Here is a 57,671-nt window from a genome sequence, read left to right on the forward strand (position 1 = left end):
TTGGCGGCCGGCGCCGGCGCCGGAGCGGCCGCCTGTGCGGGTGCGGCCGGTGCGGCTGCGGGCGCCGGCGCCGGGGCGGCGGGCTTCGTCACCGCAGCCCCCGCGGCTGCGGCGTCGGCCGCGGGCCCCTCCGCCGTGCCGGGCTTGGCTGACGCCCCCGGCTTGTAGTCGGCGAAGAAGTCCCACCAGGCACGGTCGACCGAATTCGGGTCCTGGAGGTACTGCTGGTAGATCTCGTCGACGAGCCACTCATTGGGACCGAATGCGGCGGCGGGGTTGGCACCCGGCTCGCCTGGGTCGGTCGAGGTACTCGAGTTACTGGGGGACTGAGACGACACGGCGGCAACCGCCCTCTTCCGCTTCACAAGGTGATGGACAGCGGAAATAAAGGCTACGCCTCCGCGGCCGGGAGGTGCAGGCCGGGCGGGCCATCGTCGCGCAAGTCACACTGGAAGCCTGGTTTCGGCGCTGTGAATGGCGGGAAACAAGCGAGGTTCCAGTTCGGTGAGGGTGCGCGGAGCAGTGGCTACGGCCCTGTGGCCCGCACCCCCCGAAGCCGTGTGGCGGCGTCTTCTGCGCTCCGCTGTCCTTCTTGGCTTTTCTCTGCTCTACGTCTGACAGGGTCTGGCGTGACTCTGCCTTCGTCTGTCTGTGTCTGTCCGCGGATCACTGCGTCTATGCCTGCCAGCACGCAGAATCTCTGATTCCGCTTCGAACCCACGTCTTCGAACCCTACGTCAATCGCGCGCCGAGTGGATGCCCGGAAGGGTGACGAGGATGCGGCACCCCCGGGCCGATTCGGCCACTCCGATCTGCCCGCCGTGCAGATCCACGGCCCAGCGGGCGATCGCGAGCCCCAGCCCGGTCCCGCCGTCGCTGCCCGGCCCCTGCGGGGACGGCGCGCCGCCCCGGTTGAACCGCTCGAAGACGCGGTGGCGCTCCTGCTCCGGGATGCCCGGCCCCTCGTCGACGACTTCCAGGTCCAGCGACTCCGGGGACGGGCCGCGCCGCGCCCGCACCGTCACCCGGCCGTGCGGCGGGGAGTGCTTCACGGCGTTGTCGATCAGATTCGCCACCACCTGGTGCAGCCGCTCCGCGTCCGCGTGCGCGGTCAGCTCGGGCGGGGAGACATCGAGGTGCAGATGGACGTCGGTGCGGGTGTGCAGACCGGAGGACGAGGGCAGCCTGCGCCGGGTGGCGGCGAGATTGGCCTCCTTCAGCACCCCGGACAGATACGGCCACACCTCGAAGCGGTGGGCGCGCAGCGGTACGACGCCGTTGTCCAGCCGGGACAGATCCAGCAGCGTCTCCACCAGCCGGCCGAGCCGCTCGGTCTGCTTCAGCGCCGTGTGCATCGTCTCCGGGTCGGCGGCCGAGACCCCGTCCACCACGTTCTCCAGCACGGCGCGCAGCGCGGCGATCGGGGTGCGCAGCTCATGCGAGACATTGGCGACCAGCTCCTTGCGGTGCCGGTCCACGGCCTCCAGGTCGTCGGCCATGCGGTTGATGGTGCGGGCCAGGTCGCCCAGCTCGTCGCGGCGGTCAGCGCCGCGCACCCGGCGGGTGTAGTCGCCGTGGGAGATGCCCTTGGCGACGGTGTTCATCTCGTCCAGCGGGGCGGTCAGGCCGTGCGCCACGAACTGCGTGATCAGCAGCGTGGCGATCACCGAGAAGACGGTGATGAAGCGCAGCTCGGTCTCAGTGCGCAGGGCGACCAGCAGCAGTCCCGTCGTGATGAAGACCGAGACGACCACCAGCGTGCCGAGCTTGGTCTTGATCGAGATCGAGAACGAGCGCCGCCGCCCGGACCGCCCGGACCCGCGCGCGCTCATGGCGCGGGCGTCTCCAGCGCGTACCCCACACCGTGGACGGTGCGGATCCGCTCGGCGCCGATCTTGCGGCGCAGCGCCTTGATATGGCTGTCGACGGTACGGGTGCCGGAGGCGTCCGCCCAGTCCCACACCTCGGCCAGCAGCTGCTCCCGGGAGAGGACGGCGCGCGGGGTGTTCGCCAGACAGACGAGCAGATCGAACTCCGTCGGCGTCAGATGGACGTCCTCGCTGCGCACCCGCACCCGCCGCTGGGCATGGTCGATCTCCAGTTCGCCCAGGCGGAGGATGCCGCTGCGCGGGGTGACGGCGGCGAGCGCGGCGCGCTCGACCCGGCGCAGCAGCACATGGACGCGCGCCGCGAGCTCGCGCATGGAGAACGGTTTGGTCATGTAGTCGTCGGCGCCGACGCCGAGGCCCACCAGCATGTCCGTCTCGTCGTCACGCGCGGTGAGCATCAGGACGGGCACGGGGCGCTGCGACTGCACCCGGCGGCACACCTCAAGCCCGTCGAAGCCGGGCAGCATCACATCGAGCACCATCAGATCGGGCTGCCATGCCTCGGCGGCGTCGACGGCGGCCGGGCCGTCGGCCGCGGTCTGCACCAGAAAGCCCTCGGCCCGCAGCCGTGCGGCGATCGCGTCGACGATCGTGACGTCGTCCTCGACGACGAGCACCCGGCGCTGGGCCCCGGGCGTGGTCGCGACGCCGTTGTGGGTGGTGTGTGTCTGCTCCATCGCCCGCCCCTGACGCACTCGTTCGCGTGCTGCGAATCGACGTAGATCCCGTGTGTAGGTCAGCAGCGTAAGGGCAGTCGAGCCGTCCCGGCTACGCAGGGCGAACGGCGAGGTGGACCACGTCGGGTACGCCTCGGGCAACGGGGATCTCTTCGGCCCTCACCTGGGTGAACCCGGCATTCCGCAACGTTTCTTCAAAAGCCGCGGACGGCTGGGCGGACCATACGGCCAGCACTCCGCCGGGCGTCAAACGCCTCTGACAGGCGGCGAGTCCGGCCGGGGAGTAGAGGGCGCCGTTGTCGTCGGTGACCGTCCAGTCCGGACCGTTGTCGATGTCCAGACAGAGTGCGTCGTAGCGGTGCGTAGTGGTACGGAGGTGCTCGATGAGGTCCGTGTGGAGAATCACGCTGCGCGGATCGTCCTGCGCGTCGCGCGAGATCGCCTTGAGGGGCCCGCTGCGATGCCAGTCGATGATCGCTTCCTCGCGCTCCACGACGGCGATCCGCCCCCACCGGGGCTCTGCGGCGGCATGCGCGAAGGAGAAGCCGACCCCGAGCCCCCCGATGAGCACGGACGCGCCCGTCGTCCGCGCCCCGCGGGCGCGGTCGAGGGCGTTGAGCGCCGCGTCGATCAGCAGCCGCTCGGAGCGCCCGTCCGAGGTGTCCATCAGAAAGCACCCGTTGGCGATGATCTCGTACCGCTCTCCGTGCCGCCGGAGTGCGACCTCTCCGTACGGACCGGTGCGGCGGTCGACGGTGACGGGGTGGTCGGGGTGGTCGGACTGGTCGGGGTGCTGGGGCTGCTGGGGATGTCCGGGCTGGTCGGGCGTTGACATGCTGACGGCCTCCAGGCGCTGGTCGTAGGCGTCCGGGAGGCCATCCTGGCCGTGCGGCGCGGCTTGCGACAAACCGGTTTGCGGCCGTCAGGCCGGCGGACCAGCCGCCGGGTCGGCCGAAGCGTCGAAGAACAGGCTCACCAGCGGGGCCTGGACGCGCCAGCCGAGGGACTCGTACAGCGCCCTGCCCTGTGTGGTCGCGCCCAGCACGCCGACCGTGGCGCCCCGGTCGAGGGCCGCGTTGTGGAGGGTGCGCATGATGAAGCTGCCGAGACCCCTGCGGCGGTGCGCCGCCGAGGTCTCCACCTGGTCGACGACGGCGGTGCGCCCAGTGGGGGCGATCTGCCCGCGGGCGGCGAAGGAGCCGTCGGCGGCGGTCACCAGGGCGCGGACGACGCCGCCCCGGGTCCAGGTCGTCAGGGTGTAGCCGTCGGGCACGGCCGCGGCGCCCCCGCGCAGCTCCGTGGCCATCAGAAAGCCCGGCTCGTCCTCCCGCCACGCCGGCCCCGCCCAGGCCCGCACCCGCTCGGGGTCCGCGAAGACCTTGAGCCACACGGAGGGCGCGCCCACGGCCTCGGCGACCTTGCGCACGGCGACCTCGTCCCGGGCGGTCAGCACATGCCGGGTGGCGTGCGTGACCTGCCCGACATGGACGGTGAACCCCCACGGCTCGGCGACCGGATCGGCCGCACCGCGCGAGACGGCCCAGCCGTCCACCCAGGCGGTGACGGCGTCGGCGACGGACGAGAACGGCATCAGACCCCTGTAATAGATGACTTCAATTTATGGATATTACATGGGCGGAGGTGGAGAGGCGAGGGATTTCTGCGGGTCGCGGCACTGCTTGAGGCCGTGCGTGGCCTCGTACTCCGCAGCGAGCCACGGCCCCAGATCGTCGAGCAGCATGCCGGCCACCGCCGCCGCGGCGGAGCTGTCCATGGCCGCACACGAGGCTGCGGCGGCTACCGCGCGCATCTGCTCCGCCTGCGCCGGGTAGTAGCGGCCGAACACCGCCGCGGCCTCGGCGAGGTCGTCGGTCCAGCCGCCCCAGCGAGGCATGACCAGAGTGAAACCGGTCCGCACGGTCCGCCGTGCAGCCCGGCGGGCGAGCTGGCCGAGGGCGGCGGAATCCGCGTCGGCGGCGGCGTCGGCCGCCAAGCGTCGCCACCGCGGCAGTGCGAGGCCCAGGTCGCCGTTCGTCTCGCGTGCCAGCAGGGAGCTGGGGCGGTAGCGGGGGAGCCGCTCGCCCAGATCGTCGCCGAGCGGCGGTGTGCACAGACAGGCCACGAAGAAGCCCAGGTCGTGCCGTTCGACATCGCTGAGCAGCGTACGGGTGCCGAACAGCAGGACGCCGACGCCGTCGATCTGGGAGAACGCCCCGTCCAGCGCTGCTTCGAGCCTCCGCGCGTCCGCCCGGTCGGCGGTGTCCGGCTCAACGTGCAGCGCGAGCAGCAGATCGAGGTCGGACCGGCCCGGGGGCTGTGCCCGACCGCATCGGTTCAGGTGGCGTCGTCGGCGGCGCGGTGCGGTGACCGGCGTCGGCTGGCCGCCGTGGGCTGATCGCTGTGGGCGAACGGGCGGTGGGGAACATCTGCTGCCTCCCCTGCATTGAGTCGGTACAGCTCAACTTGAATGCCGAAGGGGAGATCATGGCTGCTGAGTCCAACGCCGTCACCGCACTGTCTCTGCCGGTGCTGCCGCTCGACGACGAGGTTGTGCTGCCCGGCATGGTGGTGCCCCTCGATCTGTCCGACGCCGATGTGCGCGCCGCGGTCGAGGCGGCCCAGGCCGCGGCGCGGGCCGACGGCGGGAAGCCGAGGGTGCTGCTGGTGCCCAGGGTCGACGGGACGTACGCCGCGACAGGTGTCCTCGGCACCGTGGAGCAGGTCGGCCGGCTCTCCGACGGCGACCCCGGCGCCCTGATCCGCGGGCGCGGGCGGGTGCGCATCGGGGCGGGCACCACCGGGCCCGGGGCCGCGCTGTGGGTGGAGGGCACACGGATCGAGGAGAACGCGCCCGACCCGCTGCCCGGCGCGGTGGCCGAGCTGGTCAAGGAGTACAAGGCCCTCGCCACGGACTGGCTGAAGAAGCGCGGCGCATGGCAGGTCGTTGACCGGGTGCAGCAGATCGACGACGTCTCCGCGCTCGCCGACAACTCCGGGTACTCGCCCTTCCTGACCACCGCCCAGAAGATCGCCCTGCTGGAGACCGCCGACCCGGTGGCCCGCCTCAAGCTGGCCGTCGAGCAGCTGCGGGAGCACCTCGCCGAGCAGGATGTCGCCGAGGCCATCGCCAAGGACGTCCAGGAAGGCGTCGACAAGCAGCAGCGCGAGTTCCTGCTCCGGCGTCAGCTGGACGCCGTCCGCAAGGAGCTGCGGCAGCTCAACGGCGAGCCCGCCGACGGTGAGGGCGAGCCCGACGACTACCGGGCGCGCGTCGAGGCCGCCGACCTCCCGGAGAAGGTGCGCGAAGCCGCGCTCAAGGAAGTCGACAAGCTGGAGCGGGCCTCCGACCAGAGCCCCGAGGGCAGCTGGATCCGCACCTGGCTGGACACCGTCCTCGAACTGCCGTGGAACGAGCGGACCGAGGACGCGTACGACATCCAGGGCGCCAAGCGGATCCTGGACGCCGAGCACGCGGGCCTGCAGGACGTCAAGGAACGGATCACCGAGTACCTGGCGGTGCGCAAGCGGCGCGCCGACCGGGGGCTCGGCGTGGTCGGCGGGCGGCGCGGGGGCGCGGTTCTGGCGCTCGTCGGCCCGCCGGGCGTGGGCAAGACCTCGCTCGGCGAGTCCGTCGCGCACGCGATGGGGCGGAAGTTCGTACGGGTCGCGCTGGGCGGCGTACGGGACGAGGCGGAGATCCGCGGGCACCGGCGCACCTACGTGGGCGCGCTGCCGGGACGGATCGTGCGCGCCATCAAGGAAGCGGGGTCCATGAACCCCGTCGTCCTGCTCGACGAGATCGACAAGGTCGGCTCCGACTTCCGCGGCGACCCGGCCGCGGCGCTGCTCGAAGTGCTCGACCCCGCGCAGAACCACACCTTCCGCGACCACTACCTGGAGGTCGAGCTCGACCTCAGCGATGTGGTGTTCCTGGCCACCGCCAATGTGCTGGAGGCCATTCCCGAGGCGCTCCTCGACCGGATGGAGCTCGTCCGGCTGGACGGCTACACCGAGGACGAGAAGGTCGTCATCGCCCGCGACCACCTCGTGCCGCGGCAGCTCGAACGCGCCGGTCTTGAGCCGGGCGAGGTGACCCTCGACGAGTCGGCCCTGCGCAAGCTCGCGGGGGAGTACACCAGGGAGGCGGGCGTACGGAACCTGGAGCGGTCCGTCGCACGGCTGCTGCGGAAGGTGGCGGCACAGCATGAACTGGGCGAGCGGGAACTGCCGTTCACCGTCGGCGCGGATCAGCTGCGCGGGCTCATCGGGCGGCCCCACCATGTGCCCGAGTCCGCCCAGGACCCGGCCGAACGGCGCACCTCCGTGCCGGGCGTCGCCACCGGGCTCGCCGTCACCGGCGCGGGCGGCGATGTGCTCTTCGTCGAGGCGTCGCTCGCCGACCCCGAGACCGGCGGGGCGGGGCTGACGCTCACCGGACAGCTCGGCGACGTGATGAAGGAGTCCGCGCAGATCGCGCTGAGCTTCCTGCGGTCCCATGGGGCGGAGCTGGAACTTCCGGTCACCGACCTCAAGGAGCGGGGCGTCCATGTCCACTTCCCCGCCGGGGCCGTGCCCAAGGACGGGCCAAGCGCCGGCGTCACCATGACCACCGCGCTGGCGTCCCTGCTGTCCGGGCGGCTCGCCCGGACCGACGTCGCGATGACCGGGGAGGTGTCGCTGACCGGCCGGGTGCTTCCGATCGGCGGCGTGAAGCAGAAGCTGCTGGCGGCGCACCGGGCGGGGATCACCACCGTGGTGATCCCGAAGCGGAACGAGCCGGATCTGGACGATGTGCCGGCGGAGGTGCTGGAGAAGCTGGACGTCCGCGCGGTGACGGACGTGCGGCAGGTGCTGGAGGTGGCGTTGGCGCCGGTGGGGGTTTCCGCGGTGGCGTAGGCGGCTCACGTGGGGGTCCCCCACGCCCCCAGGGCGTAGGGGGAGGGTGGCTGGGAGAGGTACCGGCCCGGGCCGCGGGCGACCCGCGGGGATGGGCGGCCACGACCCCAGGGCTCCCCGGCCCCGCGCCCCGCGGGGGCGCTCAGGTCAGCCACCCCCGCAGCGCGGCCTTCGCTCCCGCCTGGAACCTCGTCTCCGCGTCCAGCGACCGCAGCAGCCGGCTGATGCGACGGCGCGCCGTGTGCACATGGACGCCGAGGCGGCGGGCTATCGCCTCGTCCTTGAGGCCCGCCGACAGCAGGGCGAGGAGGTCGCGCTGCGGGGCGGCGCAGGACCCGCCGAGTGGTGTGGCGCGTTCCCAGACGGCCTCGAAGAGCGGTGTGAGCGCGCTGTGCAGCAGCCCGTCCCGGACCACGAGCGCCGTCGCCCGAGGGCCCGTGTCGTCCGCGGGCGGCAGGAGTGTGACCCGCCCGTCCACCGTGAGCAGCCGGGTGGGCCCGCCGCCCGCCGCCCGTATCCGCAGGCCGTGTTCGGCGAGGGCGGTCAGCGCCCGCACCCGGCCGGGTGCGGCCAGCTCGTCGCGGTCCAGGACGACCCGCACGGTGACGCCCCGGGCGAGCGGGCCCGCCAGGTCGAGGGCGGGCGGAGGGTGCAGCAGGACCGCCTCCCGTTCGGCGGACGCCAGCAGCTGGGCCGTGCGTTCGGCGATCGCGCGGGCCCCGGTCACGGCCTCGACTCCGTATGCGGGCGGCCCGGGCGCGTCGGACATCAGCCGTCCCGCGAGCCGGTCCGCGCTCATCCGGAGCCGTTCCAGTTCCGCGGAGCGCAGATGCAGTTCGGCCTGCCGCCGGTGGATGAGGGTGCGGATCGCCGCGTCCGGGGCCGTGGGATGCGGCAGCCCTCCGTCGCCGTCGGCCGGCGGAAGCGCGAAGCCGTGCTCCACGAGCCGGCCGAGCACCGCCTTCAGCCGGTCCTCCGGCAGCCCCAGCAGGGCTGCCAGTTCCTCCGCTCCGGAGGCCTGTCTGGTCAGCAGGGCCTCGTAGGCGCGTTCCTCGGTCTCCCCCAGACCGAGGGTGTGCAGCTCCCCTAATTCCCCCTTGCTCATGCAACGGATTCTCACTCTGCGCTCAAGTGGCACACAAGTGTGCATGTCCACTTGTCAACACGCTGACCACATTGATCGGTTGGCGTCCGGGCGGGTTGCATGTGCGCGACCACCTTTACGGCTCACCAGGCACGTGAGAGGGGTACGTACTGTGCGCACGTCCATACCAGGCAAGGCCGCATTACAGCCGGGCGCGAGACGTTCCAGCAGAGGCGCAGGCGCAGGCGCAGGCGCAGGCGCCGCCGCGCTGCTCGCCGCCGCCGGGCTGCTGCTGACCGCGGTGCCCGCCCAGGCCGCCGCCGCACCCGCGACCGCGCCGCCCGCCGACGTCGTACCCGGCGCGGAGACGGAAACCCCGTCTCTCGTCGAGGGAATCCGTGAAACGGCCGACCCGAAGGCCAGCCCCGCGGACGCCGCCCGCAAGCATCTCGACGCCAGGGAGGGCCGCTACCGGATCTCCGACGCCCGGCGCGATCTCGCCCCTCTCCAGACCGTCAGGCGCGGCGCGGAGGAGACCGTGCGGCTGCAGCAGAAGCACCGCGGCATACCGGTGTTCGGCGGCCAGTACGTCGTACGGATGGAGACCGGGGACGGCAAGCGCTTCGTCACCGGCACCTCGGGCAAGTACTTCACCGGCCTGAAGACCGGCACCGAGGCGACGGTGAGCGAGGAGACCGCCGTACGCAGGGCCGTCGCGGCCACCGCCGCCCGGCTGGCGGACAAGCGGCTGGCCAAGGCGGACGCCCCGCGCAAGGGCGAGCGGCGGACCGAGCGGGCCGCCGCCCTCACCGGCACGGCCCGCGGACTGGTCGTCATCCCGCGCGGCGAGGGAATCCTCGCCCGCCAGGTGACGGTCCGCGGCACCGACACGGCCACCGGCGAGCCGGTGCTCCAGCAGGTCTTCATCGACGCCCGCGCCGGCTTCCCGGTGCTGCAGTTCAGCGGCATCAAGACGATGACGGACCGGGCCGAGGCCAAGGGCCGCGCCGCGGCCGCCGCGGCGCCCGGGGAGGGGGCGGACGACCCGGCGCCGAAGGAGTTCCCCGGAGTCAAGGGCCAGGGCGAGCGGCTGGACGGCGCGCGGACCGAGCTGGAGCTGACCCGCACCCCCTCGGGCGACCGGTTTCTGATGAACGACTTCTCCCGCATGTGGGGCAGCAGCCAGAACGCGCTGTCCACCTGGGACGCCCGCGACCGCGACGTCAGCGAGGTGGCCGGGGCCTGGCCGTCCGGGCTGGGCGAGTTCGCCCACCCCTCTCCGGAGTTCGGCAAGGAGGCGACCGAGTCGGGGGCGGTCGACGCCCACTGGGCGGCCGGCCGGGTCTACGACTACTTCAAGGACCGCCACGGCCGCGACAGCCTCGACGGCCAGGGCATGGCCGTCAACTCCCTCGTCGGCGTCACGGACTTCGGCTTCGGCTATGTCAACGCCTTCTGGGACGGCCAGAAGATGGTGTACGGCAGCGGCGACGAGGACTTCAAGCCGCTCTCCGCGGACCTCGACGTCGTCGGGCACGAGATGACCCACGGCATCGTCGACAACTCCGCGGACCTGGTGTACGCGGGCCAGTCCGGCGCGCTCAACGAGGCCGTCGCCGACTACTTCGGCAATGCGATCGACCTGGCCGCCTCCGGCATGTCCATGGACCACCCGGACGCCGGCCTGATCGGCGAGGACCTGTGCCGCGCCGCCGCCCCGCGCGACTGCGCCTTCCGCGACCTCAACGACGGCGCGAGCACCTCCAAGAACTTCCTCGGCGTGGCCTTCGGCACCGACAACGGCGGTGTCCACCTCAACTCCACGATCTTCTCCGGCGCGCTGTGGGACATGCGCGAGGACCTCGGCGGCGCCCTCGCAGACAAGATCGTCTACAAGGCGCTCACCGAGTACATGACCCCGCTCGACGGCTTCACCGACGGCCGCAACGCCGTGCTCGCGGCCGCCCGGGACCTCGGCGTCGCGGGCAAGCGGCTGGGCGTCGTGAAGCGGTCCTTCAACGCCCACGGCATCGTGCCCGGCTGGGAGAACGCCCTCGGCGTGGACACCGACCGGCTGCTCGGCCGGCTCAACATCGCCGGCACCGGCGCTCAGGCGGGCGGCGGCCGCTGGGTGGTCTCGCAGTCCAACGACGACGGCTCGGAGCCGTACACCGTCTGGGCCGGACGCACCGACGGCAGGGGCCACCCCAAGCTGATGAGCCCCAACGACGGCCGCTACCACGTGATGCCCGCGACCGACGGGAAGACCGTGGTGTGGGCCGCGTACGGCGCGGCGGGCATCGACATCCTCTCCCGTCCCGCCGCCGGCGGACCGACGAAGCGGCTCTACACCACCGACACCGACGTCAGCGGGCTGCGGGTGGAGAACGGCACCGTCGTCTTCGAGACCTTCGGGCTCTTCGGCGACCGTCACGTCGGCTATCTGCGGCCCGGCGACCGCAAGCCGACCTGGGCCGACGGCGGCGGCTGGACGGTGCTCACGGCACTGCCCTCGATCAGGAACGGGAAGATCGCGTACGCCAAGCTCTACCCCGAGGGCGGCGACTACAAGCTGGGCGTCGAGATCCTTGACCCGAAGTCCGGGAAGAAGATCCTTGCCGAACAGCTCGACGACCCGTGGACGCTCGGCCAGACCGGCCTCAACAGCACCCACGCCTTCTGGCTGACGGACGAGAACGTCCAGGACGACGGCCAGATGTCCATCCGGCGCTCCGGCGTCGACGGCAAGGACACGGTGGACATCAGTCCGGAGCGCAAGCCCCGCGCGCTCTTCCCCGACGATCTCACCGTCTCCGAGACGGCCGTCACCGTCAGCAGCACATCGCCGGCCCTTGAGTGGAGCAATGAGGCGCTGTCGAAGCTGTGGCAGCTCACGACGGACGGCTCGCGCCAGGAGCGGGTCTCCTGCAACCGGGGCGAGCAGATCTCCCCGGCCGCGGTCTCCGGCCGCCAGGTGGTCTGGCTCGACGGAACCACCGGCTGGACGGATCTGGTCACCCGCGAGCGCCCGGCCGGCCGCTGCGGCTGACGGCTCCCTCGGCGACCCCGATGCGCTGAACCACACTGCGGACCCCCGGCGCGCCCCATGTGCCGGGGGTCCGCCCCGTCGTCCCCTGCCTCCCCGCTTCCCGGCTTCCCGGCTTCCCGGCTTCCCGGCATCCCGCACAATGGTTGCCATGGTCACCGATCTGAAGGCCGACTGCGGGAGCTGCTTCGGGCTGTGCTGTGTCGCCCTGCCTTTCTCCGCATCCGCGGACTTCGCGGTCGACAAGGACGCCGGCGTCCCCTGCCGCAACCTTCAGGACGACTTCCGCTGCGGCATCCACGCCAGGCTCAGACAGAGCGGCTTCCCGGGCTGCACCGTCTACGACTGCTTCGGCGCGGGGCAGCGGGTCTCCCAGATCACCTTCGGCGGCCGCGACTGGCGGCAGGCGCCGGACGCGGCGGAGCGGATGTTCGCCGTGTTCCCCGTCGTACGACAGCTCCATGAGCTGCTCTGGTACCTGAACGAGGCACTGGCCCTGCGCCCGGCGCGCTCCCTCCACGCCGAGCTCCGCCGGCTGCGGGACGAGACCGAAGGGCTCGCGGCGGGCAGGCCGGAAGAGCTGGCGGAACTGGCCGTGGCCGAGCACCGCCAGCAGGTCAACGGCCTGCTGCTGCGCACCAGCGAGCTGGTGCGGGCACAGGCGCCGGGCGGACGGAAGAAGAGCCGCCGGGGCGCGGATCTGATCGGAGCCCGGCTCAGCGGGGCGGATCTGCGGGGCGCGGAGCTGCGCGGCGCGTATCTGATCGCGGCCGATCTGCGGGGTGCGGATCTGCGGCAGGCCGACTTCATCGGGGCAGACCTGCGGGACGCGCAGCTCGCCGGGGCCGATCTGACCGACGCCTTCTTCCTCACCCAGATGCAGCTCAACGCGGCCCACGGCGACGACGCGACCCGGCTGCCCGCGGCACTGGCCCGGCCCGCGCACTGGACGGACCGCTGACCTGGATACTGGCCGCGCAGATGTGAGCAGATCCCGAGCGGTGGGGCAGCAGCGCATGAGGAGCGCCGACGTGCACGACAACAGTACGGACGACAGCGGCACGGACAGTGGCGCGGGCGAGGGCATGGGCGGTGGTACGGGTGATGAGGCCGACCGCGAATTCCTGGCCCTGGAGCGGGAACTGGCCGTCTTCCTCCGCCGGGCCCGGGCGTCCTCCGGCGAGATGGCGCGCGAGGTGCACCCCGAGCTGGAACCCGCCGCCTATGGGCTGCTCGTACGGCTGGAGGAGGCGGGGGAGCAGCGGGCCACCGAGCTGGCGGGCTACTTCGGCGTGGGCAAGGCCACGATGAGCCGGCAGCTGCGCGCCCTGGAACACCTCGGCCTGGTCACCCGCGAACCCGACCCCGCCGACGGCCGCGCCTCCCTCGTCCGGCTGACGGACGAGGGCCTGGACCGCTTCCGCCGGGTCCGGGACGCCCGCCGCGACCGCTATGTGCGCAAGCTCGCCGGCTGGGACCCCGGCGAGGTCGCAGAGCTGGCCCGCCTGCTGCACCAGCTCAACAAGCGCGCGGAAAGCTGACGCCCGAGCACCACGCGGAGCCGCCTTGCGCGGCCCACGCCGCGTCGCCCGGCCCGCGCCTCGTCACGCGGGTGCGCGTGACCGCGCGGCGGTCGTGTCGTACGGCCGAGGGTGGCGTGTCGTGTGGGGGCGCGTCGTTGGCGCCGGTCGCGGCAGCGTCGGGCTGTGCCCCGTCATGCGGGTACGTGCGGTTGGGCGGCGGCCGTGTCCGTACGCCGACGGGGGGCGTGTCATGCGGACCGCGCCGCGTCACGCGGGAACGCATCGCCGTGCGGCGGCCGTGTCCTACGTCAACGGCCGCGCGTCGCGCCGGGCCGTCGTCACCGCGGTCGCGCCGTCGCGCCGTCGCGCGTCTGCGCGGATCCGCCGGTTCGCGGCTACAGCTCCGCGATGGCCGCCGTCGCGTCGTCGTGGAGCTTCCAGCGGATGACCTGCGTGCGCTGCTCCGCCGCGGAGGTCTCCAGCGCCCGAACCCGGTCGATCAGGCCCTGCGGCCCCTCCTTCCGGAGCACGGCCATACACGCGCTCCAGTCGCCCTCCTGGAACATGTCGACCCAGCGGGACGCGCCGTCCGTCAGCGCCGCGACCGCCCGCACCCGCGCCCGCGGGGTGCTGCCGGTCACCGCGCGCTCCGCGACGGCGGGGTCGGCCGCGGCGGTGAAGAAGCCGCCCTCCGCGTTCCGCAGCGCGTCCGCCGAGGCGTGGGTGCGCAGGGCCTCGCGGGGCAGCCGGTCGAGCCGGTCGTCGAGCACCGCCCGCACCGCGCCGTCCGGGGCCTGCAGCAGCAGCGTCGAATCGGACAGCACCAGATGCTCCACGGGGTCCGCCGGGCCGCCCCAGCGCACCAGCACCGCGGTCGCCTGGGGCGTACGCACGTGAGAAAGGTCACAGGTTTGGCGGTGGGAGTCCGCGGTGCGCCGGATTGCCTCCGCCAGGATCGCGGTCAGCGTCAGATCCCGCCGTGAACCGGACAGTTCGACCAGCGCCCCGCCGAGCCGGGCCGTGAACCACGGCACGCCGTGTACACAGCCGTCTCCCCCCGCGGGCGGCGTCACGCCGTCCAGCAGCACCAGCGTGCCGCCCCGGCCAGTGGCGGGAAGGGCCGCAGAAGCCCAGTCCTCATTGGGGCGTTCGGGCGCGCCGGGGGAGGTGGCGAGTTCAAAGCGCATGATCTCAAGTCTGCACGAGTCGCGCAGCGGACCTTCATGACGCCTCCGCAGGGTCTGCCGGTTTGCGCCATTGGTCCATACCTGCAGGTCAGACGCTTGCCGCGGCTTCCCAAGGCCGGCTCGCCGGGAATGCGGGCGGGCATCTTTCCAAAGGTTACGCGGAAGATCCAGCCAACGTGCCGTACGGCCTCGATGCGGCCGCACGGGCGAGTTGTTCGCCAACTCCCGAGTGTTGTTCACTCGTTCAGGTGGCGGAGCGGCCGATGCGCGCCTCCCTCCCAAGTGCGCTGGAATGGTCGTCAACCGTGCCAGGGGTGGGATCTCGCGTGTGACCGGTCGTCATCTCTGCTTCATGGGTGGACGAGTCAAGCAGGATTGCGAGCACCGGTGCAGAAGAAGCGGCCTCAGGACAACGGCGGCAGGCCGGAGCCGGGCGTCACCCCGGACCAGGGCGGCACAAGCCCCGACGTCGCCGACGTCCCCGTCGGCCGTGGCCGCCACGTGCGCGTCCGCCGCCGTCTCGTCGCGGGCGTCGCCGTCATCACCCTCGCCGTCGCCGGGGCCGGCGCGCCCGGCGTCCTCGCCGCCGCCGACCGGCTGACCGAGTCCCAGCGGCTGGCCACCCTGGCCGCACTCAACCGCCAGGCCGTCACCCTGGCGCACTCCCTCGCGGACGAGCGGGACGACGTCACCGTGTACATCGCGGCCGGCCGCGAGGACCGGTCCGGCGAAGAGTCCGGTGACAACGGCGACAGCGGCGGCGAGCGGCAAAAGGCATCCGACGACCACCGCGCCCGCGTCGACCGGCAGATCGAGGAAATCCGCGGCGAACTCACCGGCGACCACGAGGAGCTGGGCCGCGAGCTGGCCGCCCTGACCTCCGTACGCCGCACCGCGCTCACCGGCAAGGGCTCCGCGGAGGACGCCCACCGGGCCTACACCCAGATCATCGCGGGCCTCCAGGCCCTCGCCGGCGAACTGGCCGACAAGACCCCTGCCCGCGCCGCCGAAACCCCCCGCGCGCCCGCCGCCCTCGGCCGGGCGGTCGAACAGGCCGGCGCCACCCGCGGACTGCTGCTCGCCGCGCTCGCCGTGCCCCGCGAGGAGAGCACCCCGACGCTCGACCCCGTCACCGGCCTGCCGGTGCAGAGCGACGAGCCCGACGCCGACGACCAGGCACGCGACGCGCTCAGCGCCGCCGCCCAGCAGGCCCGGGTCCGGGAGCTGGCCGCCCTCGCCGACTTCGACCAGGCCGCCGGAAAGGAGGCCCGTGACTCGCTCGCCGCGACCGTCAGCGGGCCGGAGGTCAAGGCCGCGGAGGGGCATCTCGCCCGTCTCGCCGGCCGGCCGGCGCTGAGCGAGACCGACCTGGAGACGAACCCCGAGGACGTCGCCGCCGCGCTCACCGCGCGCATCGAGCAGATGCGCGGCGTCGAGTCGTCCCTCGCCACCGACCAGGTCGAGCGGTTCGAGGAGCTGCGCGACGACGACGTCACCGCGCTGGAGCTGCGTATCGCGCTCCTCGGCGGGGTGATCGTCCTGACCGTCGGCGCATGCGCCGCCATCGCCCGGACGCTGACCCGCCCGCTCGCCGCGGTGCGCATCGGGGCCGCGCGGCTCGCCGACGCTCCCGCGCCCGAGACGGCAGAGCCGGTGCGCTTCACCGGCCGCAACGATGAATTCGCGCAGGTCGTACGGTCCCTGAACACCCTGCACGGCAAGCTGCGCGAGCTCTCCGCGCGCGTACGGCGGCTCGACGGCGAACAGGCCGCAGGCGTCGCGGAACGCGTCGACCTGGCCCGCGAGCGCGACGCCCTCACCGCCGAACTGGCCGCCGCCCGAGCCGAACTCCAGGAGCGCACCGGCGAGATCTCAGCCGAACTGCTCCGGCTGCGCCGCACCGTCAAGCACACCTTCGTCAATCTCTCGCTGCGCAACCTCGGGCTCGTCGACCGTCAGCTCTCCGTCATCGAGAAGCTGGAGGAGCGCGAGCAGGACCCCGAGCGGCTCGCCACCTTCTTCAAGCTCGACCACATGGCCACGGTCATGCGCCGCCACAGCGAGAACCTCCTCGTCCTGGCCGGGGCCGAACACGGCCACGGCCACCCGGGGCCGGTGCCGCTCGTCGATGTGCTGCGCGCCGCGGTCAGCGAGATCGAGCGTTACGAGCGGGTTGTCATCCAGTCCGTGCCCCCGCACACCCGGGTCGCCGGGTTCGCCGCGGACGATGTGAGCCATCTCGTCGCGGAACTGCTGGAGAACGCCACCTCCTTCTCCCCGCCCGACGCCGGCGTCGAGCTGTCGGGCTGGCTGCTGCAGAACGGCGAGGTCATGCTCTCCGTGCAGGACGCGGGCATCGGGATGACGCCCGCCCGCATGGAGGAGCTGAACGCGCGCCTGGCGGACCCGGAGCCGTACGAGAACGGGCCCGGCGACGACGAGGGCGAGGGGCTCGGCCTGCGGGTCGCCGCGCTGCTGGCCGCTCGGCACGGCGTACGGGTCCAGCTGCGCGAGCACAAGCAGGGGGGCATCACGGCGGTGGTCGTCCTTCCGCAGGCGCTGCTGCCTGAGGGACAGGCTCCGGTCGCCGCTGCCGCCCCCGCCGTGCAGCTGCCGGGTTCGCAGGCCGAGGCCAACTCCAATGCGCTGCCGACGAGTCCGCGCCGTGCCGTGGAGCCGCGGGACTCCAGGGAGGCGACGCACGAGCGGACGCCTGACCTGGTGGACCAGGAGACGGTGGAGATCCGGCTGCCGGAGCCCGCCCGCGCGCCGGAGCCCGTGTCGGAATCGGAGCCAGGATCGGAGCCGGAGCTGGCGCCGGGGCCGCTCGCGGAGGCCGACCCGGTGCCTGAGCCGGAGCCGGAGTCTTCGTATCGGCTCACGGACAAGGGACTGCCCAAGCGCGTCCCGCAGTCCGTCCAGACCGCCGCGGCCGACGCCGACCGGACCCAGAGCGTGGACGCGGAAGACCTCCGCCGCAGGCTCGGCGGCTTCCAGCAGGGTGCGAAGGACGGCCGCCGGGACGCCGCGGCCGAGATCGAAGCGAGCGCGGCGACAACCGCGACGACAACCACGGATGAGGCGCCAGAAGAAGAATCGGGGGACACAGTCGAGGAGGCACGCAGTTGACTGCGACCGGCACGTTCGCCCTGAGCAAGGAAGCCCGCAATCTGCACTGGTTGCTGGGCAATCTCGTCGAGGAGGTGCCAGGGGTGCGCTCCGTCGCCGTCGTCTCGTCCGACGGGCTCCTGCTGCTCTCCTCGGACCCCGGCGAGAACGCGGCCCCCGCCGCCCCCCGCCCCAAGGGCCCCAGGGGCTCCAGCGCGGACCTCGCCACCATCGTCTCCGGCCTCGCCAGCCTCACCGTCGGCGCGGCGAAGCTGATGGACGGCGGCCAGGTCAAACAGACCATGGTCGCCATGCAGGAGGGCAGCGTCTTCGTGATGTCCATCAGCGACGGCTCGCTGCTCGGCGTGCACGCGGCCCCCGACTGCGACATGAGCGTCGTCGCCTACCACATGGCGATGTTCGTCGGCCGGGCCGGCCATGTGCTCACCCCCGAACTCCGCAGCGAACTGCGCAAGTCCATGGCGGCCGGCCCCGGCCGCCATGGAGCCGGCCCCGGCCGCGCGGAGAGGGAGGCCGCTCGATGACGCCGACGCCCCTTCCCGGCCTTCCCGTGCGCGGCGCGGGCAGCCGCCCGGCCCGTGTCCGCCCGTACTCGCTCACCGGCGGCCGCACCCGCTTCGGCCATGTCCTGCTCGTCGAGACGTTCGTCGCCGCGCTCGACGCGCCGCCCGACCGCAAGGAACTCCCCAACGGCAGCCTCGCCACCCGCGTCATGCCCGAACTGCGCGCGATCGTCGAGCTGTGCCGCCGTATGCGTACCGTCGCCGAGATCTCAGCGCTGCTGAAGATGCCGCTGGGCGTCGTCCGGGTGCTGCTGAGCGACCTGGCCGACCAGGGAAAGATCCGTGTGTACGGGACCGGGCACGGGCCCGGCAGACCCGACCGCGCGCTGCTCGAAAGGGTGCTGAGTGGACTCCGCCGCCTCTGACACGCTCCCCGCCCGCTCCCACCCCGAGGCCGGCCCCCGCGACACAGCGGCGGCCGACGCCGACGGCCCGCGGCCGGACCGGCGCCCGCAGCCCGAAGACGGCGCGCAGGCCTGGCAGCTGGATCTGACCCGGGCCCCGACGGCGGCGAAGATCGTGGTCGCGGGCGGCTTCGGCGTCGGCAAGACCACCTTCGTCGGCTCGGTCTCGGAGATCACTCCGCTGCAGACCGAGGCGCTGATGACGCAGGCCAGCGAGGACACGGACGACCTGTCCGCGACGCCGGAGAAGCTGACCACCACGGTGGCCATGGACTTCGGCCGGATCACTCTGGACGAGGACCTGGTCCTGTATCTGTTCGGCACGCCAGGCCAGCAGCGCTTCTGGTTCATGTGGGACGACCTGGTGCGCGGCGCCATCGGCGCGGTCGTGATGGCCGACACCCGGCGGCTGTCGGACTGCTTCCCTGCGCTCGACTACTTCGAGAGCTGCGGACTGCCGTACGTGGTCGCCGTGAACCACTTCGAGGGGACCGCCTCCTACGAGGCGGAGGATGTGCGGGAGGCGCTGACCGTGCCGCCGCACGTACCGGTTCTGATCATGGATGCGCGCAAGCGGGTCACGGTGGTCGAGTCGCTGCTTGCGCTGGTCGCGCAGGCGCTGGACGCCACCCCCGAATAGCCCCACGCAGTGAAAGGGACGAGGGACAGGTCTATGCGGAAGATTCTGATAGTCGGGGCCGGGCAGTCCGGGCTGCAGCTCGCGCTGGGGCTGCAGGCACAGGGGTACGAGGTCACCCTGATGTCCAACCGCACCGCGGACGAGATCAGGACCGGTCGGGTCATGTCCACGCAGTGCATGTTCCACACGGCGCTGCAGCACGAGCGGGACCTCGGCCTCAACTTCTGGGAGTCCCAGGCCCCGAAGATCGAGGGCCTCGGCGTCTCCGTCGCCGGGCCGGAGGGCGCGCGGCCCATCGACTGGGTGGGGCGGCTGGACGGCTACGCCCAGTCCGTCGACCAGCGGGTCAAGATGGCCGGCTGGATGGAGACGTTCGCGCAGCGCGGCGGACAGCTGGTCATCCACGGCGCGGCAGTCTCCGACCTGGACTACTTCTCCCGCACCTACGACCTGGTACTCGTCGCGGCGGGCAAGGGCGAACTGGTGTCGATGTTCGGCCGGGACGCGGAGCGCTCCCCGTACACCGAGCCCCAGCGCGCACTGGCCGTCGCCTATGTCCACGGCCTCGGCCCGCGGCCGGAACACCCCGGCTTCGACGCGGTGCGCTGCAATCTGGTGCCCGGCGTGGGCGAACTCTTCATCATGCCGACGCTGACGACGAGCGGGCGGGCCGACATCCTGTTCTGGGAGGGCATCCCCGGCGGGCCGCTGGACGTCTTCTCCGGCGTCAAGGACCCCGCCGAGCATCTGTCGCTCACCCTCAAGCTGATGGAGCGCTTCACCCCGTGGGAGCACGCACGGGCGACGAAGGCCGAACTGACCGACGCGAACGGCACCCTGGCCGGGCGGTACGCCCCGACCGTCCGCAACCCCGTCGGACGGCTGCCCGGAGGCGGCCTCGTCCTCGGCGTAGCCGATGTGGTCGTCGCCAACGACCCCATCACCGGCCAGGGCTCCAACTCGGCGTCCAAGTGCGCGGCCGCCTACCTCGCCGCCATCGTGGAGCGGGGCGAGGAGCCCTTCGACGAGGCCTGGATGCGGGCGACGTTCGACGCGTACTGGGACACCGCGCGGCACGTCACCAAGTGGACCAACGCCATGCTGGGCGCCCCGCCGGAGCACGTCCTCAACCTCATCGGCGCGGCGGGGGGCCTGCCGGCGGTCGCGGACCGGTTCGCGAACGGCTTCAACGACCCCGCGGACTTCGAGAACTACTTCTACGATCCGGAGAAGACGGAGGCGCTGCTGGAGGGGGCGGCGGCCCAGTAGGCGGCGGCCGGTGGGTCTTTCCCCCACCCCTCCCCCTACGCCCTGGGGGCGTGCGGGGACCCCCACTTCCCGTAACTGGGGCTGAAGCCCCAGAACCCGTGCGGGGGCTCCGCCCCCGGACCCCCGCGCCTCAATCGCCGGCGAGGCTGGACATGCGCTTCCAACGCCAGGCGGGCTGGGATTTGGCGCAGCCAAATTAAGCCCGTTGGGGGCACCTCCGTGGGGGTACCCCCGGACGGAGTCTGGGGGAGGAGTCTGGGGGAGGTAGCTGGGGGAGTTTGCGGACACGGCCTTCAGGCCGTACCGGGGGCGGCGGCGCGAAGCTGCCGCCTGCCAGAGGGGGGGGCCGCGGGGCGCCAGCCCCGCAGCCCCTCCTCCGAAGGGGGGTCTGGGGGCGGAGCCCCCAGTTCCTGGAAATGGGGGGTCCCCCTACGCCTGGGAGGGCGTGGTGGACCCACCCCGAAACCACCCTGAAACCAGGGGCTCCGCCCCAATCGCCGGTCGCCCCGGTGCCTGCCGGGGCGGGGCGGCACGGGCCCGCGCGGAGGGCCGGGCAGGTCGGGGGTGCGGGGGCGGAGCCCCCGCTTGGTGGGCGGGTGGGTGGGGGGAAGGCACCGTGCGCGGTACGGTCACGCCGGGTTGAACCCCGCATCCGGCCCCGCCATCGCATCAGCCGGAAGCTCCGGCCGCGTGAACGCCTCCCGCGCCGGTTCGCCCGGGTCCGGGCGCACCGCGCCCAGCAGCGGGTTGGCCGCCAGGGGCGAGACCTTGACGCGCGTGCCCGGCCGCGGGGCCTGGATCACCAGGCCGTCGCCCAGGTACAGCGCGACATGCGTGGCGCCGGGAAAGTACACGACCAGATCCCCCGGCCGCAGCGCCTCCAGCGGCACCCTCGGCAGCGTACGCCACTGCTCCTGCGACGTCCGGGGGATCTCCCGCCCCGCCGCCTCCCACGCCTGCGACGTCAGCCCCGAGCAGTCGTAGGCGTGAGGCCCCTGTGCCCCCCACTCGTACGGCTTGCCGATCTGGTCCACCGCATACCGCAGCGCCTCGCCGCCGCCCTCGGACGGCGTGCGCTCCCCGTCCAGCACGCCGGACGCCATCAGCTCCGCCTGCGCCGACTCGGTTCCCGACCGCTCGCCCTCCAGCGCCGCCAGCGCGGTGAGCTCCTCCGCCGAGAGGGCGGCGAGCCGCTCCTCGACGTCCTTCAGCCGCGTCGCCGCCTCTTCCTGCGCCTCCTTGCGTTCCGCCTCCAGGACCTGCTCCCGGTCCAGTGCCTTGCGGGCCGCCGCGGCAAGTGTCTTCGCCCGGTCCGCGCCCGCCTCCAGCCGCTTCATCGCGGCCATCCGGTTCCGTGCGGCACGGTCCATCAGATGGCCCTGGTCCAGTGCCGACTGCGGATGGCGGGCCAGCAGGAGCCGGAGATACGACGACAGCTCGGAGCCGCCCTGGTACTGCGCCCGCGCCAGCCGTCCCGCCTCGTCCCGGCTCGCCGCGTACGCGTTGCGGGCCTTGGCCAGCGCGCGGTCCAGCCGCGCGGTCTCGGCCTGCTGCGTGCGCAGCTGTACGGAGGTGTCCCGATAGGTCCCGGTCGCCTCCTCGGCTTGTCGGTACAGCGACTGAAGCTCCGTCAGCAGCTCGGCGACGGACTCCGGGGGGTCGGCCGCCGCCGGCGGAGGCGGAGCCCACGCCAGGGACAGCGCCAGCGCACCCAGGACACTCAGCGACCGCCGCACTCCGCAGACTGACACCTCATCACCTCCGTTGCGGGGAACCGACGAGGCCGATCATCGGACCGGTCAGGCCCGTGCGCCGCTCCGGTGGGCGATTCGGGGCAATCAGGTCACTCGTCCGCGCGGGACGCGTCCGCCGGCGGGGCCTTCGGCTTTGACCACGGCCACTTCAGCTCGCGCCGTTCCCGGCCGCCGGGTGCGTATTCGTACTGCCAGCCGCGCTGGAGCCCCAGCCGTTTGCTGTAGCCCGCGGGCACGCGCTTGTACGCGTACACCGTGGGCGGCCCGCCCGCGTCGTCCGGCACGGGCACCTGGTACCACTTCGGCGGATGTCCCGTGGGCCCGACCAGCACGGGCAGCACGCGGCCGTCCAGCGGCCCGCCGACGAAGGGGGTGTTCTCGCTCTTCACCGCACCAGTCTCACAGCAAGTGCGCTGCTTCACTGACCACCGGCAGCACACCGCGCGCCAGCCGTCCCACAGGGCCGTCCGGGCGCTCCAGCGCCAGCAGGCCGCGCACGGCCCGGGCCGTCTCCGGGTCCGTCGCCGCCGTGGCCGTGAGCAGGGCGACGAGATGGTCGACGAGCCAGTCCCGCAGTTGCTCGGCGGGTGGCTGCTTGCCCTCGTCGAGCCAGATCAGCGACGCCGCCTCGACCGCCGCGATCCAGGTGCGCACCAGCATCGCCAGCCGTGGGCCGGGCCGCTCGGCGCCCAGGTGTATCAGGATCTGCTCGGCCGCCTCGCGCCGCACCTCATCGACGATCGCGGTCGCCCGGGAGGTCTCGGCGACGCTCCCGCCGCGCAGCAGCGCGCTGAATCCGGCGTCGTGCTCGTCGACGAAGTCGAGATAGCGGTCGAGCACCCTCGCCAGCCGTTCGGTCGGCGGCCCGGACTGCGGCTCCGCGAAGCAGATCTCCAGCTCGTCGGCGGCGGAGCGCAGCGCCGTCTCGTACAGCTGCTGCTTGCCGCCCGGGAAGTACCGGTAGACGAGTGGCCGCGAGACCCCGGCCGCCTCGGCCACATCGTCGAGTGAGATGTCGTCCGGCGCCCGGTGCGCGAAGAGGTTCAGCGCCGCGTCGAGCAGCTGGGTGCGGCGCTCCTCGACGCTGAGCCGCCGGTACGCGCGGGACGGCGCGGGGGCCTGGGCCGCGGCCTTGGCCGGAACGCGAGCGGGACTGGTCATGGCGGCAGCGTAGCCCCGTACCGTGTGCGCCCGGCAGTCGAGCACCCACCCGTCGGCCACTGCCCGTCGGCCGCCACCCGTCGGCCGCCACCCGTCGGCCACTGCCCGACGGCCACCGGTCGCCACCCCTACGCCAGCAGCCCGGAGCTCTTCCAGAGCCTGCGGCCCAGGCCGTTCAGCACTCCGACGTCGTCGAGGAAGTCGGTCAGCCGCTTCGCCCCGGTCTGCATGACCTCCCTGCGGTGCCCGCTGGCCCTGACCTGCGCGACGGCCTCCCTGCGGTCCAGGCCTACGTTCTCGTACACCTGGGGGTTGACGAAGCAGACGGAGAAGACGCGCGCCGCCTCCCCACAGCTGACCTGGGTCAGATGCCGCTCCCAGCGGGGGGCGGTGACCATCTGGCGGCGCAGCTCCTCGCGCGCGTACCGCACATGGCGCGCCTCCTCCACCACATGGATCCGGGTGACGCCGCGCACCAGGGTCTGGATGCGGTCGTCCGGGAAGGTGAGCCGCTGCATCCAGTCGAGGATCTCCTCGCCGAGCAGCGTGGCCGCGAACGAACCGGGGGTCGTCGAGATGGTCTTCAGCACGCGCGCGAGGTTGTGGTAGAGCCGCGGCACGGGGTAGGCGGGCGCCCCGCTCTTCTGGATCATCCGGGCGAACATCATCGAGTGCCGGCACTCGTCCGCGATCTCGGTCAGAGCATAACGGACGTGATTGCTGGTCACGGGCTTGTCGTAGATATGGCGCACCAGCAGCTGCATCAGGATGATCTCAAACCAGATGCCGAGCGAGGCGAGTGACGCCGCCTCGTGCTTCGACAGCTCGATCCGCTGTTCCTCGGACATCCGGTGCCACAGCGGGGTGCCGTAGAGGGAGAGCAGCTCAGGCGGCCAGAACCACTGGCCGTCCTCCAGCGGCGCGTCCCAGTCGAGTTCCTTGTCGGGGTCGAAGGAGTGCTTCGCGGAGGATTCGAGCAGGCGCGCGGCGACCTGCTCGCGGTCCCGCAGCGGGCCGAGGGCGTCGCGGAGGACCTGTATGCCGCGATCGGTCACGGTCGGCGTGGTCGGGGTGGTCGGCGTGGAGGTCATGGGGTTATGAGACTGCTTGTCAGCAAGACCGTCAATCCCCTGCGCGCCACTTGTTGACGAACCGTCTATCAGCGTGTGAGTCTGCCAACAGTCCACTGTTGTACGTGTGCATGGGTCATCAGTACGGGTCATCAGACGAAGGAGCCGTCCGTGACAGCGTCGGCAGAACCCGCCCCGACCTCCCGGTCCGCCCCGTCCGCCCCGTCCGCCCCGTCTTCTTCGTATCGGCATTACGTCCGTGCTCCCGGGGACCCCCTCTGGGAGATCCCGGCATCGGGCGCCGCGCGCTTCAACTGGGAGTACGGAGACGGGCGCGAGCGCCTCCTCGCGCTGTACCAGAAGGGCAAGGACAAGCAGTGGGACGGCGTCAAGCGGATCGACTGGGAGCTGGAGGTCGATCCGCACAATCCGCTCGGCACCCCCGACGAGGCGATGACGCTCTACGGCTCGCGTCACTGGTCCAAGCTGACGGAGCGGGACAAGGGCGAGCTGCGCCGCCATTACTGCTCCTGGCAGTTCAGCCAGTTTCTGCACGGGGAGCAGGGCGCGATGGTGTGCGCGGCGCGGATCGTGGAGTCGGTGCCGGACCTCGACGCCAAGTTCTACTCCGCGACCCAGACCATGGACGAGGCCCGGCACGCCGAGATCTACGCCCGCTTTCTGCACGAGAAGATCGGACTGCTGTACCCGATCAACGACAATCTCCAGGGGCTGCTCGGCGACACCCTGCGCGACTCCCGCTGGGATATGCCGTACCTGGGCATGCAGGTGCTGATCGAGGGGCTCGCACTGGCCGCCTTCGGCATGATCCGCGACACCACGAACCGGCCGCTGCCCAAGCAGATCCTCGCGTATGTGATGCAGGACGAGGCCCGGCATGTCGCCTTCGGGCGGATGGCGCTGCGCGACTACTACCGGCAGCTCGGCGATGCGGAGCTGCGGGAGCGCGAGGAGTTCGTCATCGAGGGCTGCTATCTGATGCGGGACCGGCTCCGCGGGGTCGAGGTCCTGGAGAACTTCGGCATCCCGAAGCAGGAGGCGGCGGAGCTGTCGGAGCGCTCGGAGTATCTCCAGCTCTTCCGGAAGCTGCTGTTCAGCCGGATCGTGCCCTGTGTGAAGGACATCGGGCTGTGGGGTGAGCGGCTGCAGAAGGCCTATGTCGACATGGGCGTCTTCGACCTGGGCGACGCCAGCCTGGACCAGCTGATGACCCAGGACGAGGAGATCGCCGACCGCCTCGACGAGGAACGCTTCGCCGCGGAGGAGCGGGACCGCGTTCAGGAGGTCCGGGACACGATCGCGGAGGCGGCGGGCAGCTCGGGCGGTGCGGACGGCACGGACGGGAACGGGGCCGTCTGAACGCGTCCCCGTCAATGCGAGCGCGTCGTTCGCTCGTGCGAGGGGTGCTGAGCTGTATTCCCTGGGTACGCTGGCAGTGTCAGTCAGACTCCGTCGCATGGGAGCAACCATGAGCGCCGTACGCGACTACGGGCTGGATGAGGACCACAAGTGGCCTGTCCCGCCGGAAGGCGGCTGGACGGCGGACGATCTCGACAGGCTTCCCAATCTTCCTCCGCACACGGAGCTGATCGACGGGAGCCTCGTCTTTATGAGTCCTCAGACGTACTTCCACATGGCGGCCATGCGCCTGTTGGAGAACGCCCTGCTGAGGCAGGTGCCTGAGGATCTCGAAGTGATCCGCGAGATGACCATAAAGCTGAGCAAGCGGGACCGGCCTGAGCCCGATCTGATGGTGGTGCCGTTCAGCGCCCTGACCGATGTGAAGCAGACCTGGTACGCCCCCGAGGACATCCTCCTCGCAGTGGAGATCGTCTCCGAGGACTCCGAAGAGCGTGACAGCGAGACCAAGCCCCGCAAGTACGCGCTGTACGGCATCCGGCACTACTGGCGGGTGGAGGAGGAGGACGGCGAGCCCGTCGTCTACGCCTTCGAACTCGACCGCCGCACCGGCGCGTACATGCCCGCTGGCGTCTTCCGCAAGCAGCTCAGGCTGGACCGCCCGTTCCCGCTGGAGATCGACCTCACCTCCCTTCGCAGGCCCAGGCCCCGGAAGACCGACTGATCAGCCCTTGAGCGCCGCCTCCAGCACCTTCCGGGCGATGGGGGCGGCGATCCTGTCGCCGCTGATGTCCTCGCGGTAGGCCGAGGCGTCCTCGACCACCACCGCGACCGCCACCGCCGGCCGGGCCGCGCCGTCCGCCTGGGCCCAGGCGATGAACCACGCGTACGGGGTGCCCGCATTGCCCACGCCATGCTGGGCCGTGCCCGTCTTGCCGCCCACCGTCGCGCCCTCGATCGCCGCGTTGTGGCCGGTGCCCTCCTCCACCACGGTCACCATCAGCCGCCGCATGACCTGCGCCGTCGCGGGGCTCATGGCCGTCCGGTAAGCGCTTGGACCGGTGCGGTGCGCGGCGCGGAAGACGAGGTCGCCGTCCGCCTCCGTCACCCGGTCCACCAGATAAGGGCGCATCACCTCGCCGCCGTTGGCGACCGCAGCGGCGACCATGGCCATCTGCAGCGGCGTTGCCCTGGTGTCGAACTGCCCGATGGCGGACAGCGCGAGCTGGTCCTCCGTCATATCCGTGTCAAAGTTCGACCGCGCGACCTGCGAGGGGATGCGCAGCGCGCCGTCGTTGAAACCGAACGCCGCCACCGCGTCCAGCATCCCCGCCAGCCCCACCCGCACCCCGAGTTCCGCCATGACCGTGTTGCACGACCACTGGACCGCATAGGCGAGCGAGGCGTCCTCGCAGCCCACCGCCTCGTTGGGGAGCACGGTCGCCGTGCCGGGCAGCGTATACGGCTCCGGGGTGCGGGTCGGGGCCTCGGCGTCGGTCACCACACCCGCCTCCAGCGCCGCGGCGGCCGTGACGACCTTGAAGGTCGAGCCGGGCGGATATGTCTGCCGGATCGCCCGGTTGAGCATCGGCTCGGCGTCGTCCGCGGTCAGCTCCGCCCAGGCGTCACGGACCTTCGTCCCCGTGCCGGACAGCGCCCCGGGGTCGTACGAGGGACTGCTCACCAGCGCCAGGATGCGGCCCGTCGCCGGTTCCAGCGCGGCCACCGCGCCCCGCCGCCCGTCGAGGCCCTCGAAGGCGGCCCGCTGCATCGAAGGACTGATGGCGGTGACGACGTTCCCGCCGGGCGGGCGGGAGCGGCTGATGTCGCCGAGGAAGGGCAGTGGGGCGAGGGCCGGGTCCGTGCCGGACAGCAGTGCGTCCTCCGCCTCCTCCAGGAGCGAGGTGCCGTACGTCTGCGAGGCGTACCCGGTCACCGGGGCGTACAGCGGCCCGTCCGCGTAGGTGCGTTCGAAGCGGAGCTGCTCCCCGGTGTCCTCGGAGCCGGTCACGGGCTTTCCGCCGGCCAGGATGTCGCCGCGCGGCTGCGCATAGCGGGAGATCGCCGGGCGTCGGTTGGCCGGGTTGGAGTCAAGGGCGTCCGCTTCGATCACCTGCACCCGGACGGCGTTGGCCAGCAGGGCGAGAAGCAGCAGCAGAAGCAGCGCGGCGGCGCGCCGGATACAGGGGATCACCGGCTCTCCTCGGCGGCGGCGGTGGGCGGCGTCGGCGCGGCAAGGCCGCCCTGCGCCATGGGTTCGGGGTCTGGCACGGCTTCGGGGTCTGGCACGGCTTCGGGGTCCGGCGCGCGGGCCGAGTCGCTGACCCGGATCAGCAGCGCCACGATGATCCAGTTGGTGACGACGGACGAACCGCCCTGCGCGAGGAACGGCATCGCCATGCCGGTCAGCGGAATCAGCCCCATCACCCCGCCCGCGATGACGAACACCTGGAGCGCCAGGATCGAGGAGCACCCGACGGCGAGCAGCCGTCCGAAGCAGTCACGCAGGGCGAGCCCGGCGCCATAGCCGCGGGCCGTCATCAGGGCGTACAGCAGAAAGATCGCCGTCAGCCCGGCGAGCCCGAGCTCCTCGCCCGCCGTGGCCAGGATGAAGTCCGACTTGGCGGCGAAGCCGATGAGGGGGGAGTGGCCCAGACCGAGGCCCGTGCCCAGCATGCCGCCCGCCGCGAAGGAGAACAGCGACTGGGCGAGCTGGCCGGGCCCGCGGCCCGCCGCGATGCTGGCGAAGGGGTCCAGCCAGTCCTCCACCCGGCCGTGCACATGCGGCTCCAGCGTGCCGACCGCGAACGCCCCCGCCCCGGCCAGCAGCAGCCCCGCCGCCACCCAGCCGGTGCGCCCGGTCGCCACATAGAGCATGATCACGAAGAGTCCGAAGAAGAGCAGCGAGGTGCCCAGATCGCGCTCCAGGATCAGCACCCCGACGCTCAGCAGCCAGATCGCCGCCAGCGGGCCGAGGACCCGTCCGACGGGGAGCTGCAGCCGCCAGACGCGGCGGCCGGTGCAGGCGAGCGCCTGGCGGTTGGCCGCCAGATACGCGGCGAAGAAGACGGCGAGCAGGATCTTGGCGAACTCGCCGGGCTGGAAGGACAGCCCGCCGATGCGGATCCAGATCCTCGCCCCGTTCACGGCGGGGAAGAAGATCGGCACGGTCAGCAGGGCGAGGGCTGCGACGACAAAGAGATAGGCGTACCGCTGGAGCACCCGGTGGTCGCGCAGCAGGACGACGACCACGATGAACAGCGTCACGCCGAGCGTGGACCACACCAGCTGGGCGGGGGCGGCCCGCTCCCCGGGCGTGGAGAGGTCGAGCCGGTAGATCAGCACCAGGCCCAGGCCGTTGAGGAGGACCGCGATGGGCAGCAGCAGCGGATCGGCCCAGCGGGCGCGCAGCCGTACGGCGAGATGGGCGAGGAGCGCCAGCACGCCGAGGCCCGCGCCATATCCGGCGACGTCGGGCGGCACCCGGTGGTCTCTGGCCAGCCCCACGGTGACATAGCCGCAGACGCAGATGAGGACGGCGCAGACGAGGAGGCTCAGTTCGACGCCCCGGCGGCCCCGGCGTGTGACCGTCGCTGTGGTCATGCCGGGCAACGTAGCAACTATGTGCGTTATGTCCGGTTATATCTGGCTGGTCGGCTCAGCGTGCCGGTGCGCCGGGCGTGTGCGTCAGCCCCCGTCCGTGCCGGTCCCCGTGCCGGTCCCCGTGCCGGTCCCCGTGCCGGTCCCCGTGCCGGTCCCCGTGCCGGTCCCCGTGCCGGTCCCCGTGCCGGTCCCCGTGCCGGTCCCCGTGCCGGTCCCCGTGCCGTACGCCGTGCCGCCGGAGTGGCCGTCGGCGGACCCTCTGCCGTCCGCGGCGCCCTGGCCGCTGACATCGTTGCCGTCGGCATCGGGCCCGTCGGCGTCGAGCCGTACGTACTCGGGCAGCACAAGGCGTGCCACCGCGCCGCCCTCCGGCGCATTGGCGAAGGTCAGCTCCGCGCCGATCACCGCGGCCTGGCCCGCCGCGATGGTCAGCCCGAGGCCATGTCCCTTGCCGCCGCCCTCGGTGCGGAACCGCTGCGGGCCGTGCTCCACCAGATACCGGGGATAGCCCGGCCCGCTGTCGCTGACCGTCACCGCCGGGCCGTCGACGGTCAGCGTCACCGGCGGCCGGCCGTGCTTGTGGGCGTTGCCGATCAGGTTGCCGAGCACCCGCTCCAGTCGCCGTCTGTCGGTCTCCACGGTCGTCTCGCGCACGACCCTCATCTGGGTGTCCGTGCCGGAGGCCCGCACCACGCGCTCCGCCAGCGGCGCGAGTTCGTATACGTCCAGGTCCACGGTTTCGCCGCCCGCGTCCAGCCGGGAGATCTCCAGCAGGTCCTCTGTCAGCGACCGCATGGCCCGCACCCGGTCGCGGACCAGCTCCGCCGGACGTCCCTCCGGCAGCAGCTCGGCGGCTGCCGACAGTCCGGTCAGCGGGGTCCGCAGTTCATGCGCCACATCGGCGGTGAAGCGCTGTTCGCTCTGGAGCTTGCGCTGGAGCGAGGAGGCCATCGTGTCCAGCGCGCCGGAGACGGTGGCCACCTCGTCCTTGGAGCGTGCCGGGTCCTCGGTGCGCGGGTCGTTCACCCGGGCGTCCAGATCGCCCGCGCTGATCCGCCGCGCCACCTGCGCGGTCAGATGCAGCCGGCGCGTGACGCGGGTGACGGCGAACGCCCCGACCAGCAGCGTCGCCCCGATCGCCAGCACCGAGGAACCCACGATGGCCTGATCGAGACCGCTGATCGTTTCGGCGGCGAGGGTGTAGTCGACACGGGCGGCGAGCGCCCGTCCGTCGGCCGGCCCGGCCGCCCACATGGCGGGGCTGCCGTCGTGGTCGGCGACCAGCGTGCCGCGTTCGCCGCGCAGCGCCAGCGCGCGCAGCGAGGCGGGCAGTCCGGGCGGGTCCACCGCCGCGTACGGGGGCATCGGCTCGCCCGCGACATACGCGCGAGTCGCCTGCTCCAGCCGGGACAGCGCCTCCGTCCTCGCCTGGTCGACCGTCTGACGGGTCACCGACACATGGACCAGCGCGCCGAGCAGGGCGGCCAGCGCACAGCACATGACGGTGATGAAGACCGCGGCCTTCCAGGTCAGCGTCGCGGTCCAGGCGGGCAGCCGCGGCCGTCTCATGGCGTGCCCGCCGCGCCGCCGGGGGAAGCCCCGGAGGCAGTCCCGGGCGTGGCCCCGGGCGTGGCCTCGGGCGTGGTCTCAGGCGTGCTCCCGGGAGCGGGGGAGCCGGCAGGGCCGGCGGCGTCGTCCGGCGGGGTGGGGGCGGACGGCTTGACCCGTACGATCTCGTCGCGCGTCGGCAGCATCGCCTGCTGCTGGTCGTCCCAGGACCAGTGCGTGCGGTACTCGTATCCGGGGATGCCCGCGGAGACCGACCGCAGGATCACGTCCCGGTCCGCCAGCTCCACGCTCACCAGCTGGTCGGAGGTGGACATGATCCGGATCAGCGTGCCGTTCTGCGGCATATAGCAGCGCACCACGGTCTGCTGCTCGGGCATCGTGATGCCCACGATCAGCTCTTCCTTGCCGTCCCCGGTGAGATCGCGGTAGTAGGCGGGCTCCAGCACGGGGCAGGACTCGGGCTTCTCCGTGCACGCCGCGATCTGCTGTGCCGTTTCCTCGTACAGCCCGTCCGCGCCCGAATACTGCTCCGGGTGCGCCCGGATCTCCGCCTGCACGACCGCCACCGGGTCGACGCGCCGTACGTCGTCGCCGGGCACGGAGACGCCCGGCACCCGCTCGGTCTCGCCCTCGCCGAAGTCGTACGGGGGAGAGGTGACGGGCGGCAGATCGGGCCAGAGGCGCACCGGGCCGACGGCGGTCGGGGTGGGGCCCGCGCTCTCGATCCCGCCCGCATCGCCGCAGCCGGACAGCGCAGCGGACAGCACGGCGGCCGCGGCCGCAGCCAGCAGTGCGGCGCAGGCCGTGCGGTGCGAGCTCGGGCTCAACGTACTCCTAGCGGGCGGCGGACGGGGCGGCGTGACGGCCGGCGGCGAACCGGACGATGATCAGCCTACGCATCAACCTTATTTTGCGGGAAGTCCCATTTTGTCCAATGGGGTCGGCTTCCTCAGTCGTCCGTTCGGCCTCGGCGCATCATCGCAAAGCCCAGCCCGGCCGCGCCGACCGCGGCCAGTCCGCCTCCTGCCGCGATCATGGTCGCAGTGTCCCGCCCGGCGGAGATTCCCGCCACGCCCGCGTGGGCGTCCGTCGCCGCACCCGTGTCCGGCGTCCCGGCGCTGCCGCCCCGCCCGTCGTCGCCGTACGCGCCGTCGCTGACGGACACCACCGTGACCGGCGCGGCCTCGGGGGCCGGTCCCGCCAGGTCCCCGGGCTGCGCGACGTCCGCGGCGAAGGCGCAGACCGGCGCCGCCAGGGCCCCGCCGAGGGCGACGCTCACAACGGCGGTGCGGACGAGGCTGCGGCGGCGGACGGGGTGCACGGCGGATCCTCAACTTCTCTGTGCGGAGCAGATGACAGTAAAGAAGCTAAGTGTCAGCCATTGCGGAGCTTCGACAGGTTTGTAACAGCCCTGCATAAGACCTCGCGCAATCCGGTCACCGCTGCTTGTCCCCGGCGTCGTCGCCTCCGTCGCCTCCGTCACCGCCGCGCCCCCGCTCGCGACGCCGCGCGTCAGCCACTGCTCAGTGCGCGCCGGCACAGCGCCAGCAGCTTCTCGTCCGCGAAGATGTCATGGCTGCCGTACCCGCCGTCCAGCGCGTTATGACGGCGTACGGCGGTGAGTTCGGCGAGCAGCAGCCGCTGCACGCCCCGGGCACGCAGCTCAGCCAGACACTCCGCGATCGGCACCCGCGTGTGCGGCATCTCGTCCCAGGCGGTCAGCAGCACCGGCCAGGCACGCTCCCGGTCCCCGGTCACCCGCCACAGGGCCTGTGCCGCGTCCACCCTGATCCCCGGTTCTGGCGAGCGGAGCAGCAGGCCCAGCTCTCCGGCGGCCTCCGCGGCGGCCGGCCCCAGCGTGCCCAGCGCGGCCGCGGCGGAGCGCAGGGCCAGCGGCTGGGATGCCTCCAGCGCCGTCCGCAGCGCGCCCAGTGCGGCCCCGGCGTCGTGCTCGACGGCCCACACGGCCTGGGCCGCAAGCGCGGCCAGGGAGGGGGAGGGGTCGCGCAGCAGCTGGTGCAGCTCGGGGGCGGCCTCCTCGGCGGCGGGCCCGAAGGCGGTCAGCGCCCGCAGCGCGCACTCGACCACCCACTCCCTGCGATGCTCGGGCGCGCCCCGCAGCACCCGCAGCACCTCGGGCAGCGCGTCGGCGGCGCGCAGCGCGGTGACAGCGTGCAGCAGCGGGGCGGCGCGGTCGTACAGCCGGTCGTCCAGCGGCAGCGCGCCCAGCCGGGCGCGCAGCGCGGGCACCAGCGGACCGGCGGCCGCGCCCAGATGGCCCAGCGCATGGCCGAGGCCCTGCGGGGGCTCGGCCAGCTCCAGCAGCCTGGCGAGCGGGTGCGCCGCGCGCCGGTCGCCGGTGCGGGCGAGCGCGGTGAGCGCGCCGCCGAGCGCCACGGGGCCGCCGGGCCAGCTCCGCAGCCATCCGGCGGGATCGGCGGCGACCCGGTCCGCGAGCGCGTCGGCGGCCGGCGCGGCGAGTGAGAACAGCTCGGCCAGTGTGTCCACGGCCGCTTCGGCGAGCCGCGGCTCCGGGTCGGCCAGCTGCTCCCCGATCAGGCCGACCAGTTCGTCGTACGCGCCGCGCCAGGTGCGCAGCAAGGCGCTGCTCATCCGCACGGCGTCGATCCGCTGCCCCCAGTCGGGGCTGCACAGCTGGTCGGCCAGGAGCGCGATGCGGTCGTCCACCCGGTCGCCGAGGCCGGCGTGGAGCATGCGCAGCAGATTCGCGGTCCAGGGCGGCGCGCCGCGGCCGGCCGTGTCCGCGGCGCGCGCCTGCCGCAGCCCGCTCAGCAGGGTGGGCGGCGAAGTGGGGCGCTCGTCGGGCGCCTGCGCCCCCGGCCGCTCGGGTCTTTCCTGCGGCCGCCCCTCGACCGGTGAGCGCCGCTCCTGCGCGGCGCTCCGCCCGTGTGGGCCGGGTCGCTCGCATGCGCTGGACCGGTCCTGTGGGCGGGACCGCTCGTGCGCGGCGCTGCGGTCGTGCGGGCCGGATTGCTCGGGTGGTCCGGGACGCTCGTGCGGCCTGGGACGCTTGGGTGTGGCGGACCGGTCTGATGGGGCAGGCCGCTTGGGTGCGGCGGACCGGTCTGATGGGGCAAGCCGCTCGGGTGCGGCGGACCGGTCTGATGCGGCAGTCCGCTCGGGCGCGGCGGACCGTTCCGCTACGGACGACCGCTCGGCGGACGGCGAAGGAGTCCGCTCGGCCACGGGGACGGCGATCACCACCGGGTCGGCGCGCAGCTCGCGCAGCAGGCTGGTCACACACGGCACGACGGTGTGCGGCAGCGCCTCGGGCGCACAGCGGGCGAGCTGTGCGAGCGCGGCCAGCCGCAGCCCCGCGTCGTATGCCACCCGGGTCAGTCCGGAGAGCCAGTCCACCACCTCAGCGGCCAGCTCCCCATGGCGCAGCGCGATCCGCCCGCCGGCCTCGACGCAGGCGAACCGCACCTCCGCGTCCGGCTCCACGGCCAGCCGGGTGCGCAGCAGCGACAGCACCCTCGCGGGGTCGGGGTGCAGGGTGGCCAGGGCCACCGGGACGGCGAGCCGCACGCCCCTGTCGTCGGCGTCAAGCAGGCCGAGGAAGACATCCGCGCCCGCGGTGACGGCGGAGGCAGCCATCGCGTAGTTCGCCGCGCACTCGAACTCCTCGTCCTCCGGGTCCAGTTCGTCGTCTCCGTCTAAGTCGATGCCGCCGATGCTGGTGAGCAGCTCGATGACGCCGCCGCGGTCCGGAACGGCGTCCGCCGCGGCGAGTTCGAGCAGAAAGGGGATGCACGCCAGCGTCGAGTCGTACACATCCCCCTGGTGGTGCACGGCGCCGTACATCCCGTCGAGCGCTTTCTCCCGCTCGGCGGGGTCGGCCGAGGCGAGTCCGCGCAGCAGCTCCGGCACATCGTCGGCCGGGCCGTACGCATGCTTCAGTGAGGCCCAGTCGACCTCGTCGATTCCCCCGAACACGCTTGCCCCCTCCCAAGAACCTTGCGCTTGGGGAGAGTGTGCACCAACGCTCCGACATCGCGCGGATATTGCCCCGATGGCGTCGCGCCTGTTCCATGGTCGGGGGTGATGGGGTATGGACCCGCTCAAGCGCACGACGGGGCGGCCGGGCGGCGGCCGGCTGCGGGTGACGCCGTCGGGCGCGGGCGGCCTTGACCGGCTCTATGTGACGCTGCCGGACGGCGACGTCGTCGCCTGGTACGACCGGGCGGGCAATCGCGTCAGCCTGGTGTCGGACCGCAGACGGGACGCGGTGCTCCAGGCCCTGGCGCCGTATCTCGCGGGCGAGGTGAGCATCGGCCCGCCGCCCGTGCCCACCGCCGCGGACCTCGCCCGGCTGGCCCTCCACCCCGACGACGACCTCGCCCCCAACCGCCCGGGAGAGGCGCTGTACCCGGATTCCGACGCCGGACATGCCGGTGCGGCCGCCGTCGACGGCACCGAATCCCCAACAGAAGTCGACCGAATTCGATCGGTGATGACCGTACGGATGACAGGGGGTCACCCGATCCGGTCGTGGCGCTCACGGCGGGACCCGCGGCGCGGCGAACTCGCCGCCCAGGAACAGGTGGGCGGCGCGCTCGACCGGCTGACGGACGCGGGATGGCGGATTCTGCACTCCGTGCCGCTGCCCGGCGCGGACCGCGTCGACCATCTGGCCGTGGGGCCCGGCGGCGTGCTGGCGGTGCACACCGTCCGGGCCCGCCGCGCCCGGGTCCGGGTCGACGACCCGTACGTGCGCACGGCCCGCGGCCGCCCCGACCCGCTGCTGCGGCTCACCCGCCGCCGCGCCACACGCGCGGCCAACGCCCTGACGACCCCCGTCCGCCCGGTCCTCGCCGTGGTGGGCGCGGCCCGGCTGGACGTGGTGCGCCTCGCGCCGTCCGACGTACGGATCATGAGGGACTGCGAGCTGCCGGGCCTGGCGCGGATGGGTGGGGTGCTGAAGCCGGCGGACGTCGAGGCGGTGTATGCGGTGGCGCGTGACCGGCGGACGTGGTTGCGGGTGTGACGGGCGGTTGGTTTTCCCCTCCCCTCCCCTCCCCTCCCCTCCCCGCAACTGGGGGCTCCGCCCCCAGGCCGGGGTTGCACATTCCAGCATGTCGCGCCGGCCGCTCGCCGCGTCATAGGCGGCGAACCACTTCTCGACGGAGGCGAGGTCCTCGGCGGTCGGGGTGTACCCGGTGCCGGGGAGAACGGTCACAGGCCACCGAGATCCGCGGGCAGCCGGAGCCGCAGCACGGTGGTGACGGTGTGCCGGGTCGTGATGCGCTCCACCTCGGCCGTGAGCCCCGGCCGCACCTCCCGGTAGCCGACCTCCCCCAGCCCGGTCGCGACCACCGTGCCCGTGTCCTCTCCCACCCGGCCCGGAGCCTTCAGCGCCGCCCCCGCCTGGGCCCGCAGAGCGGGGCTCAGCGGGGCGGACAGCACCGGTGTGTCGTCGTCGGGCAGCACCAGCGCCAGGGCCGACGGCCGTGCGGCCGGACCGGTGAAGCCGACCACTGCCGCGTCATGGGCGTCCGTGTGCCGCAGTTTCCGCCAGGCGCGCACCCCGCCGCGGTACGGCTCGTCCAGGCGCTTGACCACCAGCCCCTCCAGGCCGACCGCCGGGAGCCTGTCGTACCAGGTCCCCGCTTCGTCCGCGTCCTGGGTCATCGGCACCGGCTGGAGCGGCGGCCCCAGCGGCCCGAGCAGCGCCACCAGGCGCGCCCGCCGCTCTCCGTACGGCCGCGGCCGCAGATCCTGGCCCGCCTCTGCCAGCAGATCGAAGGCGGCGTACGAGGCGGGGAGCCGACGCGCCAGCGCGGGCGCCCTGGCCGGGGTGGCCGCGGCCCGCCGCTGCACCGCTGCGAAGTCCGTACGCCCCTCGTGCCACACGACCACCTCGCCGTCCAGCACCGTGCCGACGGGCAGCCGCCGCGCCGCCTCGGCCAGATCGGGGAAGGCGGCGGTGACGATCCGGCCCGAGCGGGCCTGGAGCAGCACCCCGCCGGCCGCCCCGCCGGCCGCCCCGTCAGCCGCTCCGTCCGCCACCTCGTCAGCCGTCCGGAAGATCACCATCCGGTGGCCGTCGAACTTCGGCTCGTATGCCAGCCCCGGCCCGCGCGGCAGCTCGCTCACCGGCTCCGCGAGCGCGACCTTCAGCGGCGGCCGCAGCGGCTGTGCCGCCGTCCGCCCGCCCGGCGTCATCCGCCTTTCCCGGGCTTCCCCGGCTGGCGCGCCTTCCCCGCCTTCCCCGCCCGGCCCGGCAGCCGCCCGGCCCGGCCGGGGTCGAGGAGCGGTGCGAGCAGATCCCCGTGCCGCGCGAGCCGTTCCGCGATGTCGCCCAGCAGGAACGCCAGCTCCCCGCCCTCCCGGCCGTGCTCGACCTCCTCCCAGGTCACGGGCGTCGAGACGGCCGGCTCCTGCCGTGCCCGCAAGGTGTAGGGGGCCGCGGTGGTCTTCGCCGCGGCGTTCTGACTGTGGTCGACGAACACCTTCCCCGGGCGCAGCGAGCGCTTCATCCGGTGCAGCAGCAGCCGGGGCAGCGCCGCCTCGCCCTCCACAGCCAGGCTCTTCGCATAGGCGGAGACCTCCTCGGACGGCGTCGGCTCCAGCCCCACCAGCAGATGCAGCCCCTTGGAGCCGGACGTCTTGGCGTAAGCGGTCAGTCCGTCGGCCGCCAGCCGCTCCCGCAGCCACAGCGCCGCCCGGCAGCACTCGGGGACGGCGGCGGGCGCACCGGGGTCGAGGTCAAAGACCATGCGGTCGGCCACGGCCGGAGCATCGGCCTGCCACTGCGGAGTGTGAAACTCCACCACCAGGTTCGCCGCCCACATCAGCGACGGCAGATCCTCCACGACCACCTGGCGTGCACGGGGGTCGTCCGAGTGGGGGACGGGCACGGTCCGCACCCACGAGGGGGTGCCGGGCGGCGGGTTCTTGGTGAAGAAGAGCTGGCCGTCGGGCCCGTCCGGGTAGCGGAGGAAGGACACCGGGCGGTTGGCGGCATGCGGGACGAGCGCCTCCGCCACGGTGGCGTAGTAATGCAGGATCTCGCCCTTGGTGGTCCCGGTGGCCGGGTGGATCACCTTGTCGAGATTGCTCAGCGTCAGCCGCCGCCCCGCCACCTCTGTGATCGGCGTCATACGATGAGAATCTCATGATTCACACATCAACGGATGGAAGGGATGAAACGTGCGATCCATTTGGAACGGCGCGATTTCCTTCGGCCTGGTCAGCATCCCGATCAAGCTGGTGAACGCCACCGAGAGCCACTCCATCGCCTTCCGTCAGATCCATACGGCCGACGGCGGCCGGATCCGCTACCGCAAGGTATGCGAGCTCGACGGCAAGGAGCTCACCGCCGCCGAGATCGGCAAGGGGTACGAGGACGCCGACGGCACGATCATCCCCATCACGGACGAGGATCTGGCCTCCCTGCCGCTGCCGACGGCCAAGACGATCGAGATCGTCGCCTTTGTCCCGGCCTCGGAGATCGACCCGCTCCAGCTGGACGCGGCGTACTACCTCTCGGCCAACGGCGTGCCCGCGGCCAAGCCGTACACCCTGCTGCGTGAGGCGCTCAAGCGCAGCCAGAAGGTCGCGGTGGCCAAGTACGCCCTGCGCGGGCGGGAGCGGCTGGGCATGCTGCGCGTGGTCGACGACGTCATCGCCATGCACGGCCTGCTCTGGCCGGATGAGATCCGGCAGCCGGTGGGCGTCGCGCCGGAGACCGAGGTGACCGTGCGGGAGGCCGAACTCGACCTGGCCGACGCCCTGATGGACACGCTCGGCGACGTCGACCTCGACTCGCTGCACGACGACTACCGGGAAGCCGTCGAGGCGATGATCGCGGCCAAGACAGAGGGCGGCGAGGTGGCCCCGGAGGCCGCCCCCGCCGAGCCGGGCGGCAAGGTCATCGATCTGATGGCGGCGCTGGAGGGCAGTGTGAGGGCGGCGAAGGAGGCGCGGGGCGAGGAGGCGGAGGTCACCCCGATCGGCTCGCGCAGGAAGGCCGCGGCGAAGAAGCCCGCCGCCAGGAAGACGGCAGCAGCCAAGACGACCCCTGCCAGGACAAGCGCCGCCAAGAAGTCGGCAGCGGGGAAGACGGCCGCCAAGGAGGCCGCCGCGAAGAAGACCGCTGCCAAGAAGGCCCCCGCGAAGAAGACTGCCCAGCGGTCGCGGAAGCGCAGCGCATAGCCCGGCACACACCGCGGCACACACCGCGGCGGCGCATCACTCCACGTGCTCTCGACCGGGCTGCACCCGCCGCCTGGTACGCCAGAAGCCATGCGTACCGAAGGGAGCCCCGTGACCGCGGACACCAGCCGATTCGAGTCCCTCAGCGGCGAGACCGACCTCCCCTTCCCCGAGTACGACAGTCCTCCGCCCGACCCCATGGACCTCTTCCGCGGCTGGCTCGCCGAAGCCACGGCACGCGGCGTGCGCGAACCCCTGTCCACGGCGCTGTCCACCGCCGACGCCCGCGGCCGTGCCTCGTCCCGGATCGTCACGATCACAGAAGTACGGCCCCGAGGGCTGGTGTTCACCACCCACACCACCAGCCGCAAGGCCGGCGAGCTGGCCGCAACCGGCTGGGCGTCCGCGCTGCTCTACTGGCGGGAGACGGGACAGCAGATCGCCCTGGCAGGACCCACGGCGGAGCTGCCCGCCGCCGAGTCGGAGGCCCTGTGGACGGCCCGCCCCACCCCGCTGCACCCCATGTCCACGGCCTCCCGCCAGTCCGAACCGCTCACCGACCCCGCCGCCCTGCGCGCCGAGGCCCACCGCCTCGCCGCACCGGCCACCCCCCTCCCGCGCCCCCACCGCTTCGCGGGCTACCTCCTCACCCCCGAGACCGCCGAATTCTGGTGCGCGGCCTCCGACCGCCTCCACCGCCGCCTGAGGTACACACGCCGCGACGGCGTCTGGCGGGTGGAGCGGCTGCAGCCCTGAGCCCTCCGGCGGGGGTGCCGGGTCACCGGACATCGCGGGAGGCCACCGAGACGAAGCGCTCCACGGCCTCCCTGGCCTCGTCGCCGCTGTCGCGCACCCGCGTCCTGCCGGAGGCCTCATGCATGCCGGACGCCGCGTCGAGAGCGGCGCGAGCGGCCTCTGCCACGGCGGTGGAGCCGGCTATCAGACGCACCCGGAACATCGCGTGCTGCGCGGCCCCCTTGAGCCGGTACGACTCCCGCCGTGCCTCCCCGGCGGCAGGGCCCTCCGGGTCCTCGTCCGTGCGGTGCCACCGGTCGTACTGGCTGCGCCGGTACTCGGTCACGGCCCCGGCGAAGTCGCTGTAGACGGCCATCCGCTCCGCCCGCAACTGCTGCCGATGGGCGAAACCCTCGTTCCGCGCCGCCGTCTTCCGCTGGAAGAGATACGCCACCGTAGAGCCCAGCACCGTGCCGAAGACGGCGATGAGAGCCGAGAGAGCACCATCCATGGGGGTCAGCACACCACATCGCGAGTGCGGGCCGGCGGCGGCCGGCCGTCGACGAGTGCTACGCGCGGTCCGCCGCGTCCGCCGCGAGGCCGGTGAGCGCTTGGGTGAAGACTTCGCGGGCGCGCCGGAACACGCTGGTGCGCCACTCTTCGTCGTCCGCCGGGCTGAAGGCCGCGCGGATCAGCGTCTTGAGGTCCGACCGTGCGGCGTCCGCCGGTTCGCGGTGCAGATGGAGCCAGTTGTCCGCGCACAGCGCGAGCAGCACCTCCGGGCCAGGACGGGTGCCGAACTCCAGGGTGATGGCGGTGAGCCGGCGGTCGCGGGCGAGGCCGTCGGCGACCGCCGTCGCCGTGTTGCCGACGATCGGGGTGGAGGAGGAGGTGCCCTTCTCCGACGCGGTGAGCGCGTCCCCGTACCAGCGGCGGGCCCGCCGGTAGGCGTCGGCGTCCCGGCCGCCGCGGAAGATCGGTTCGCCGAGGCCGCGTTCGCCGAGGCCGGTGTGGAGGTCGATATAGCCGATGTGCGCCGCGCCGGATCCCTCGATCTGGTCGGCGACGATCGTTCGGAAGACCCGCTGTGACCAGCAGGGCCCGCGTCCGCCGTAGAACAGGCCGTCGGGATGGCGGTACTGGCCGCGGGTCACGGCTTCCTGAAGCGTCTGCGGGCCGAGCCGGTCGCGGAGCCGGGTCAGGGCCCCGGCCACGTCGGCCGCGTGGAAGGCGTCGTCGCCCTGCGGGGTGAGGGCGGAGTGCACCAGGTCGTACGGGTCGTTGTGCGGCGGGCGGTTGTGGTCGACGAAGTTGCGGTTGAGGTCGATGTTGTCCTCGTTGACGCGCCTCAGATAGGCGAAGCCGTACGGGTTGAGCGCATGGACCAGCAGCACGCCGGCGCCCCGGGCCGCCGCCGACTGTGCCATGCCCTCGCCCAGCAGGATGCGGGTCTGGCAGGCCGAGCCGCAGAACCCCTCGATGCCGTGTGTGCCCGAGACCGTCACCAGCAGCGTCGCCGGGGCGGCGGGCCCGAGGTACGCCGTGTCGACACGGAGTTCGCCGCCGTCCGGGCCGCGGCGCCCGGGCAGCGGAAACGTGCGCAGCCGGGCGCCCGCGGAGTCGGCGGCGTGCAGGAACTCCTTGCGTGCCTGGGCGTAGTCAAAGGGAAATGCGTAGGCCATCGCGGTCTCTCGCTTCCTGGGCCAGGGCCGGAGGCAGGGCCAGAGTCAGGGCCGGGGGCCGTCGGCAGGAATGGGTCTGTCAGACGCGCCCCGAGGGGAGCGGCACGCCCAGGGCGGAGAGGATCGAGTCCGCACCGGCCCGGGTGGGGACGTGCAGCAGGCACAGCACCCTGTCGCCCGGAGCCGCGTTCGCCGCGAAGTAGGCGTTCGCCTCGGGCGCGTAACTCATGGGCCGTTCCCGGTACAGGTCCACCGGCCGTCCTATGCCGCGCAGGACGCCCCGTACCGGGTCGAAGGGCGCGCCGGGAGCGAGCGCGCCGGCGACTTCCGCCGCGAGCGGGGCCGCACCGGAGCCGGGCCGCCCCGCGAGGTCCGGATACAGGGTGATGTCGGGGTGCCCGCTGAAGGCCGCCATCGCGCAGTGCACCACGGGGTTGTACGTCTTGAGCGCGATGACCTCGGGGAACGGGCGGCCGTCGGCCAGCAGCCGGGCGAAGTGGGCGGACCAGCTCTCGCCGAAGACCGAACCGTGGCGGTACGCGTCCCCCACGAACTGCACCATGACATGCAGACACCGCCGTCCCGACGGAAGCTCCGCCCATCGGGACGTCAGCAGGGAGACGGCGCGGTCCCGCTCCCGGTCCACCCCGACGACGATGTACTCCGCCTCGGCGAGCATGTCGCGCCGGAGGGCGAACAGCTCCCGCATCCGCAGGCCCGGCATGGTCTTCACCAGGCCGTCGACGATCCAAGTCCCGGTCCCGGACGGCAGCTCCCGGCCGGGCGGCAGCGCCAGCACCTCGGCGCTTCTGCGTCCGTCCGGCCGGGGCGTCCGGTGCCCGGTCTTCCGCACCGCGCCGCCCTCTCAGACGTCCGCCGAGCTGGGCAGCGGTATCTGCGGGTCCGTCTTGCCGAGCACCGTCAGCTGGTGCAGCTCCACGAAGTAGAGCTTCCACAGCCAGTAGATGTGGTTCAGATGCTCGACGACCTTCTTCTCGTCCTCCTCGCCGGAGATCAGCGTGGCCATCACCCGCCACACGAAGTCGTCGTGATCGTCGTCGAGGTCGGTGTTGACATGGGCCCTGGCGCCCTTCACATGCTCCCGGCCGAGGACGTTCTCCAGGTTGTCCAGCCAGTCCGGCTGCGTACGGGTCGTCACATACTCGACGAAGTACACACTGGTGATCAGCGCCAGCGGGCTGTCCTCGAACTCCATGCCGTACTGGAGATAGCCGGTCAGGAGCTTGGTGGACAGCAGCGGCTCCGTGGAGTAGATCTCCTCCTTGCTGACGCCGACCTTCGCGAGGTCGGCGGCGAACAGCCGGTCGTGCAGCATCTCGTCGTCGGTGTAGTGCGCCCATGCCTTCGCCTGGACGGGGTCGACCTTGGTGAAGTACTTGATGGCGAGCGCGTCGACGGTCCGCTTGCGGCGCAGACGCAGGATGGTCTCGATGTTGTGCCGCTTGTAGTACTCGAGGTTCAGCTCGGCCGCGTCCTTCTGGTGCCGGGCGAAGGGCACGGTCTCGTAGAAGTCCTTGATGAAGGAGTCGAGGATGGCGTCGACTCGCCGGCGCAGATCGGGGCTGGTCGTCATGGTCTGCTTCCCTCCTGGTGCAACCGATGGCTCGGGGGCTCGGGGCTCGGGGTTCGGTGCTCGGGGCTTGTGGCACGCGCACAGGGGCAGGGACGCGGCGCGTACGGGGCCGGGCGGCGCGTGCGGGGTGACGCGCGTACGGTTCGGGCGGCGTGTCGTCAGTGGCATCCGCAGCCGGCGCTGGAGACTCGCTGCATCCGGCCCCGCCGCACCGCCTTGCGGGCGCCCAGCACCGGGGAACCGTCCGCCGTCAGCAGCGAACTGCGCCGGCAGAGGAAGGCCAGGGCGAACCGTGTGGTCGGGGTGATCCCCAGCCCCAGGTTCACTGCTCCGGCCGGGCCTCCGTACACCTCGTTGGGGCCGCAGTTCGCCGGGATGACCTCCGTGGCGGCGTTGATGCCGAAGCCCAGCTCCCAGATGACGCGGTAGCGCGGATCGTCGTCGAGGAGCCGCTGCAGCGCCTGTGCTGCGGGCCGGCCCCCTGAGGTCTGCGGGGTGATCTGCTCGATGGCTCCGGCGGCCACCCGGAGGGTCACCGGGTGCGAGACGACGGCCGACAGCGCCTCGAAGAGCTTCTGCTGGCCGGCGGCGTCCGCGGGGTCAGCGTGGCGGTGCACGATCGGCCATCCGTGGAGCGTCAGCTCGCCGTTCAGCCCGATGAGCCGTGCGTCGGACCGGAAGGCGGTGATCTCGTTTGCCGTGACGCTGAGCTTGCCGGGCGGGAAGATCTGCTGCTCGCCCGGTTCCAGCGGCCCGGCCTGCTGGTTCCACACGCACTCGCTCGCGGTGTGGTCGAACTCCGCCTCGCTCCCGCTGGAGTCGTCGACGATCGTCAGCCGCTCGCTCGCCCCGACCCGCTCGAAGAAGTCGTCGGCCGTCCTGGCCTGGAGGCCGGCGTCGGTCTCGGCGGCGGACCGCAGGTAGTACCGCACATGCTCGATCGTGAGCGGGGTGGACCCGGCGGGCAGGACGGCCAGCTTGCGCTTGCCCAGCTGCTCCGGTGACGGGGAGTCGAGGAACCGGCCTGGGCAGACGGCCAGCACATGCGCGTCCGGCGGCACGCTCTGGGCGAGCAGTTCGCCCAGGCTCCGTCCGGCGGGCAGCGTCAGCCGCAGGGTGTCGGAGTAGCCGGAATGCCCGCCCGCCTCCGCGGGCAGGGCGAAGGCGTCGCCGCCGTCCTCACTTGTGATCAGACAGAAGGTCCCGGCCGGTTCGCCGAACTGGCCGAAAGAGGACGCGGTGAGTTCCAGCGGCGACGACACGACAGCACTCCTTGAGACGTCAGACGTGATGCACACTCGGCTCGGCTCTGCTCTGCTCTGCGACAGCACATGGCGGGAACCCCGCGGCAGGGCTTGTGCAGCGCCCTGCCGCGGGTCGGTGTGCTCAGCCCACTCAGCCGAGCAGCGTGCCCAGGTAGTTGCGGTTCTTCTGAACCTTGATCTTCTTCATGCCCTTCACCTCCTGTCGGCAGCGGTTTCTGTGCTCACCCCGGCGGCGGTTCACTGACCCTCAGCCGCTTGGTCAGCGGTGACGACCCTCTCCACCGTGGGGCGGTCCGGGTGTCCGATCAGCGCGAGCCCATTGCTGCTCAGGACGCGCGTGTCGGGCGAGATGATGTCCAGGTGGTACTGGGTGTACGGGGTGAGGCCGAGGCCGTAGTGCAGACAGCCCTCCGTGCCTCCGTACACCTCGTTCATGGCGTGGTTGCCGGGCAGGATGTCCAGCGAGGTGTTCAGCGCGTGGCCGATCTCCCAGACGATGCGGTAGCGGGAGTCGACGGCGAACATGTGCTCCAGCATTTCCACGGCCGGCGCGGCCCCCGCGTCCAGCGCCTCAAGGGCGGTGATCCTGCCGTCCACGACGGTCGCCTTGATCGCGTTGTCCTTCATCGCCCAGAGCCGGGAGTGCACACGGGCCTGGTCGGCACGGGAGAAGGACGGGGTCCCGTTGTGCAGGATCGGGTAGCCGCGGAGGGTGATCTCCCCTTCGAGCGGCAGCTTGAGCGCCTCGTCGAACTCCCGGATCTCCACGGGCAGCACGCTCACCTCGCCCGATGGCACGATCTGCTGGTCGCCCCAGTCCAGCGGCCCGGCCTGCTGGTTCCACACCAGGCCGTCGCGCAGATGGTCGAGGACCGCGCGGGTGCCGTGCACGGGATCGACGTACGCGAGGTGTTCCGACTCCTCCGCGATCTCGAAGAACGTATCGCAGAACGCCTCTTGTTCGGCGGCCGAGGTCCGCTCCATCACCCCGAGGAAATGCCGGATCTCTTCGAGTGATGTGGGGGTCGAATTGCACGCCATCCCCATGATTTTCCGCTGCCCGACCAGTGCGGGGTCGGGTGATTCAAAGAATCGGTACGGAGAGATGACCAGAACGTGCGACGGTTCCGGGATGTTCTTCTCGAGCAGATCCTCGAAGCGGTCTCCGGTACCCATGGGAATCGTGAGAAAACGATCGTAGGAGGCGGTCTTCACCACCTCGATCCCGTCGACCAGCTCGGGATTTGTGACCAGACAGAATGTACTGCCAGTGGCCTCGCCAAACTGGCTGAAGCGTCCGGGGTCGATGGAAATCTGTACCGACATGTTCACTCCCGTCATGGCCTTTTACGGCCGGGCCTCGCCGTGGGAATCACTCTGGCTTCCGGGAGTTGTTCCGCACCATAGGACGATGGTCCCCTCCGGAAAGTCTGGGCCCATGGACTCAGATTTCCGCAGGGAAGGACGGGGGAGGGCGAGGGAGGAGCGGCGACGGCGCGCCCATGCGCCGTACGCATGGCAGTAATTCGTGGTTCCCGGTCGGTCTTGCCACTGTTGTGTCCGCGATCTCCATCGCAGAGTGACCGTATGGCGAGTAGCGATACGTCCACCACGTCGGGAGACGCAGGAGATGCTTCAGACGCGACACAGGGCACGAAGGCCGCTCATGCCGGAGTGAAGCAGGTCTGGCGCGAGGCGCCGACAGCCGTCAAGTCCCTGCTGGTCGGCACGGCCGTGAACAGGCTCGGCGGGTTCGTCCAGGTCTTCATGGTGCTGTATATGACCCAGCGCGGCTTCACCGCGGCGCAGGCCGGCGGCGCGCTCGGCGTATACGGCGCGGGGACGGTCCTGGGTGTGCTGACGGGCGGCTGGATGTCCGACCGGGTCGGCCCGCGGCTGACCATCATGTCGACCCTGGTGACCTCGGCGCTGCTGCTGCCGACCGTGCTCTACCTGGACAGTTATCTGGCCATCCTCGCGGTCATCGGCGTCGGCGGGGCGCTCAGCCAGGCGTACCGTCCGGCGTCCACCAGCATGATCAGCCAGCTCGTTCCCGCGGAACGCCAAGTCATGATCTTCGCTATGGTGCGGCTGGCGATCAATCTGGGCACCACGGCGGCTCCGCTCCTGGGCGCGGCCCTGGTCCAGGTGTCCTGGGACTTCCTCTTCTGGGGCGAGTCCCTCGCGATCCTGGCGTTCGCGGCCGTGGCCGCCGCCACCCTGCCCCACGGACACCGCTCCGGCGAAGACGAGCAGGCCGAGCGAGCCGACCGGGCCGATGTGTCCGCAGGCGACCCGGGCGGCGCGGTCCGCACTCCGGAAGGGGCGGCCAAGGCACGCAAGGCCAGCTATCTGACCGTGCTGGCGGACCGCCGCTATCTGCTGTTCCTGGTGGCGATGTTCGCCAGCTCCATGATCTACATCCAGTATGTGTCGACCCTGCCGCTGACGGTCCGCCACCTGGGCATGAGCACCACGGTGTACGCCGTCCTGGTCGCGCTGAACGGCTTTCTCGTCATCACCTGCGAGCTGCTGGTGGCGAAGGTGGTGCAGCGCTGGCCCGCCCGGATCGCGGTCGTCGCGGGCGTGGCGCTGACCGGCGTCGGAATGAGTCTGTACGCCCTGCCGCTGGGCCTGGCCGCGCTGGTGATCGCCACACTGGTCTGGTCGCTCGGCGAGATCGTCGGCTATCCCACCCTCTTCTTCGCCTACCCCGCCCAGGCGGGCCCGCCCCACCTGCGCGGCCGTTATCTGGGCGCGTCCAACTCGCTGTACGGGCTCGGCACGGCGCTGGGCCCCTTCGTCGGGGTCATGCTCTGGAACCGCTTCGAGGAAGGGCTGTGGCTGGGGTGCGGGGCCGTGGGCCTGCTCGCGGTGGCCGCCGCATGGTTCGGCGTACGCCCCCTTGAACCCGCGGACTCCAAGGACTCCAAGGACTCCAAGGACTCCAAGGAGTCCGCCGGCTCCGCGAGCCCCGCCGAAACGCCGGCCGAGAGATGAGGCGGCGTCATGCATCAGAGGCTGTCAGCGGTCATCAGCGGTCAGTAGTCAGCAGGCCCGCAGCCCTGCACACATACGTTCCGAGTGCCGTGGCACCACCAGAAGGGAACTGCCATGCAACGCCATGTGATCCTCGTCGACCCCTACTCCGGTGCGGCCGAGTACGCGAAGGCATTCCGGGCGCGGGGCATCGAGCCCGTCGCCGTGCTGAGCACACCGGCGCCGCTGGACTCCTACCGGCGCACCTGGGCGCCGGACACCTTCCTCCGTACTCACTTCTTCGACGGCGACTTCGGCGATCTCCTGGCCACGGTGAAGAGTTATGACCCCGTCGCCGTCGTCCCCGGCAACGAGTCCGCGGTCATGCTGGTGGACCGGCTGGTCGCGGAGCTGATGCCGGGCTCGGGCAATGTGCTCGAACTGTCAGAGGCGCGCCGGGACAAGTGGCCCATGGCCCGGGCCGTGGCGCAGGCAGGCATCCCCCATCTGCGGCAGATCGCCACCGCCGACCCCCGGGAGGTGGCGGCATGGATCGGCGACTGCGGCCTTGAGGGCCGTCCGCTCGTGCTCAAGCCCCGGCGCAGCGGAGGCACGGACGATGTGCACCTGGCTGCCGCGGGGGAGGACTGGCAGCCGTACTTCCACCGCCTCCTCGGCTCCGTCAACCGCTTCGACATCCGCAATGACACCGTGCTGGTGCAGGAGTTCGCGCAGGGAGCGGAGTACATCGTCGACACCTACTCGGTGGACGGCGCGTTCGGAGTGGTCTCCGTCTCCCGTTACAGCAAGTCGGCGAAGAACGACCGCATCGGGATCTATGACGCCCTCGACTATCTCCCGCCCGAGGACCCGGTCGCCCGCGAACTGAGCGCGTACACGCGGCGGGTGGCCGAGGCGGTCGGCGTGCGCAACGGCTGCACCCACACCGAGATCGTCCTCACGGACGACGGGCCGCGGCTGATCGAGATCGCCGCCAGGCTGGCCGGCAGCTGCCTCCAGTACTCGGCGAGGCTGGCCACGGGCGACTCCCAGATCGACCGCACGGTCCGGCACGTCCTGGACGGCTCCTTCACCCCGGGCTACGAGATCCTCCAGCCGGTCCGGGTGGTGTGGCTGTCGAGCCCCCGGGAGGGCATCCTGCGCAACGCCGAGGCGCTGAGGGCGGTGGAGGAGCTGGAGACGTTCCACCGGCTCGGCACCCCGTACGCCTCGGGTGATCTGGTGCCCTGCACGGAGGATCTCTTCACCAGTCTGGGGTGGGTGATCCTGGGCGGGCCCAGCCAGGAGGCGGTGGACGCCGATACGGCGCGGGTGAAGGAGATCGAGTCGCGGCTCAGCGTGGAGCGGGTCTAGCCGGTGACCCATGGGCCGTAGCCCGTAGCCCGCAGCCCGCAGCCCATAGGCCGTAGGTCCTTGACGACCGCATAGGACAACAGTCCTATGTCGGGGACGAAGCACCGTCAACTAGAGTCAATCCTCAGTCCGCCGCGGAATCCCGCCTGAACACCCGCACACCACCCACACCACGCACCCCGCGGCCTCGGACCCCGACACCCGCACCTTGATCGAACCTGTTGTTCCTGGTCGGATCGCTGAGTCCAACTGCGAGAGCGAGGGCAGACGGTGGAGCCGGTTGCGTTACTGGGCAACAACACGCCAGACCACGAGAAGATCATCGGCTGGCAGGCGCCACCGCTGAAGTTCGGCGTCGGCGCCACCCGGGAAATCGGCTATGAGCTGACCCGGGCCGGCATTCGCTCAGTGCTGCTGGTGACGGACCCCTCGCTGGCCGCTCTGGGACTCCCCTCCCGGGTGGCCAAATCCATCGAGCAGGCGGGGATCTCGGTATCCGTCTTCGACCGGTCCGCCGTCGAGCCCACCGACGCCAGCTGTGAACAGGCGGCCGCGGAACTGTCCTCCCTCGACGTGGATGGCTATATCGGCCTGGGCGGCGGCAGTTCGATCGACACGGCCAAGATGGTGAATCTCCTGCTCAGCCATCCCGGCCGCGGGGTGCGCGACTATCTGAACGCGCCGGTGGGCGCCGGCGCCCCCATACCCGGACCGCTGAAGCCGCTGGTGGCGGTGCCCACCACGGCCGGCAGCGGAAGCGAGTGCACCGCCATGGTGGCGCTCGGCGTCAGCGGACTGCGGGTGAAGACCGGGATCAGCGACAGTCGGCTCCTTCCCTCCCTGGCCGTAGTCGACCCCGCCAACACCCTCACGCTTCCCCCGGCCGTGACGGCGTCTTCGGGGTACGACGTCCTCACCCACGCCTGTGAGTCCTACACGGCACGCGCCTATGACCGCCGTCCGCCGTATCCCACGCCCGCGGACCGCCCGCTGTACGTCGGGGCCAACCCGATCAGCGACATCTGGGCGGAACAGGCGCTGCGGCTGGTCGGCCGGCACCTCAGACGCGCCGTGCTCAACCCGTACGACTTGGAGGCGCGTACGGGGATGAGCCAGGCGGCGTGCTTCGCCGGGATGGGCTTCGGCAACGCCGGCACCCATATCCCGCACGCCTGCGCGTATCCGATCGCCGGTCTGGTCCGCGACTACCGACCGGACGGCTACCCGGCCGGCCACGCGCTGGTCCCGCACGGCTCCGCCGTCGTGGCCACCGCGGCCGCCGCATTCGAGTTCACCTATCCGACCTCCCCGGAACGGCATTTACGCGCCGCGGAGTTGCTGGGAGCGAATCTCAACGGCATCACCATGGCCAATGGCGCGAATGTGCTCCCTGCCACCCTGTTGAGCATTGTGGCGGACACCAAAGGGCCCACTGGCCTGTCCCGCTTCGGCTATTCGCGCAAGGATCTCCCGGCGCTCGTCGAGGGCGCGCTCAAACAGCAGCGGCTGCTGGTGTGCTGTCCGAGGGACGTCGGCGCCCGCGATCTGGAGCGGATTCTGACCGATTCCATCACTGGCTGAGCAGCGCGCGTTGAGATTGGCTGAGCACTCAGCTCTGACTCCCCCAGGTCAGGCATCAAGGAGGCTGATGTCCTCGTGAGCGGATCCCATGCACCAGAAACAGCAGACACGCCATGCACGCCCTACACGCGATGCACGCCGTACACGCCAGACATTCGAGATTCACCAGGTTCACCAGAACCGCCGGATTCTCCTGGAACACCGGTCGCGGCTGAGTATGTGGCTTTCATCGACGGCAAGGGAGCCCCGGCCGACCGCTGGATCGATGTCCTCGACCCGGCCGACGCCCGGATCTTCGCCAGGGTGGCCCGGTGCGGCGCGGCGCATATCGCGGAGGCGGTGGGAGCTGCCCGGTCCGCGTACGAGACCGCCTGGCGGTTCACCGCACCCGCCGACCGGTCTCTCGTCTGCCGCCGCATCGCCGAAGGAGTGCGTTCCGCACGCGGCGAACTGGCCGCACTGGAGACCCGCGACACCGGAAAGCCGGTCAGCCAGTCGCTGACCGATGTCGACGTCGCCGCACGGTACTTCGACTTCTACGCCGGCGCGGTGGAGGCGCTCAGCGGTGAAACGTTCCTTCCCGCTGCGGACCTGCTGGCCTTCACCGTCCGCGAACCGTACGGAGTGTGCGGTCACATCATCCCGTGGAACTACCCCCTGCAGGTGGCCGCCAGAACCCTCGCACCAGCCCTGGCCGCCGGAAACTGCTGTGTGCTCAAACCGGCCGAGGACGCACCGCTGACCGCGCTCCGGCTGGCCGAGATCGCGCTCGCCGCGGGTCTTCCGGCGGGGGCGCTGAACGTCGTACCCGGATACGGGGAGGAGGCGGGTGCCGCGCTGACCGCCCATCCGGACGTCGACCATCTGGCCTTCACCGGGTCGCGCGAGGTCGGCGAAGCCGTGATGACCGCGGCGGCGCGGAACATCGTGCCGGTGACCCTGGAACTCGGCGGCAAGTCGCCGCACATCGTGCTGCCGGACTTCGACGCCGGGCGCGCGGTGCCGCTGATCGTCCGCTCGATCACCGAACACGCCGGGCAGAACTGCTCCGCGGGAAGCCGGCTGCTGGTCCATGAGTCGGTGCACGATGAACTGGTGGCGGCGCTGACGAAGGCGTTCGACGCCCTGCGGATCGGCCCCGGGGCCGGCGACCCCGATCTGGGCCCGCTGATCTCCGCGAAGCAGCGGGACCGGGTGCTCGGGTATCTGGAGGAGGCGCGGCGCGAATGCGCCGTGGTCACCGGCGGCGGTGTGCCCGAAGGCCGGGAGTACGCGGACGGCTTCTATGTGGAGCCCACCATTCTCGACCGGGTGACCCCCGCGCACCGGGTTTTCAACGAGGAGATATTCGGCCCCGTTCTCTGTGTATCGACCTTTGGGACCCTCGAAGAAGCGGTGCGACTCGCGGAGCACACGACGTATGGCCTCAGCGCCGGTGTGTGGACCTCCGATGTGGGTGCGGCCCACTGGCTGGCTCAGCGGTTGCGGGTGGGTCAGGTCTTCATCAACAACTACAGCGCGGCCGGCGGGGTGGAACTGCCGTTCGGCGGCTACAAGAACTCCGGCATCGGGGTGGAAAAGGGATTTGAGGCGCTGCGGGAATACACGCGGTGCAAGACGGTCGCGCTCCATACGGAACCTCGTCATTCAACGAGCTCGCCGTCAGCCGAGGGGGAGTCAACCCGATGAAGCGTGCTGAAACGACGCAGGTCGCCGAACTCGGCGACCGGGGTTTCTGTCAGTGGTGCGGCGGACCGGCCCAGCCCGCCGCGGCCTTTGCCGAAAATGTCGAACGCATCAATGTGGCGCTGAGCGCCGTGCAGAGCGCCCTGGACGCCCAGGAGCGGATGATCGAGTGCCTGCTGGGCGACGCGGTACCGGGCCGCCCGGATGAACCAGATGAACCGGCGCCCGCCGCCGAGCGGAGCCGTCAGCCGGTGGTCCCGGTGCTCGACTCGGGATGCCGGCAGGCGCTCGACCTTCTCACACCGCGCGAGCGCGAGGTGCTCATTCTGGTGGCGCAGGGAAAATCCAACCGTCAAGTGGCCAACGCTCTCGGCATATCAGAGAAGACCGTGAAGAATCACCTGTCCGCGCTCTTCTCAAAGATTGGAGCTGCCGACCGGACACAGGCCGTGGTATTCGGCATCCGCGGCGGCGTCGTCGAGATATGTGACGGCCCGGGCATCGTACTTCCCTTCAGCACACCGGAAGGGCGAGCCGAACCGCCAGGATCTCCAGGATCTCCAGGACCTTCTATATGAGGCATGTCCTAAGTGTGCGGCAGCCGGTGGCCGATGCACAGTGGATGGACTGTCGCCCTACAGCGAATCCCTGCCATATTGGGCCCCATGCTGAAGAACGTAGCCGCCGTGCTGCTCGACAACGTCCATCCCTTCGAGCTGGGCGTCGTGTGCGAAGTGTTCGGCATCGACCGCCGGGCCGAGGGCCTGCCCGCCTACGATTTCGTACTCGTCGCCGCGGAGTCCTCGTCGGTGCGCGCCGTACCCGGGTTCACCATCAGCACGCCGCACGGCCTCGACCGATTAGCGGAAGCCGACCTCATCACCATTCCGGTGGGGGACGACTTCCACACCAGGGACTTTCCCCCCGAGCTCCTGGAGGCCCTGCGCCAGGCCGTGGCACGGGGGGCCCGGGTGCTCAGCGTCTGCGTCGGCGCCTTCGTCCTCGGTGCGGCGGGCCTGCTCGACGGCCGCCGCTGCACCACCCACTGGCGGTACGCCGACGCCCTCGCGGAGCGCTACCCCAAGGCCTGTGTCGAACCGAGCGTGCTGTACGTCGACGAGGATCCGATCATCACCTCGGCCGGCACCTCCGCGGGCATCGACGCCTGCCTCCATCTGGTGCGCAAACTCCAGGGCAGCGAGGTCACCAACGCCATCGCACGCCGCATGGTGGTGCCCCCGCACCGGGACGGCGACCAGTCCCAGTACATCGAGCGGCCGGTGGCCGAGTACCGCGAGGACGGAATCCGCGACGTCATCGCCTGGATGGAACGCAACCTCGACCGGGAGCTGACGGTGGAGCTGCTCTCCGCCCGCGCGTGCATGTCGCCGCGCACCTTCGCCCGCCGCTTCCGGATGGAGACCGGCACCACGCCCTACCGCTGGCTGCTGGGGCAGCGTGTGCTCAGCGCCCAGCGGCTCCTGGAGAGGACGGACGAGACCGTGGAGACCGTCGCGGCCCGGACCGGCTTCCCCAACGCGGCCGCTCTGCGGCACCAGTTCGTGCGCTCGCTCAACACGACCCCCAACGCCTACCGGCGTGCGTTCCGGGGGCCTTCCCGCACCTGACACCGGGTGCGGTCGCCACCCATGGCGCGTACCGCGCCGCCCCACAGGAGGACATGCATGTTACGCATCGCGGTCGTCGGCGCCACCGGAGCCGTGGGCAGGGAGTGTCTGACCCTGCTCGACGACGGGATCGTGCCAGTCGGCCAGGTGGTGCCGGCCGCCTCCGCGCGCAGCGTCGGACGCGACCTGGCAGCCGAGTGGGGGCTGTCCCTGCCGCTGGCCCCCCTGACCGCAGTCGAGGACCTCGATCCGGACGCCGTCGACGTGGCCGTGCTGTGCGCGGGCGCGGAGGTCAGCAGGCGCGAGGCGGAGCGGCTGGCGGCGGGCGGCGTACTGGTCGTCGACAACAGCTCCGCGTTCCGGATGCGGCCCGGCGTCCCGCTCGTCGTCCCCCAGGTGAACCCCGGCGCACTGGCGGACCGCCCGGCGGGCAATCTGGTGTCCAACCCGAACTGCTCGACGATCCAGCTGGTCCGCGCACTGCACCCGCTGCATGAACTCGCCGGTCTGGAGAGCGTCGTGGTGGCGACCTACCAGGCCGCTTCCGGCGGCGGCGTGCGCGGACTGGCCGAACTGGCGGACGGCTCGGCGCGCGTGCTGGCCGACCCCGGCGCGCCCCCGGAGGAGGCAGGAGGCGAGGCCGGCGGGGAGGCCGGCGGCCGCTTCGGACAGCCGCTGCCCTTCAACCTCGTACCCGAGATCGGCCTGCAGGACGAGACCGGGCTCAGCCACGAAGAGCGCAAACTCGCCCGCGAGCCACGCAAGATACTCGGGCTGCCGGAACTGCCGGTCAGCGCGACGGCGGTGCGGGTCCCGGTCTTCCACTGCCACTCCGAAGCCGTCCACATCAGACTCCGCCGGCCGGTCACGGCGGAAGCGGTCGAGGACGCGCTGGCCGCGACGCCGGGCCTGCGGGTCTACCGCCGTACGCAGAGCCCCTCGTACCCCATGCCCCGCTCCGTCTTCGCCCGCGACGAGGACCGGGCGCTGGTCCACGTCGGCCGCATACGGGTCGAGCCCGAGGACCCGAGGGCGGCGGCGCTGTGGGTCGTGGCCGACAACCTCTGGGTGGGCGCGGCGCTGAACGCCCTCCAGATCGTCGAGCTGGCCGTCAAGCAGGGATGGCTCAGTTGACCGCGCGGGACGCCGGGCCGCCTCCCCTGGTGATGAAGTTCGGCGGATCGGCCTTCGCGGAACTCGACGGGTTCACCCGGGTGGCCCGGTACGCGGCGCGACGCCGCGCGGAGGAGGAGCGCCCGCTGGTCGTCGTCGTCAGCGCCATGTCCGGGACCACCGGCAGACTCCGCCGGCTCCTTGACTCACTGGCTCCCGATCCGCCCGCGGACGCCGCCGCCATGCTGCTGACCAGCGGCGAGACGGTGAGCGTCGCCCTCCTCGCGGCGGCGCTCGACGCCGAGGGCGTCCCCGCCCGCCCGCTGGCGGCGACGGACACCGGGCTGCTCGCCGACCGGCTGTCCGACCGGGCACGTCTGCACCGCGCCGACCCCGGGCCGCTGCGCTCCGCCCTCTACGGCCTCGGCGGCGACGGCGGCCCCGACGGCGAGGGCGGCCCCGGCGGCGAGGGCGGCAGCCGGGTCGTGGTCGTACCGGGCGGACAGGCGGCCGACCCGGCCGGACGCACCGTCATGCTCGGCCGCAACAGCTCGGACCTCTCGGCGGTCGCCCTCGCGGGCGCGCTGGACGCCGCCGTGTGCGAGCTCTACTCCGACGTGCCCGGAGTGTGCACCGCCGACCCCTATCTGGTGCCGGACGCACGGACCCTCGACCGGATCGGCTACACGGGCCTGCGGCGGATGTCCCGCCACGGCGCGAAGGTCGTCCACGACAGCGCCGTCGACTGGGCCGAACGCACGGGCGTCCGGCTCCACTGCCGCCCCTTCCCCTGGACCGCGGGCCCGGACGCCGGAACCCTCGTGGCCCCGGACGGCCCGTCCGCGGCAGCGGTGATCGTGCACCAGACGGACGAGGTCTGGCGCTTTCGCACCCCCGCCGAGCGACGCCGCGCCGCCGAGGACCTCCACGCCCGCGAGCTGCGGACGATCCCGGTCGACACCAGAAGCGGCGCATATCTGGTGACCCCGCGCGAAGCCAACCCATCCCGGGGCCCCCTGGCCGCGGCCCGCCTCCACGACGACCTGTGCCTGATCACCACCCTCCGCGAGGACGGCGCGGCCGACCGCATCCTCGTCCGCCGCGCCGACGCCGAGCGGGAGGCCCGCCGCTGCCACGACCTGCTGTACCCCCCGGAGCACCGCCCCTCGACGCGCACCGTGCCCCGCACGAAGCCCCGCTCTCCCCACAGCTCGGTCCTGGTCGCCGACCCGGCCGCGTCGCCGTCGCCGCTGCCGCCCGACGCTCCGATGTGACGGGCTGATGGGACCTCAGCCCCCCCGGATGCTGAGACGCGATGCTGCGTCAGATGCTGGATTCCCCTACCCTTTGTGCCTTCGGACAGCATCGGCAGGCTGAGGGGGGACCGATGCCCGGGGGGGAACTGTCATGGTGGGGGCACCCGGTGACGGCTGCCTTCATCAACCGTGACCGGCAGCTGGCCGTGCTTGACGGGTTACTCGCGGACACGGTGCGGGGGCAGGGGCGGATCGCGTCCATCGCCGGCCCCGCCGGGGTGGGAAAGTCCACGCTGTTACGCGAGCTGGAGCGGCGGGCCGCCACAGCTGCGGGCCGCCGCCGCTGCCGGGTGGTGCGTGTCCCGTGCTACGGCGAGATCGGGGAGGTCAACGCCTACGGGCCGTTTCTGGAGCTGCTCAGACTCCTCCAGCGGGCCCGGCGCAGCCGCGGGCGCAGAAGCGCTCGTGCCCTGCTGCGAGAGGCCCCGGATCTGCTGGCGCTCGTCCCGGGCATCGGCCGCATCCTGCAAGCCGGGGCCGTGGTCACGAAGGCCGCGTTCGACGCCGGGGGCGAGGGGGAAGTGCTTCCTTTGGCGGGGTCCGTCCGGCAGGCCGTCTGCGAAGCCGTGCTGCAACTGGCCCACAGACGGCGCCCGCTGGTCGTGGCCATCGACGACGCACACTGCATCGACGTGAGTTCAAGTCTCGTCCTGCGCAGCCTGACCCGCCAGCTCCACGAGCACGCGCTCAGCTTCGTCGTCGCCTACCGGGCGGAAGAGGCCGGGCACGGACACGCCCTGCTGAAGGTCCTCGCGGACGCCGAGACCACCGGACGGCACACCTCCATGCCCCTGGACGGCTTCTCCCGGCAGACGGTTTCGGACTATCTGTCCTGGCGGTTGCAGAGGCGGAGTCACGACGCCGCGGTCGACTGGCTGCTGCGCCTCACCGGCGGCCACCCGATCTTCCTCGACCAGTACCTCACCCTGCTGGAGGAGCGCTCCGCACTCAGCGCTCTGGCGGCACTGCGGTCACCGGACACCACGGAGCTGGTCCTTTCCCCGGGGACGCCCTCCCGCGGTCTCTCCCTCCTGCCCGCCACGGTGGAGAGCGTCCTGCATGAACGCACCAAGGACATCGACCCCGAGACCCGGCTGCTGCTGACCATCGGCGCCACCCAGGGCGAGCAGTTCATGTCGGCGGTTGTCCAGAAGCTGTCGGGACAGGGCCGGGACGAGGTGCTGGACCGGCTCTACCGGGTACACCAGGACTACGGCGTCATCCGGCCGACACCCGCGCCCCCCTGGGTGACGGCGAGCGGCTCGGATTACTACGCGTTCGAGCATGCCCTGCTCCGGCTGGCGTTCTACGAGTTGCAAAGCCCCCAGACCAAGCGGGACCGGCATGCCGCCATCGGGGCGATTCTCCAGCACATGAGGTCTCGCATACCCGGCATACCACAGGAGTTCGTTCTAGACATTTGTCACCACTACCACCTGGGGCGGAAACCGATGACTGCGGCACAGCATGCCCTGCGCAGCGCCCGTGATCTGGCCACGCGAAGCTCTTCGTTCAGTGAAGCCGCCAGCCTCTGCCGGCGGGCTCTGGAGGAGATCCGGTCCGTGGTCCCGCCGTCCGGAGAGGCGGACCGCCTCCGTGTCGAAGCCATTGAGCTGCTGCTGGTCGTCACGGCCCTGCGCTGGCGCGGACGGTCGGACCTGCAGCGGCGCAGCGGTCTCGTCCTGGCGGAGCTCGC

General features: G+C 71.9%; 48 protein-coding genes and 1 pseudogene (1 of these 49 running past the window's edge). 23 read left to right on the top strand and 26 right to left on the bottom strand.

Annotation, left to right across the window (positions count from 1 at the left end; all coding sequences use genetic code 11):
• From OF819_RS19365 to OF819_RS19390, 6 genes and pseudogenes are all read right to left on the bottom strand, one after another.
• Nucleotides 1–338: 2-oxoglutarate dehydrogenase E1 subunit family protein (locus OF819_RS19365; RefSeq protein ID WP_267244844.1), on the bottom strand; the 338-nt coding region annotated here is incomplete at its 3' end.
• A 399-nt stretch (nt 339–737) separates the two neighbouring features.
• Nucleotides 738–1,832, bottom strand: a complete 1,095-nt coding sequence (locus tag OF819_RS19370) for a HAMP domain-containing sensor histidine kinase (protein ID WP_267244845.1) — start codon at nt 1,830–1,832, stop codon at nt 738–740.
• Nucleotides 1,829–2,566 (bottom strand): response regulator transcription factor, encoded by a 738-nt coding sequence (locus OF819_RS19375; RefSeq protein WP_267244846.1) that lies wholly within the window; start codon nt 2,564–2,566, stop codon nt 1,829–1,831. The genes OF819_RS19370 and OF819_RS19375 overlap by 4 nt, the downstream gene beginning before the upstream one ends.
• 91 nt (nt 2,567–2,657) lie before the next feature.
• On the bottom strand, nt 2,658–3,401 hold the full coding sequence (locus OF819_RS19380) for a spermidine synthase (RefSeq protein ID WP_267244847.1): 744 nt from the start codon (nt 3,399–3,401) through the stop codon (nt 2,658–2,660).
• A gap of 87 nt (nt 3,402–3,488) precedes the next feature.
• On the bottom strand, nt 3,489–4,157 hold the full coding sequence (locus tag OF819_RS19385; protein ID WP_267244848.1) for a GNAT family N-acetyltransferase: 669 nt from the start codon (nt 4,155–4,157) through the stop codon (nt 3,489–3,491).
• A gap of 36 nt (nt 4,158–4,193) precedes the next feature.
• Nucleotides 4,194–4,877, bottom strand: a pseudogene (locus OF819_RS19390) (nucleotidyltransferase); the annotation flags it as partial.
• Nucleotides 4,878–5,050: 173 nt separating this feature from the next.
• On the opposite strand from OF819_RS19390, the gene lon reads away from it, so the two are divergent.
• Nucleotides 5,051–7,462, top strand: coding sequence for an endopeptidase La (gene lon / locus OF819_RS19395; RefSeq protein WP_267244849.1), 2,412 nt, complete (start codon nt 5,051–5,053; stop codon nt 7,460–7,462).
• A 142-nt stretch (nt 7,463–7,604) separates the two neighbouring features.
• Here the strand turns inward: lon and OF819_RS19400 are convergent, their stop codons facing one another.
• Nucleotides 7,605–8,567: a TrmB family transcriptional regulator gene (locus OF819_RS19400; RefSeq protein WP_267244850.1), complete on the bottom strand. Its 963-nt coding sequence runs from the start codon at nt 8,565–8,567 to the stop codon at nt 7,605–7,607.
• Between the two features lie 151 nt (nt 8,568–8,718).
• Here OF819_RS19400 and OF819_RS19405 point away from each other — a divergent pair, with 151 nt between their 5' ends.
• The 3 genes from OF819_RS19405 to OF819_RS19415 all read left to right on the top strand — a co-directional run bounded on the left by OF819_RS19405 (nt 8,719) and on the right by OF819_RS19415 (nt 13,133).
• The gene (locus tag OF819_RS19405) at nt 8,719–11,595 is read left to right on the top strand and encodes a M4 family metallopeptidase (RefSeq protein ID WP_416370574.1); all 2,877 of its coding nucleotides are present in this window, start codon (nt 8,719–8,721) and stop codon (nt 11,593–11,595) included.
• Between the two features lie 148 nt (nt 11,596–11,743).
• Nucleotides 11,744–12,553 carry a pentapeptide repeat-containing protein gene (locus OF819_RS19410; protein ID WP_416370575.1) on the top strand — a complete coding sequence of 270 codons (810 nt, stop codon included), beginning with the start codon at nt 11,744–11,746 and terminating at the stop codon, nt 12,551–12,553.
• A 124-nt stretch (nt 12,554–12,677) separates the two neighbouring features.
• Nucleotides 12,678–13,133: a MarR family winged helix-turn-helix transcriptional regulator gene (locus OF819_RS19415; RefSeq protein WP_267244927.1), complete on the top strand. Its 456-nt coding sequence runs from the start codon at nt 12,678–12,680 to the stop codon at nt 13,131–13,133.
• A gap of 377 nt (nt 13,134–13,510) precedes the next feature.
• On the opposite strand, the gene OF819_RS19420 is transcribed toward OF819_RS19415, so the two are convergent.
• Nucleotides 13,511–14,302 carry a hypothetical protein gene (locus OF819_RS19420; RefSeq protein ID WP_267244852.1) on the bottom strand — a complete coding sequence of 264 codons (792 nt, stop codon included), beginning with the start codon at nt 14,300–14,302 and terminating at the stop codon, nt 13,511–13,513.
• Between the two features lie 387 nt (nt 14,303–14,689).
• Between OF819_RS19420 and OF819_RS19425 the strand changes: the two genes are divergently transcribed.
• Genes OF819_RS19425 through OF819_RS19445 form a run of 5 tightly spaced genes read left to right on the top strand, consistent with a single transcriptional unit; the run spans nt 14,690 to nt 20,307 of the window.
• Nucleotides 14,690–17,431 carry a nitrate- and nitrite sensing domain-containing protein gene (locus OF819_RS19425; protein WP_267244853.1) on the top strand — a complete coding sequence of 914 codons (2,742 nt, stop codon included), beginning with the start codon at nt 14,690–14,692 and terminating at the stop codon, nt 17,429–17,431.
• A complete protein-coding gene (locus OF819_RS19430; protein ID WP_267244854.1) occupies nt 17,428–17,955 on the top strand; it encodes a roadblock/LC7 domain-containing protein in 528 nt (175 codons plus the stop codon). Before OF819_RS19425 ends, OF819_RS19430 begins: the two co-directional genes overlap by 4 nt.
• Nucleotides 17,952–18,359 carry a DUF742 domain-containing protein gene (locus tag OF819_RS19435; protein WP_267244855.1) on the top strand — a complete coding sequence of 136 codons (408 nt, stop codon included), beginning with the start codon at nt 17,952–17,954 and terminating at the stop codon, nt 18,357–18,359. Before OF819_RS19430 ends, OF819_RS19435 begins: the two co-directional genes overlap by 4 nt.
• Nucleotides 18,340–19,038, top strand: coding sequence for an ATP/GTP-binding protein (locus OF819_RS19440; protein WP_267244856.1), 699 nt, complete (start codon nt 18,340–18,342; stop codon nt 19,036–19,038). The genes OF819_RS19435 and OF819_RS19440 overlap by 20 nt, the downstream gene beginning before the upstream one ends.
• A 33-nt stretch (nt 19,039–19,071) precedes the next feature.
• The gene (locus tag OF819_RS19445) at nt 19,072–20,307 is read left to right on the top strand and encodes a styrene monooxygenase/indole monooxygenase family protein (protein WP_267244857.1); all 1,236 of its coding nucleotides are present in this window, start codon (nt 19,072–19,074) and stop codon (nt 20,305–20,307) included.
• Between the two features lie 629 nt (nt 20,308–20,936).
• Here the strand turns inward: OF819_RS19445 and OF819_RS19450 are convergent.
• The 4 genes from OF819_RS19450 to OF819_RS19465 form a co-directional block, all read right to left on the bottom strand.
• A complete protein-coding gene (locus tag OF819_RS19450; protein WP_267244858.1) occupies nt 20,937–22,058 on the bottom strand; it encodes a C40 family peptidase in 1,122 nt (373 codons plus the stop codon).
• 92 nt (nt 22,059–22,150) lie between these two features.
• Nucleotides 22,151–22,450, bottom strand: coding sequence for a hypothetical protein (locus OF819_RS19455; RefSeq protein ID WP_267244859.1), 300 nt, complete (start codon nt 22,448–22,450; stop codon nt 22,151–22,153).
• A 10-nt stretch (nt 22,451–22,460) separates the two neighbouring features.
• On the bottom strand, nt 22,461–23,222 hold the full coding sequence (locus tag OF819_RS19460; RefSeq protein WP_267244860.1) for a TetR/AcrR family transcriptional regulator: 762 nt from the start codon (nt 23,220–23,222) through the stop codon (nt 22,461–22,463).
• 128 nt (nt 23,223–23,350) lie between these two features.
• Entirely contained in the window at nt 23,351–24,313 is a 963-nt protein-coding gene (locus OF819_RS19465) for an AurF N-oxygenase family protein (RefSeq protein ID WP_267244861.1), read from the bottom strand.
• A 264-nt stretch (nt 24,314–24,577) separates the two neighbouring features.
• Here OF819_RS19465 and OF819_RS19470 point away from each other — a divergent pair, with 264 nt between their 5' ends.
• Both OF819_RS19470 and OF819_RS19475 read left to right on the top strand, forming a co-directional pair.
• Nucleotides 24,578–25,672 (top strand): ferritin-like domain-containing protein, encoded by a 1,095-nt coding sequence (locus OF819_RS19470; RefSeq protein ID WP_267244928.1) that lies wholly within the window; start codon nt 24,578–24,580, stop codon nt 25,670–25,672.
• 97 nt (nt 25,673–25,769) lie between these two features.
• A complete protein-coding gene (locus tag OF819_RS19475; RefSeq protein WP_416370576.1) occupies nt 25,770–26,396 on the top strand; it encodes a Uma2 family endonuclease in 627 nt (208 codons plus the stop codon).
• Here OF819_RS19475 and OF819_RS19480 read toward each other — a convergent pair whose 3' ends face one another.
• The 6 genes from OF819_RS19480 to OF819_RS19505 form a co-directional block, all read right to left on the bottom strand.
• Nucleotides 26,397–27,866, bottom strand: coding sequence for a penicillin-binding transpeptidase domain-containing protein (locus OF819_RS19480; protein WP_267244862.1), 1,470 nt, complete (start codon nt 27,864–27,866; stop codon nt 26,397–26,399).
• Nucleotides 27,863–29,275, bottom strand: a complete 1,413-nt coding sequence (locus OF819_RS19485; RefSeq protein ID WP_267244863.1) for an FtsW/RodA/SpoVE family cell cycle protein — start codon at nt 29,273–29,275, stop codon at nt 27,863–27,865. The genes OF819_RS19480 and OF819_RS19485 overlap by 4 nt, the downstream gene beginning before the upstream one ends.
• An 84-nt stretch (nt 29,276–29,359) precedes the next feature.
• Nucleotides 29,360–30,844 (bottom strand): sensor histidine kinase, encoded by a 1,485-nt coding sequence (locus OF819_RS19490; RefSeq protein ID WP_267244864.1) that lies wholly within the window; start codon nt 30,842–30,844, stop codon nt 29,360–29,362.
• Nucleotides 30,841–31,671 carry a hypothetical protein gene (locus OF819_RS19495; RefSeq protein WP_267244865.1) on the bottom strand — a complete coding sequence of 277 codons (831 nt, stop codon included), beginning with the start codon at nt 31,669–31,671 and terminating at the stop codon, nt 30,841–30,843. The genes OF819_RS19490 and OF819_RS19495 overlap by 4 nt, the downstream gene beginning before the upstream one ends.
• Before the next feature lie 122 nt (nt 31,672–31,793).
• Complete coding sequence (locus OF819_RS19500) at nt 31,794–32,165, bottom strand: hypothetical protein (protein WP_267244866.1); 372 nt, start codon at nt 32,163–32,165, stop codon at nt 31,794–31,796.
• A 191-nt stretch (nt 32,166–32,356) separates the two neighbouring features.
• Entirely contained in the window at nt 32,357–34,801 is a 2,445-nt protein-coding gene (locus OF819_RS19505) for a PBS lyase (RefSeq protein WP_267244867.1), read from the bottom strand.
• Nucleotides 34,802–34,916: 115 nt separating this feature from the next.
• Between OF819_RS19505 and OF819_RS19510 the strand changes: the two genes are divergently transcribed.
• The gene (locus OF819_RS19510) at nt 34,917–35,852 is read left to right on the top strand and encodes a nuclease-related domain-containing protein (protein WP_267244868.1); all 936 of its coding nucleotides are present in this window, start codon (nt 34,917–34,919) and stop codon (nt 35,850–35,852) included.
• Between the two features lie 188 nt (nt 35,853–36,040).
• Here the strand turns inward: OF819_RS19510 and OF819_RS19520 are convergent, their stop codons facing one another.
• Both OF819_RS19520 and ligD read right to left on the bottom strand, forming a co-directional pair.
• Nucleotides 36,041–37,030, bottom strand: coding sequence for an ATP-dependent DNA ligase (locus OF819_RS19520; protein ID WP_267244869.1), 990 nt, complete (start codon nt 37,028–37,030; stop codon nt 36,041–36,043).
• Complete coding sequence (gene ligD, locus OF819_RS19525) at nt 37,027–37,968, bottom strand: non-homologous end-joining DNA ligase (RefSeq protein WP_267244870.1); 942 nt, start codon at nt 37,966–37,968, stop codon at nt 37,027–37,029. The genes OF819_RS19520 and ligD overlap by 4 nt, the downstream gene beginning before the upstream one ends.
• A 49-nt stretch (nt 37,969–38,017) precedes the next feature.
• On the opposite strand from ligD, the gene OF819_RS19530 reads away from it, so the two are divergent.
• Together OF819_RS19530 and phzG are read left to right on the top strand one after the other, a co-directional pair.
• The gene (locus OF819_RS19530; protein WP_267244871.1) at nt 38,018–39,022 is read left to right on the top strand and encodes a Ku protein; all 1,005 of its coding nucleotides are present in this window, start codon (nt 38,018–38,020) and stop codon (nt 39,020–39,022) included.
• Nucleotides 39,023–39,112: 90 nt separating this feature from the next.
• Nucleotides 39,113–39,778 carry a phenazine biosynthesis FMN-dependent oxidase PhzG gene (phzG, locus tag OF819_RS19535; protein WP_267244872.1) on the top strand — a complete coding sequence of 222 codons (666 nt, stop codon included), beginning with the start codon at nt 39,113–39,115 and terminating at the stop codon, nt 39,776–39,778.
• Between the two features lie 22 nt (nt 39,779–39,800).
• Here phzG and OF819_RS19540 read toward each other — a convergent pair whose 3' ends face one another.
• From OF819_RS19540 to OF819_RS19565, 6 genes are all read right to left on the bottom strand, one after another.
• A complete protein-coding gene (locus OF819_RS19540) occupies nt 39,801–40,268 on the bottom strand; it encodes a hypothetical protein (RefSeq protein WP_267244873.1) in 468 nt (155 codons plus the stop codon).
• A 58-nt stretch (nt 40,269–40,326) separates the two neighbouring features.
• Complete coding sequence (locus tag OF819_RS19545) at nt 40,327–41,439, bottom strand: M14 family metallopeptidase (RefSeq protein WP_267244874.1); 1,113 nt, start codon at nt 41,437–41,439, stop codon at nt 40,327–40,329.
• Between the two features lie 79 nt (nt 41,440–41,518).
• Nucleotides 41,519–42,292: a hypothetical protein gene (locus tag OF819_RS19550; RefSeq protein WP_267244875.1), complete on the bottom strand. Its 774-nt coding sequence runs from the start codon at nt 42,290–42,292 to the stop codon at nt 41,519–41,521.
• Nucleotides 42,293–42,304: 12 nt separating this feature from the next.
• Entirely contained in the window at nt 42,305–43,033 is a 729-nt protein-coding gene (locus OF819_RS19555) for a hypothetical protein (RefSeq protein WP_267244876.1), read from the bottom strand.
• Nucleotides 43,034–43,191: 158 nt separating this feature from the next.
• Nucleotides 43,192–44,295 (bottom strand): hypothetical protein, encoded by a 1,104-nt coding sequence (locus tag OF819_RS19560; protein WP_267244877.1) that lies wholly within the window; start codon nt 44,293–44,295, stop codon nt 43,192–43,194.
• Between the two features lie 240 nt (nt 44,296–44,535).
• Nucleotides 44,536–45,624 (bottom strand): hypothetical protein, encoded by a 1,089-nt coding sequence (locus OF819_RS19565; protein WP_267244878.1) that lies wholly within the window; start codon nt 45,622–45,624, stop codon nt 44,536–44,538.
• Nucleotides 45,625–45,885: 261 nt separating this feature from the next.
• On the opposite strand from OF819_RS19565, the gene OF819_RS19570 reads away from it, so the two are divergent.
• From OF819_RS19570 to OF819_RS19610, 9 genes are all read left to right on the top strand, one after another.
• Complete coding sequence (locus OF819_RS19570; RefSeq protein ID WP_267244879.1) at nt 45,886–47,298, top strand: MFS transporter; 1,413 nt, start codon at nt 45,886–45,888, stop codon at nt 47,296–47,298.
• 114 nt (nt 47,299–47,412) lie between these two features.
• A complete protein-coding gene (locus OF819_RS19575; RefSeq protein WP_267244880.1) occupies nt 47,413–48,651 on the top strand; it encodes an ATP-grasp domain-containing protein in 1,239 nt (412 codons plus the stop codon).
• A 270-nt stretch (nt 48,652–48,921) separates the two neighbouring features.
• Entirely contained in the window at nt 48,922–50,232 is a 1,311-nt protein-coding gene (locus OF819_RS19580; protein WP_267244881.1) for a hydroxyacid-oxoacid transhydrogenase, read from the top strand.
• Between the two features lie 219 nt (nt 50,233–50,451).
• On the top strand, nt 50,452–51,921 hold the full coding sequence (locus OF819_RS19585; protein ID WP_267244882.1) for an aldehyde dehydrogenase family protein: 1,470 nt from the start codon (nt 50,452–50,454) through the stop codon (nt 51,919–51,921).
• Nucleotides 51,918–52,496, top strand: coding sequence for a response regulator transcription factor (locus tag OF819_RS19590; RefSeq protein WP_267244883.1), 579 nt, complete (start codon nt 51,918–51,920; stop codon nt 52,494–52,496). Before OF819_RS19585 ends, OF819_RS19590 begins: the two co-directional genes overlap by 4 nt.
• An 87-nt stretch (nt 52,497–52,583) precedes the next feature.
• Entirely contained in the window at nt 52,584–53,546 is a 963-nt protein-coding gene (locus OF819_RS19595; protein WP_267244884.1) for a GlxA family transcriptional regulator, read from the top strand.
• A gap of 57 nt (nt 53,547–53,603) precedes the next feature.
• The gene (locus OF819_RS19600; RefSeq protein WP_267244885.1) at nt 53,604–54,680 is read left to right on the top strand and encodes an aspartate-semialdehyde dehydrogenase; all 1,077 of its coding nucleotides are present in this window, start codon (nt 53,604–53,606) and stop codon (nt 54,678–54,680) included.
• Nucleotides 54,668–55,933, top strand: a complete 1,266-nt coding sequence (locus OF819_RS19605) for a hypothetical protein (protein WP_267244886.1) — start codon at nt 54,668–54,670, stop codon at nt 55,931–55,933. Before OF819_RS19600 ends, OF819_RS19605 begins: the two co-directional genes overlap by 13 nt.
• Nucleotides 55,934–56,082: 149 nt before the next feature.
• Nucleotides 56,083–57,671, top strand: partial view of an ATP-binding protein gene (locus tag OF819_RS19610; RefSeq protein ID WP_267244887.1) — the 5' portion only. The gene runs 1,159 nt beyond the window's last position; the window shows 1,589 of its 2,748 coding nt (coding positions 1–1,589); the start codon lies at nt 56,083–56,085; its stop codon lies beyond the right edge, outside the window.

This window comes from Streptomyces sp. PR69 (assembly GCF_026420845.1).
Classification (GTDB): Bacteria; Actinomycetota; Actinomycetes; order Streptomycetales; family Streptomycetaceae; genus Streptomyces.

What these genes read in the sequence shown, in the direction of transcription:
- OF819_RS19370 (WP_267244845.1), bottom strand. Translation starts at nt 1,832, where the DNA reads ATGAGCGCGCGCGGGTCCGGGCGGTCCGGGCGGCGGCGCTCGTTCTCG.
- OF819_RS19375 (WP_267244846.1), bottom strand. Translation starts at nt 2,566, where the DNA reads ATGGAGCAGACACACACCACCCACAACGGCGTCGCGACCACGCCCGGG.
- OF819_RS19380 (WP_267244847.1), bottom strand. Translation starts at nt 3,401, where the DNA reads ATGTCAACGCCCGACCAGCCCGGACATCCCCAGCAGCCCCAGCACCCC.
- OF819_RS19385 (WP_267244848.1), bottom strand. Translation starts at nt 4,157, where the DNA reads ATGCCGTTCTCGTCCGTCGCCGACGCCGTCACCGCCTGGGTGGACGGC.
- lon (WP_267244849.1), top strand. Translation starts at nt 5,051, where the DNA reads ATGGCTGCTGAGTCCAACGCCGTCACCGCACTGTCTCTGCCGGTGCTG.
- OF819_RS19400 (WP_267244850.1), bottom strand. Translation starts at nt 8,567, where the DNA reads ATGAGCAAGGGGGAATTAGGGGAGCTGCACACCCTCGGTCTGGGGGAG.
- OF819_RS19410 (WP_416370575.1), top strand. Translation starts at nt 11,744, where the DNA reads ATGGTCACCGATCTGAAGGCCGACTGCGGGAGCTGCTTCGGGCTGTGC.
- OF819_RS19415 (WP_267244927.1), top strand. Translation starts at nt 12,678, where the DNA reads ATGGGCGGTGGTACGGGTGATGAGGCCGACCGCGAATTCCTGGCCCTG.
- OF819_RS19420 (WP_267244852.1), bottom strand. Translation starts at nt 14,302, where the DNA reads ATGCGCTTTGAACTCGCCACCTCCCCCGGCGCGCCCGAACGCCCCAAT.
- OF819_RS19435 (WP_267244855.1), top strand. Translation starts at nt 17,952, where the DNA reads ATGACGCCGACGCCCCTTCCCGGCCTTCCCGTGCGCGGCGCGGGCAGC.
- OF819_RS19445 (WP_267244857.1), top strand. Translation starts at nt 19,072, where the DNA reads ATGCGGAAGATTCTGATAGTCGGGGCCGGGCAGTCCGGGCTGCAGCTC.
- OF819_RS19460 (WP_267244860.1), bottom strand. Translation starts at nt 23,222, where the DNA reads ATGACCAGTCCCGCTCGCGTTCCGGCCAAGGCCGCGGCCCAGGCCCCC.
- OF819_RS19465 (WP_267244861.1), bottom strand. Translation starts at nt 24,313, where the DNA reads ATGACCTCCACGCCGACCACCCCGACCACGCCGACCGTGACCGATCGC.
- OF819_RS19475 (WP_416370576.1), top strand. Translation starts at nt 25,770, where the DNA reads ATGGGAGCAACCATGAGCGCCGTACGCGACTACGGGCTGGATGAGGAC.
- OF819_RS19485 (WP_267244863.1), bottom strand. Translation starts at nt 29,275, where the DNA reads ATGACCACAGCGACGGTCACACGCCGGGGCCGCCGGGGCGTCGAACTG.
- OF819_RS19490 (WP_267244864.1), bottom strand. Translation starts at nt 30,844, where the DNA reads ATGAGACGGCCGCGGCTGCCCGCCTGGACCGCGACGCTGACCTGGAAG.
- OF819_RS19510 (WP_267244868.1), top strand. Translation starts at nt 34,917, where the DNA reads ATGGACCCGCTCAAGCGCACGACGGGGCGGCCGGGCGGCGGCCGGCTG.
- OF819_RS19520 (WP_267244869.1), bottom strand. Translation starts at nt 37,030, where the DNA reads ATGACGCCGGGCGGGCGGACGGCGGCACAGCCGCTGCGGCCGCCGCTG.
- ligD (WP_267244870.1), bottom strand. Translation starts at nt 37,968, where the DNA reads ATGACGCCGATCACAGAGGTGGCGGGGCGGCGGCTGACGCTGAGCAAT.
- phzG (WP_267244872.1), top strand. Translation starts at nt 39,113, where the DNA reads ATGCGTACCGAAGGGAGCCCCGTGACCGCGGACACCAGCCGATTCGAG.
- OF819_RS19540 (WP_267244873.1), bottom strand. Translation starts at nt 40,268, where the DNA reads ATGGATGGTGCTCTCTCGGCTCTCATCGCCGTCTTCGGCACGGTGCTG.
- OF819_RS19545 (WP_267244874.1), bottom strand. Translation starts at nt 41,439, where the DNA reads ATGGCCTACGCATTTCCCTTTGACTACGCCCAGGCACGCAAGGAGTTC.
- OF819_RS19555 (WP_267244876.1), bottom strand. Translation starts at nt 43,033, where the DNA reads ATGACGACCAGCCCCGATCTGCGCCGGCGAGTCGACGCCATCCTCGAC.
- OF819_RS19565 (WP_267244878.1), bottom strand. Translation starts at nt 45,624, where the DNA reads ATGTCGGTACAGATTTCCATCGACCCCGGACGCTTCAGCCAGTTTGGC.
- OF819_RS19570 (WP_267244879.1), top strand. Translation starts at nt 45,886, where the DNA reads ATGGCGAGTAGCGATACGTCCACCACGTCGGGAGACGCAGGAGATGCT.
- OF819_RS19575 (WP_267244880.1), top strand. Translation starts at nt 47,413, where the DNA reads ATGCAACGCCATGTGATCCTCGTCGACCCCTACTCCGGTGCGGCCGAG.
- OF819_RS19590 (WP_267244883.1), top strand. Translation starts at nt 51,918, where the DNA reads ATGAAGCGTGCTGAAACGACGCAGGTCGCCGAACTCGGCGACCGGGGT.
- OF819_RS19595 (WP_267244884.1), top strand. Translation starts at nt 52,584, where the DNA reads ATGCTGAAGAACGTAGCCGCCGTGCTGCTCGACAACGTCCATCCCTTC.
- OF819_RS19600 (WP_267244885.1), top strand. Translation starts at nt 53,604, where the DNA reads ATGTTACGCATCGCGGTCGTCGGCGCCACCGGAGCCGTGGGCAGGGAG.
- OF819_RS19605 (WP_267244886.1), top strand. Translation starts at nt 54,668, where the DNA reads ATGGCTCAGTTGACCGCGCGGGACGCCGGGCCGCCTCCCCTGGTGATG.